This is a genomic window from Shewanella sp. HN-41 (assembly GCF_000217915.1).
Lineage (GTDB): Bacteria > Pseudomonadota > Gammaproteobacteria > Enterobacterales > Shewanellaceae > Shewanella.
On the sequence record NZ_AFOZ01000014.1, the window covers coordinates 230,686 to 288,356 of the forward strand.

General features: G+C 46.2%; 51 protein-coding genes and 1 riboswitch (2 of these 52 only partly in view). Of the genes, 34 read left to right on the top strand and 17 right to left on the bottom strand.

The annotated features are described in order from the left end of the window. On the top strand, nt 1-803 hold the 3' portion of the coding sequence (gene katB, locus SOHN41_RS03655; protein ID WP_007645713.1) for a catalase KatB. It extends 658 nt beyond the left edge of the window; the window shows 803 of its 1,461 coding nt (coding positions 659-1,461); its start codon lies beyond the left edge, outside the window; the stop codon is at nt 801-803. 74 nt (nt 804-877) lie between these two features. On the opposite strand, the gene SOHN41_RS03660 is transcribed toward katB, so the two are convergent. After that, on the bottom strand, nt 878-1,432 hold the full coding sequence (locus SOHN41_RS03660) for a TMEM165/GDT1 family protein (RefSeq protein WP_007645715.1): 555 nt from the start codon (nt 1,430-1,432) through the stop codon (nt 878-880). A 406-nt stretch (nt 1,433-1,838) separates the two neighbouring features. Next, nucleotides 1,839-1,938: riboswitch (cyclic di-GMP riboswitch) on the top strand. A 122-nt stretch (nt 1,939-2,060) separates the two neighbouring features. Here SOHN41_RS03660 and gbpA point away from each other — a divergent pair. The 3 genes from gbpA to SOHN41_RS03675 all read left to right on the top strand — a co-directional run bounded on the left by gbpA (nt 2,061) and on the right by SOHN41_RS03675 (nt 7,668). After that, the gene (gbpA, locus tag SOHN41_RS03665; protein ID WP_037458132.1) at nt 2,061-3,506 is read left to right on the top strand and encodes an N-acetylglucosamine-binding protein GbpA; all 1,446 of its coding nucleotides are present in this window, start codon (nt 2,061-2,063) and stop codon (nt 3,504-3,506) included. A gap of 573 nt (nt 3,507-4,079) precedes the next feature. Next, nucleotides 4,080-5,255: an aromatic amino acid transport family protein gene (locus tag SOHN41_RS03670; protein WP_007645717.1), complete on the top strand. Its 1,176-nt coding sequence runs from the start codon at nt 4,080-4,082 to the stop codon at nt 5,253-5,255. Nucleotides 5,256-5,511: 256 nt separating this feature from the next. After that, entirely contained in the window at nt 5,512-7,668 is a 2,157-nt protein-coding gene (locus SOHN41_RS03675) for a S46 family peptidase (protein WP_007645718.1), read from the top strand. Nucleotides 7,669-8,385: 717 nt separating this feature from the next. Here the strand turns inward: SOHN41_RS03675 and SOHN41_RS03680 are convergent. Next, nucleotides 8,386-9,690, bottom strand: coding sequence for a DUF3644 domain-containing protein (locus tag SOHN41_RS03680; protein WP_007645719.1), 1,305 nt, complete (start codon nt 9,688-9,690; stop codon nt 8,386-8,388). Nucleotides 9,691-9,957: 267 nt separating this feature from the next. Between SOHN41_RS03680 and SOHN41_RS20150 the strand changes: the two genes are divergently transcribed. From SOHN41_RS20150 to SOHN41_RS20280, 7 genes are all read left to right on the top strand, one after another. Beyond that, nucleotides 9,958-10,119: a hypothetical protein gene (locus SOHN41_RS20150; RefSeq protein WP_007645720.1), complete on the top strand. Its 162-nt coding sequence runs from the start codon at nt 9,958-9,960 to the stop codon at nt 10,117-10,119. 191 nt (nt 10,120-10,310) lie between these two features. Continuing rightward, nucleotides 10,311-11,585, top strand: a complete 1,275-nt coding sequence (locus tag SOHN41_RS03685) for a pepsin-like aspartic protease (protein WP_037457996.1) — start codon at nt 10,311-10,313, stop codon at nt 11,583-11,585. A 2-nt stretch (nt 11,586-11,587) separates the two neighbouring features. Then, nucleotides 11,588-12,097, top strand: a complete 510-nt coding sequence (locus tag SOHN41_RS03690) for a GNAT family N-acetyltransferase (RefSeq protein WP_007645724.1) — start codon at nt 11,588-11,590, stop codon at nt 12,095-12,097. A gap of 64 nt (nt 12,098-12,161) precedes the next feature. After that, on the top strand, nt 12,162-13,106 hold the full coding sequence (locus tag SOHN41_RS03695) for an SAM-dependent methyltransferase (RefSeq protein ID WP_083820728.1): 945 nt from the start codon (nt 12,162-12,164) through the stop codon (nt 13,104-13,106). After that, nucleotides 13,106-13,372 carry a hypothetical protein gene (locus SOHN41_RS03700; protein WP_007645727.1) on the top strand — a complete coding sequence of 89 codons (267 nt, stop codon included), beginning with the start codon at nt 13,106-13,108 and terminating at the stop codon, nt 13,370-13,372. Before SOHN41_RS03695 ends, SOHN41_RS03700 begins: the two co-directional genes overlap by 1 nt. Further along, nucleotides 13,365-15,134 (top strand): tetratricopeptide repeat-containing diguanylate cyclase, encoded by a 1,770-nt coding sequence (locus SOHN41_RS03705; protein ID WP_007645729.1) that lies wholly within the window; start codon nt 13,365-13,367, stop codon nt 15,132-15,134. The genes SOHN41_RS03700 and SOHN41_RS03705 overlap by 8 nt, the downstream gene beginning before the upstream one ends. An 83-nt stretch (nt 15,135-15,217) precedes the next feature. After that, entirely contained in the window at nt 15,218-15,403 is a 186-nt protein-coding gene (locus tag SOHN41_RS20280; RefSeq protein ID WP_007645731.1) for a hypothetical protein, read from the top strand. 483 nt (nt 15,404-15,886) lie between these two features. On the opposite strand, the gene SOHN41_RS03715 is transcribed toward SOHN41_RS20280, so the two are convergent. The 4 genes from SOHN41_RS03715 to SOHN41_RS03730 form a co-directional block, all read right to left on the bottom strand. Further along, entirely contained in the window at nt 15,887-16,366 is a 480-nt protein-coding gene (locus SOHN41_RS03715; RefSeq protein WP_007645733.1) for a hypothetical protein, read from the bottom strand. A 14-nt stretch (nt 16,367-16,380) separates the two neighbouring features. Next, the gene (locus SOHN41_RS03720; RefSeq protein ID WP_007645735.1) at nt 16,381-17,262 is read right to left on the bottom strand and encodes an Imm49 family immunity protein; all 882 of its coding nucleotides are present in this window, start codon (nt 17,260-17,262) and stop codon (nt 16,381-16,383) included. Between the two features lie 107 nt (nt 17,263-17,369). After that, a complete protein-coding gene (locus SOHN41_RS03725) occupies nt 17,370-18,098 on the bottom strand; it encodes a 23S rRNA pseudouridine(2604) synthase RluF (protein WP_007645738.1) in 729 nt (242 codons plus the stop codon). Between the two features lie 130 nt (nt 18,099-18,228). Then, nucleotides 18,229-19,566: a Na+/H+ antiporter NhaC family protein gene (locus tag SOHN41_RS03730; RefSeq protein ID WP_007645740.1), complete on the bottom strand. Its 1,338-nt coding sequence runs from the start codon at nt 19,564-19,566 to the stop codon at nt 18,229-18,231. Between the two features lie 595 nt (nt 19,567-20,161). Between SOHN41_RS03730 and SOHN41_RS03735 the strand changes: the two genes are divergently transcribed. Next, nucleotides 20,162-21,001 carry an FAD:protein FMN transferase gene (locus tag SOHN41_RS03735; RefSeq protein ID WP_007645742.1) on the top strand — a complete coding sequence of 280 codons (840 nt, stop codon included), beginning with the start codon at nt 20,162-20,164 and terminating at the stop codon, nt 20,999-21,001. Nucleotides 21,002-21,180: 179 nt separating this feature from the next. On the opposite strand, the gene SOHN41_RS03740 is transcribed toward SOHN41_RS03735, so the two are convergent. Further along, nucleotides 21,181-22,812 (bottom strand): methyl-accepting chemotaxis protein, encoded by a 1,632-nt coding sequence (locus SOHN41_RS03740; RefSeq protein ID WP_007645743.1) that lies wholly within the window; start codon nt 22,810-22,812, stop codon nt 21,181-21,183. Nucleotides 22,813-22,948: 136 nt separating this feature from the next. Beyond that, nucleotides 22,949-23,839, bottom strand: a complete 891-nt coding sequence (locus SOHN41_RS03745; protein ID WP_007645744.1) for a DMT family transporter — start codon at nt 23,837-23,839, stop codon at nt 22,949-22,951. 194 nt (nt 23,840-24,033) lie between these two features. Here SOHN41_RS03745 and SOHN41_RS03750 point away from each other — a divergent pair, with 194 nt between their 5' ends. Beyond that, nucleotides 24,034-24,813, top strand: coding sequence for an AraC family transcriptional regulator (locus SOHN41_RS03750; protein WP_007645746.1), 780 nt, complete (start codon nt 24,034-24,036; stop codon nt 24,811-24,813). A 551-nt stretch (nt 24,814-25,364) separates the two neighbouring features. Here the strand turns inward: SOHN41_RS03750 and SOHN41_RS03755 are convergent. The 4 genes from SOHN41_RS03755 to SOHN41_RS03765 form a co-directional block, all read right to left on the bottom strand. Further along, nucleotides 25,365-25,751, bottom strand: a complete 387-nt coding sequence (locus tag SOHN41_RS03755) for a GreA/GreB family elongation factor (protein WP_007645750.1) — start codon at nt 25,749-25,751, stop codon at nt 25,365-25,367. Between the two features lie 464 nt (nt 25,752-26,215). Beyond that, nucleotides 26,216-26,350 carry a DUF2474 family protein gene (locus SOHN41_RS19740; RefSeq protein ID WP_007645752.1) on the bottom strand — a complete coding sequence of 45 codons (135 nt, stop codon included), beginning with the start codon at nt 26,348-26,350 and terminating at the stop codon, nt 26,216-26,218. A 60-nt stretch (nt 26,351-26,410) separates the two neighbouring features. After that, nucleotides 26,411-27,418: a cytochrome d ubiquinol oxidase subunit II gene (gene cydB, locus SOHN41_RS03760; RefSeq protein ID WP_007645755.1), complete on the bottom strand. Its 1,008-nt coding sequence runs from the start codon at nt 27,416-27,418 to the stop codon at nt 26,411-26,413. A 55-nt stretch (nt 27,419-27,473) separates the two neighbouring features. Beyond that, nucleotides 27,474-28,814 (bottom strand): cytochrome ubiquinol oxidase subunit I, encoded by a 1,341-nt coding sequence (locus SOHN41_RS03765; RefSeq protein ID WP_007645757.1) that lies wholly within the window; start codon nt 28,812-28,814, stop codon nt 27,474-27,476. Between the two features lie 155 nt (nt 28,815-28,969). Between SOHN41_RS03765 and SOHN41_RS03770 the strand changes: the two genes are divergently transcribed. Next, nucleotides 28,970-30,382, top strand: coding sequence for a PLP-dependent aminotransferase family protein (locus tag SOHN41_RS03770; protein ID WP_007645759.1), 1,413 nt, complete (start codon nt 28,970-28,972; stop codon nt 30,380-30,382). Nucleotides 30,383-30,590: 208 nt separating this feature from the next. Further along, nucleotides 30,591-31,889 carry an O-acetylhomoserine aminocarboxypropyltransferase/cysteine synthase family protein gene (locus tag SOHN41_RS03775; protein WP_007645766.1) on the top strand — a complete coding sequence of 433 codons (1,299 nt, stop codon included), beginning with the start codon at nt 30,591-30,593 and terminating at the stop codon, nt 31,887-31,889. A 328-nt stretch (nt 31,890-32,217) separates the two neighbouring features. On the opposite strand, the gene SOHN41_RS03780 is transcribed toward SOHN41_RS03775, so the two are convergent. Beyond that, nucleotides 32,218-33,351: a methyltransferase gene (locus SOHN41_RS03780; protein WP_037458001.1), complete on the bottom strand. Its 1,134-nt coding sequence runs from the start codon at nt 33,349-33,351 to the stop codon at nt 32,218-32,220. An 83-nt stretch (nt 33,352-33,434) separates the two neighbouring features. Between SOHN41_RS03780 and SOHN41_RS03785 the strand changes: the two genes are divergently transcribed. From SOHN41_RS03785 to dinB, 17 genes are all read left to right on the top strand, one after another. After that, nucleotides 33,435-34,136: an alpha-ketoglutarate-dependent dioxygenase AlkB family protein gene (locus SOHN41_RS03785; protein WP_007645769.1), complete on the top strand. Its 702-nt coding sequence runs from the start codon at nt 33,435-33,437 to the stop codon at nt 34,134-34,136. A 148-nt stretch (nt 34,137-34,284) separates the two neighbouring features. Then, nucleotides 34,285-34,605, top strand: a complete 321-nt coding sequence (locus tag SOHN41_RS03790) for a BolA family protein (RefSeq protein ID WP_037458006.1) — start codon at nt 34,285-34,287, stop codon at nt 34,603-34,605. 241 nt (nt 34,606-34,846) lie between these two features. After that, entirely contained in the window at nt 34,847-35,962 is a 1,116-nt protein-coding gene (locus tag SOHN41_RS03795; protein ID WP_007645776.1) for a TRAP transporter substrate-binding protein, read from the top strand. 163 nt (nt 35,963-36,125) lie between these two features. Next, nucleotides 36,126-36,635, top strand: a complete 510-nt coding sequence (gene luxS, locus SOHN41_RS03800; protein ID WP_007645779.1) for an S-ribosylhomocysteine lyase — start codon at nt 36,126-36,128, stop codon at nt 36,633-36,635. A gap of 156 nt (nt 36,636-36,791) precedes the next feature. Next, nucleotides 36,792-38,843, top strand: coding sequence for a TonB-dependent receptor (locus SOHN41_RS03805; protein WP_007645780.1), 2,052 nt, complete (start codon nt 36,792-36,794; stop codon nt 38,841-38,843). Nucleotides 38,844-39,246: 403 nt separating this feature from the next. Continuing rightward, nucleotides 39,247-40,581 carry a Na(+)-translocating NADH-quinone reductase subunit A gene (locus SOHN41_RS03810; RefSeq protein WP_037458147.1) on the top strand — a complete coding sequence of 445 codons (1,335 nt, stop codon included), beginning with the start codon at nt 39,247-39,249 and terminating at the stop codon, nt 40,579-40,581. Then, a complete protein-coding gene (locus SOHN41_RS03815) occupies nt 40,581-41,780 on the top strand; it encodes an NADH:ubiquinone reductase (Na(+)-transporting) subunit B (protein WP_007645787.1) in 1,200 nt (399 codons plus the stop codon). The genes SOHN41_RS03810 and SOHN41_RS03815 overlap by 1 nt, the downstream gene beginning before the upstream one ends. Then, nucleotides 41,773-42,561, top strand: a complete 789-nt coding sequence (locus SOHN41_RS03820; RefSeq protein ID WP_037458009.1) for a Na(+)-translocating NADH-quinone reductase subunit C — start codon at nt 41,773-41,775, stop codon at nt 42,559-42,561. Before SOHN41_RS03815 ends, SOHN41_RS03820 begins: the two co-directional genes overlap by 8 nt. After that, a complete protein-coding gene (locus SOHN41_RS03825; RefSeq protein WP_006080467.1) occupies nt 42,561-43,193 on the top strand; it encodes an NADH:ubiquinone reductase (Na(+)-transporting) subunit D in 633 nt (210 codons plus the stop codon). Before SOHN41_RS03820 ends, SOHN41_RS03825 begins: the two co-directional genes overlap by 1 nt. Before the next feature lie 5 nt (nt 43,194-43,198). Then, nucleotides 43,199-43,807 carry an NADH:ubiquinone reductase (Na(+)-transporting) subunit E gene (gene nqrE, locus SOHN41_RS03830; RefSeq protein ID WP_006080469.1) on the top strand — a complete coding sequence of 203 codons (609 nt, stop codon included), beginning with the start codon at nt 43,199-43,201 and terminating at the stop codon, nt 43,805-43,807. Between the two features lie 46 nt (nt 43,808-43,853). Beyond that, nucleotides 43,854-45,110 (top strand): NADH:ubiquinone reductase (Na(+)-transporting) subunit F, encoded by a 1,257-nt coding sequence (nqrF, locus tag SOHN41_RS03835; protein ID WP_007645819.1) that lies wholly within the window; start codon nt 43,854-43,856, stop codon nt 45,108-45,110. A 98-nt stretch (nt 45,111-45,208) separates the two neighbouring features. After that, complete coding sequence (locus SOHN41_RS03840; RefSeq protein WP_007645822.1) at nt 45,209-46,252, top strand: FAD:protein FMN transferase; 1,044 nt, start codon at nt 45,209-45,211, stop codon at nt 46,250-46,252. Nucleotides 46,253-46,263: 11 nt separating this feature from the next. Further along, entirely contained in the window at nt 46,264-46,488 is a 225-nt protein-coding gene (gene nqrM / locus SOHN41_RS03845) for a (Na+)-NQR maturation NqrM (protein WP_007645837.1), read from the top strand. Nucleotides 46,489-46,729: 241 nt separating this feature from the next. Continuing rightward, nucleotides 46,730-47,203, top strand: coding sequence for a bacterioferritin (bfr, locus tag SOHN41_RS03850; protein WP_007645838.1), 474 nt, complete (start codon nt 46,730-46,732; stop codon nt 47,201-47,203). Nucleotides 47,204-47,212: 9 nt separating this feature from the next. Then, nucleotides 47,213-47,680 carry a bacterioferritin gene (gene bfr, locus SOHN41_RS03855; protein WP_007645840.1) on the top strand — a complete coding sequence of 156 codons (468 nt, stop codon included), beginning with the start codon at nt 47,213-47,215 and terminating at the stop codon, nt 47,678-47,680. 348 nt (nt 47,681-48,028) lie between these two features. Continuing rightward, nucleotides 48,029-50,032: a methyl-accepting chemotaxis protein gene (locus SOHN41_RS03860; protein ID WP_007645842.1), complete on the top strand. Its 2,004-nt coding sequence runs from the start codon at nt 48,029-48,031 to the stop codon at nt 50,030-50,032. Nucleotides 50,033-50,221: 189 nt separating this feature from the next. Continuing rightward, entirely contained in the window at nt 50,222-51,298 is a 1,077-nt protein-coding gene (gene dinB, locus SOHN41_RS03865) for a DNA polymerase IV (RefSeq protein ID WP_007645844.1), read from the top strand. 43 nt (nt 51,299-51,341) lie between these two features. Here the strand turns inward: dinB and SOHN41_RS03870 are convergent, their stop codons facing one another. Further along, nucleotides 51,342-52,241, bottom strand: a complete 900-nt coding sequence (locus SOHN41_RS03870; protein WP_007645846.1) for a LysR family transcriptional regulator — start codon at nt 52,239-52,241, stop codon at nt 51,342-51,344. A gap of 92 nt (nt 52,242-52,333) precedes the next feature. On the opposite strand from SOHN41_RS03870, the gene SOHN41_RS03875 reads away from it, so the two are divergent. Continuing rightward, nucleotides 52,334-53,266, top strand: a complete 933-nt coding sequence (locus tag SOHN41_RS03875; RefSeq protein ID WP_007645848.1) for a DMT family transporter — start codon at nt 52,334-52,336, stop codon at nt 53,264-53,266. A 127-nt stretch (nt 53,267-53,393) separates the two neighbouring features. Here SOHN41_RS03875 and SOHN41_RS03880 read toward each other — a convergent pair whose 3' ends face one another. From SOHN41_RS03880 to SOHN41_RS03890, 3 genes are all read right to left on the bottom strand, one after another. After that, nucleotides 53,394-55,040 (bottom strand): methyl-accepting chemotaxis protein, encoded by a 1,647-nt coding sequence (locus SOHN41_RS03880; RefSeq protein WP_007645850.1) that lies wholly within the window; start codon nt 55,038-55,040, stop codon nt 53,394-53,396. Nucleotides 55,041-55,126: 86 nt separating this feature from the next. Next, nucleotides 55,127-55,681 (bottom strand): cache domain-containing protein, encoded by a 555-nt coding sequence (locus tag SOHN41_RS03885; protein ID WP_007645858.1) that lies wholly within the window; start codon nt 55,679-55,681, stop codon nt 55,127-55,129. A gap of 252 nt (nt 55,682-55,933) precedes the next feature. Next, nucleotides 55,934-57,394, bottom strand: a complete 1,461-nt coding sequence (locus SOHN41_RS03890; protein ID WP_007645860.1) for an aminoacyl-histidine dipeptidase — start codon at nt 57,392-57,394, stop codon at nt 55,934-55,936. 219 nt (nt 57,395-57,613) lie between these two features. Here SOHN41_RS03890 and SOHN41_RS03895 point away from each other — a divergent pair, with 219 nt between their 5' ends. Continuing rightward, on the top strand, nt 57,614-57,671 hold the start of the coding sequence (locus SOHN41_RS03895) for a peptidase M17 (protein WP_007645864.1). 1,481 nt of this gene lie beyond the right edge of the window; the window shows 58 of its 1,539 coding nt (coding positions 1-58); it begins with the start codon at nt 57,614-57,616; its stop codon lies beyond the right edge, outside the window.

The window sequence follows — 57,671 nt, forward strand, 5'->3', positions numbered from 1 at the left end:
GGGTGGTGAACTTAACTAACGAACAGGCTGATAAATTAAAAGGGATCGATCCCGATTCATCGCAGCGCGATATGGTGGTGGCGATCACCGATGGTAACTTCCCGCGTTGGGCTGTTAACGTGCAGATCATGCCTGAGGCCGATGCCAACACTTATCGTATCAACCCATTTGATTTAACGAAGGTTTGGCCGCATAGCGACTATCCGTTAATTGAGATTGGGGTGTTAGAGCTGAACCGTTTACCACAAAACTACTTTGCCGAAGTTGAGCAAGTGGCATTGGCGCCAAGCAATTTGGTTCCTGGGGTTGGGGCTTCACCAGACAAGATGTTGCAGGCACGTTTATTTGCCTATGCCGATGCCCAGCGTTACCGCATCGGGGCGAATTACAACCAGTTACCCGTAAACTGCCCACATGCGGCTAAGGCAAACCATCATCAACGTGCGGGTGCGATGGCGGGCACACAATGCCCTTACCATGGTAGTCAAACGGGTGGTGACGCGTCAGCAAACTATGGCCCGAACAGCACAGCGGATGCCTTGGTGGAACCAGCAAACTTTGCCGAACCACCGCTGCGTTTAGAGGGCGAAGCGGCACGTTACAGCCGTTACAATCAGGATGATTACACCCAAGCGGGTAATCTGTACCGCATCTTCAGCGAAGATGAGAAAGCACGCTTAGTGGCAACCATTTCTGGCTCACTCAGTCAGGTGAGTTTAGATGTACAACAACGCATGTTGGCACATTTCCAAAAGGCCGATACGGATTACGGCCAAAGGATCAAAACCGCACTGGGGTTATAAGTTAATCAGTCAGACGCTATAAAAAAGGCCAGTGTTATCACTGGCCTTTGGTTTATCCAAACTTAATCAACTCGTTAAAACACTAGCGTTGCAACGCCTAAGAATGCGAACAATACAGCGCAGCCACGGTGTATCCATTGCATAGGTAATTTTTCGGCACTGAAATGGCCTGCGATCACTACGGGTACATTGGCAAGCAGCATGCCTAAGGTCGTGCCCGCAACCACCATAGTTAATGAATCGTATTTTGCGGCTAATACGACAGTCGCGATCTGAGTCTTGTCGCCCATTTCGGCGATAAAGAACAGAATAAAGGTCGCGACAAAAGGCCCCATCTTGTAGAAACGGCTCTCTTCGGCATCGACTTTATCGGGGATTAACACCCAAAGGGCAATTGCGAAGAAAGATGCGGCCACCAAATAACGTGCTACATCTGGGCTGACCCAGTTAATTGCCCATTGGCCAATCCAAGCTGCGGCAAAATGGTTGAATAGTGTCGACAGCAAAATACCTAAAATAATGGCAGTTTTATTTTTAAATCTTGCGGCGAGCAATAGTGCAAGTAATTGAGTTTTATCACCAATTTCGGCAATGGCAACCGTAAAGGTTGAGGAGAGTAGAGCTTCCAAGTGTGATCCTTTAGGGGTGGTTAAGACATAAGCACAATAAACCGTCCACCCCTAGGTGCAGTCATTGTGCTCAGGTCTTGCTGGGCAAATCGATGATTTGCTGTGAACACCATGGCGTGTGGCCAAGTATGTTGATGTTCACCCTAGATGACGATGGTTCGACATCCAGTTAGCTACTCCCCCGAAGCGAGGTGGGCATTATACCTAAGTGAAAGTCGGTTTCAAGCACGAGTTTATTACAGTAGGCATGAATGTTTGACGGGTGTCAGAATAATACCGCGCGACATTCTGTAATTATATGAATATAAATGAATTAATTTTTGACAGCGCTGTCTTTTGTTGCTAATTTAGCCAGGTCATTGCTACTCGATTACATACTATTAACTCGTAGTGATTCGATGACACCTACTGTATTTGGCAAACTAATTGAAAAGTTAGGACGCAAAGCTTCCGGTCTAAGGTTGTAAAGGGATTTTTTAGTGAACTAAGATAGCGGAGTTGCCGCAGAATTCGATTTCTGTGAAAGATAAACGACTGCTGTTTAATGCTGTTGTTTGCCCAAATACCACTTTTATACCTAAGCCCAAGCCAATACTGGCGAAGAGGGCTGCAAATGGAGTGCATTAAAGTGGCAAATCCTACTGTTTTTTCCCCTGTTTCTAAATTGAGTTTATTGGCCGCCGCAGTGATGGCAGCCAATGCGTTTGTGAGTCTCTCTGCACAGGCACACGGCTATGTAGTGGCGCCAGAGTCACGCTCCTATGCCTGTAAAACCGGCAACAATGCCAACTGTGGCGCGGTGCAATGGGAACCGCAAAGCGTTGAAGGACCATCGGGTTTTCCTGAATCGGGTCCTGCGGATGGCAAACTGGCGAGTGCGGGTAATGGTGCTTTCTCGCCTTTAGATGAACAGAGTCCCAGCCGTTGGTCAAAGACAGATATTAAAGCGGGCTGGAATAAGTTCAGTTGGCAGTTCACTGCCAATCATGTCACCCGCAATTGGCGTTATTATTTAACCCGCCAAGATTGGGATCAAAACCAAGCTCTGAGCCGTGCGAGCTTTGACTTAGCGCCATTCTGCGTGGTCGATGGTGGCATGGTGCAGCCGCCTAAGTTAGTGACCCATGACTGCTACGTGCCAGAAGGTCGCAGCGGTTATCAAGTCATTTTAGCCGTGTGGGAAGTGGGCGATACCACCAACAGTTTCTACAATGCTATCGATGTGAACTTGGGCTCGGGTCCCGTCGTACCGGGTGAATGGCTCGATGTGGGCGACATTAATCCGTCACTCGATCTCAAGGCCGGTGATAAAGTGATGACCAGAGTGTTTGATGCCAATGGTGAGCAAACGGCTAAGCAAACAGTCATTACCATTAGCGATGCGACTCAAGGTGATAAACAAAATTGGCCTTTCCTATTGGCGAGCGCGATTAATGCCCAGCGGTCTCAGTTAAAAGCGGGACAAAAAAATGCATCTGGTGTGATTGAGCCTGTGTATGGCAAAAACGACATTTTTACCGCGACAACTTCAGGTATTGAGCGTGTCGAAGTGGGATTCGATCTGGCGCCTGCGCCGGGCAACAGCTTAGAAGTCACTTCACTTGCCGACGATTATCACATTATCGACGGCGCGGCGCAGGTCAGCTTCGATGTGACCAGTAACACCGAAATGCTAGTGTCAGCGTATTTATTTAGCCACGATGGCACGGCTGCGGGTTTTGTGAGCCAAACCGTTAACAATACCAGTGCGAGCTTAGTGTTAGACGTGGTTGCGCCTAAAGCTGGGCATTATCACTTGCAGGTTAAAGCTGAGCCTAAACAAGGTGATGTTATTCAGCAGAACTTTGATCTCTTCTTAAAGGATCAAGCACCAACGCCGGAAGCGGATTTTGTCTTCCCTGAAGGCGTCAAAGGTTACGTTGCGGGCACCACAGTGTTACAGCCTAAAAATGGCAAAGTGTATCAATGTAAGCCATTCCCCTATAGCGGCTATTGTATACAGTGGTCGGCTTCTGCTACAGGATTTGAGCCTGGTGTTGGCGCTTCTTGGACTATGGCGTGGACCGAGCTGTAAATTAAGATGCTGAGTTAACATTTTTCTCAATATTATGTGACTGGGCTTAAACACAGCGAATATGTTTAAGCCTATATTCTGCGCGTTTGTGACGGTTAAAATTAAAATACACGTTTTACCTCTATTCACCCCTAATGCGGCATTTCATGCATTTCCAACAAAGGTAGTGACTTTGTCGGCTTGTATGTTTTCGTTTACCACAGTGCTATTCAGTTGTTACCGTACAGCGCGCGACTTATCTTTGTTCATAACTGGCTTGCCCACTGGGTTTGGCTCTGTTAATGTCCCAAGCTATCTATTTTGCCTATGTTGTTATTGGGATTATCACAATTGAAAGTCATGCCACTTTTATGCAACCGATTTAGTTAGCCTCAATGGCTACTGGGTTGCAATATTCAAAAGCTATTGGGGCCAATTGATCTGCTAGATGGAGATCCGATTGGATGCTTTTTGAAGATGTTCTAAGTGATGTGTCACTTATTTCGATTTAAGACGCAAGGCTTTATCGGTTCAAATCTTACTCAAATAAAATAATAATTAATCATTGAACAGGACTATTGTGTGAATTCAAAAATGTTAGGCTCGATCGCCATCGTTGCCGGGACTGCAATTGGCGCAGGTATGTTAGCCTTACCTTTAGCGACCGCCGCTTTGGGGATTATCCCTGCGATTCTACTGTTGGTTGTTATCTGGGGTGTTTCTGCATATACCTCGCTATTAATGCTCGAAATTAATTTACGTTCAGGAGTGGGTGATAATGTGCATGCCATCACAGGCAAGCTCCTAGGTAAAAAGGGGCAAATTATTCAAGGGGCTTCTTTCTTGAGTTTATTGTTTGCCTTGACCGCAGCTTATCTTACTGGCGGTTCTTCATTATTAGTGCTTAAAGCGAAGAACATGTTCGATATCGTGCTGGATAATCAACTCGCGGTCGTGCTATTTACTTTAGTTCTCGGCGGTTTTGCGGCGCTCGGCGTAGCTTGGGTCGATAAAGTGTCCCGCTTCCTGTTTTCGTTAATGATCTTACTGCTGGTGGTTGTGGTGTTATTTCTCCTGCCTGAAGTCAGTATTGCCAGCATGGCAACGGGGGCGATTGCCGAGTCGATGACTAGCAGTTGGATGGCGGCAATCCCCGTTGTGTTTACCTCATTTGGCTTCCATGTCTGCATCGCTACCTTAGTGCGTTACCTCGATGGTGACGCGGTATCCCTACGCAAGGTGTTGTTGATTGGCTCGACAATTCCTTTGGCGTGCTACATTTTTTGGTTATTAGTGACCTTAGGAACTGTTGGTGGGGCTGAGATCAGTGGTTTTAACGGCTCTTTACCATCACTGGTTACCGCATTGCAGGAAATTGCCCATACGCCTTGGATCAGCAAATGCATCTCGTTATTCGCCGACTTAGCGCTAGTGACTTCATTTCTTGGAGTGACCTTAAGCCTATATGATTTTGTTGCTGAACTCACCCGCGCGAAAAATACCCTTATTGGCCGTATTCAGACCTGGGCACTCACCTTTGTGCCGCCCTTGCTATGTGCCTTGTATCTGCCGGAGGGCTTTGTCGCTGTGCTTGGATTCGCAGCGGTGCCTTTGGTGGTGATGATTATCTTTCTGCCGATTGCAATGGCTCTGCGTCAACGTCAACCGCAAGCTGAAGGGTATCAAGTCTCTGGCGGTTCTATTGCCTTACTTGCCGCCGGTGTATTAGGCGTTGTCATTATTGGTGCCCAGCTTGCTGTCGCCTTGTGATGGACATTACATCGCGCTATTTTAGCGAACGAAGCAGGGTAATCTCTGGGGAATGTATTTGCTTTGTAAGCGAATTTTTCTGAACCTGTTATAGAGTGTACCCCATGTGATAGAGTCAGGCCCAGTGCCTGACTTTTTGCTTTTTAGGGTTTAAAGCGAGTGGTACTCGGTTTTAGCACTGTTACTCATAACGATTAAAACAAGAACATAGCCCAGCTTGCGCGTGGCTTTATTCACATCAAACGGACTTAACACAATGAAAAAATGGTTACTCACAGTTGCCGTGGCCGCCAGTTTTGGCGCTCAGGCTGACGAAGGTATGTGGCAGCCCCATCAGCTGCCCGCTATGGCCGATGAGCTTAAAGCAAAAGGTCTAGAAATTGATGCCAAATCGATTTCAAAACTCACCGAATTCCCAATGAACGCCGTGATCAGCCTTGGTGGCTGTACTGCATCATTCGTATCGCCAAAAGGCTTGGTTGTCACTAACCACCACTGTGCCTATGGTGCGATTCAATATAACTCCACCCCAGAAAAAAACCTGCTGCAGGAGGGTTTTTTAGCTAAGACCTTCGCCGATGAATTACCTGCCACACCGGGTTCACGTGTGTATGTGACCGAAGATGTGACCAATGTGACCGAGCGCGTTAAAGGCGGGCTCGAAGGCAAAGTGGGTAGCGACTTCTATCAAGGCGTTGAAAGCCAAGAAAAAGCCTTAGTGGCAGAGTGTGAGAAAGATGAGGGGTACCGTTGCCAAGTGTATAGCTTCCACGGCGGCCTCGAATATTATCTGGTCAAGCAACTGGAAATCCGTGATGTTCGCTTAGTCTATAACCCAGCGGGCAGCGTGGGTAAATACGGTGGCGACGTCGATAACTGGATGTGGCCGCGTCACACCGGTGATTTTTCTTTCTATCGCGCCTATGTTTCTAAAGCGGGCAAACCTGCCGATTTTAGCAGCGACAACGTGCCATACGAGCCAAAGAGCTTCTTAAAAGTATCGGCTAAAGGCGTGAGCGATGGCGATTTTGTGATGGTGGCGGGTTACCCAGGTCGCACCAACCGATATCGTATTGCCAATGAAGTGCAAAATCAGTTCGAGTGGGCTTATCCCGAAGGCAAAATGTTGCGCGAGCGCTTTATTGAGATCATTAAAGAAACTGCGCCCGAGGGTAGCGATGAGCGTATTAAGTACGAGAGCCAAATTGCAGGCCTTGCAAACTACGCGAAAAACTTCACCTCGATGATCGAGTTTTATGGCAAATCCACTATGCTTGCGGACCGTAAAGCCCTCGAAGCTAAGCTTGCTGAGTGGATAGCTAAAGACAGCAGCCGTGAAGCGAAATACGGCAAAACCTTAGCCGAATTAGATGCGTTAATTGCTAAGAGTAAAGTGCATCAAGAACGCGACATGATCTTAAGTTACATTGATAGTACGACTATGTTGCCAACGGCGCGCAGCTTATACCGCCTCGCGAACGAGAAGCAACTGCCGGATATGCAGCGTGAACCGGGCTTCCAAGAACGTGATATGACACGCCTTAAAGCCAGCATGGAGCGTATCGACCGTCGTTATGCGCCAAGCGTCGATAAAGCCGTGTTATTCGATATGCTGAAACGTTACGCCGCACTGCCAGAAGACAAACGTTTACCTGCATTGGATAAAGCCTTTGGGATCGATAAAAAGTTCAGCGAAGCTAAGCTTTCTAAAACCTTAGATAAAATGTACGCCAAAACTGAGTTAGGCAAAAAAGACGTGCGTCTGGCATGGATGGATAAATCCGTTGCCGATTTTAAAGCCTCTAAAGATCCTTTCATTCAATTCGCCGTCGCTATGTATGACACAGATATAGCAGAAGAAAAGAAAGAAAAACAACTGGATGGCGAGCTGATGAAAGTGCGTCCTCAGTATATGGATGCCATCATTGCCTACAACCTAGAGCAAGGTAAGCCTGTTTATGCCGATGCGAACTCCAGCCTACGTGTCACGGTTGGCCATGTGAAAGGCTATTCACCAAAAGACGGCTTAGTGGCTGTGCCATTCACTCGCCTTGAAGGTATAGTGCAAAAGGACACAGGTATTGACCCATTCGATGCGCCGAAAAAACAGTTAGAGCTAATTAAGCAGAAGCAATACGGTGATTTCTATGTGAAAGCCATCGATTCTGTACCGGTTAACTTCCTGTCGACGTTAGACACAACGGGCGGTAACTCAGGTTCACCCACCCTAAACGGCCGCGCCGAACTCGTCGGCCTGCTGTTCGACGGTGTGTATGAAAGCATTATCGGCGGTTGGGCATTTGATAATGAAATTAACCGTTCTATTCATGTTGATAGCCGCTATATGTTGTGGGTGATGAAGTATTTAGATCATGCAGACAATTTATTAGCCGAGATGGAAATCGTTAAATAATCCATAGCCGCACTAGCAATGGTGCGGCCTAGCGTTATTCGGATTACTAGCATTCAAGCGCAATTTAGCGCTCTTTGAATGCAGCCATAACAAGATAATAAAATAGCGATAAACTCACTGGGTTTATCGCTATTTTTGTATTCAAAGGTTGGAAACCGTTTTGCGTAATTTGGTGGTGAGAAAGCCGTTTTATATAAATTTTTAATTGGTTGAGTTTGAGCTAATAGCGGGGATTCATCGTAACTCGATTTGCGGTTGGAACATGTTGGCCAGTGCTGGGGAGTCGTCTAGTTAAACCTGTAACTTCAGTCATTAGGAACTTTGTGTTCGCTGATTTCCACTCATACAGGCTTGCCATGGCATTAGCTCACCGACACGGTGAATAGAAACCTAGGGTTTCTAAGCTTATGAACGAGAGCCATGGATGGCGAACTGGCCGTTAAACAAGGATGTTGTTCAAGTCCATCCATGGATGCCAAAAAGCGGCCATGGGGCGGACGGTCGTCTCGCTAATCACCATGGCGCACCTTTCGAACATTCGCGTAACCTGTAGATTTAAAAGACATACGCAACATACTTTTGGACATCTCCTAGTTAAAGCCTTAATCCTAACTCGTCAGTTTCGGGCTAAAAATTGTATAGATTAACGCCCAACTCAACGTGCAATTAGAGCGCAGCGTAAATTGAGCCGCTGCAGTGGTTTGTTAAGTGACATTCTTATTTGCTAATCTTTTGTGGCTTATAACAACTTTTTGCATTGGCTACGAAATTTTGAACATTACCAATCTTTTCAACCAACAAATCAACAAGATTTTCTGAATAATAATGCAACTCTGGATTATTATGATGATATTCATTGTTTGCATTTTTAACTTTTATCTTATCAAGCATAGCTCTAAAACAGTGTTGATTTAGGGTTGGCTTTCCTGATTTTTTGCAACGAGCAACTAAAAATTTATCTAGTGATTCAGGTGAATATTGCTCCGAAAGCCTTTGATTCACTCTTTTTATAGCAGTCCCCTCTAAGTAGGGATGTGATTTTTCTCTATCTATAGGTTTATGTAATATCAGGGCTTTTCTTAGCCCAGACATACCATCTTCCGCTTTGGCTAGAGTAATTACTTGACCGTCTTCACCATCTTTTGCAAACACTAACTTTACATTTAAGGGAATCGCAAATTCTATATCATCTATGTCTTGCACTTCTTCCGTCAGACTTTCAGCCAAATTTAATATTTCATTTGCCACATCACCATAGTTTGTTTGTAAAACTGACACAGGTGGATATTTAAAATCTCCAACTAAAGAAATCATTCCTGTGTGTGACGTACTTAAGAATGGCTGTTCAGAAAAATCTTCAAATTTTGATGAGTAATTAAGTACGCCAGATTGAAACAAGCGAGAAGCAATTCCCTGGATCTCAGGCATTAATAAATGTACAGCTTGATCTCTAAAAAAAACTATTTTTTCTAGGTTAGATCTTACCTTATTACCCGTCTGGAAAATTATGTTTATGGAATCACGAAGTGAAATCGTCTCTTTCAAGCCATTTTTCTTTTCCTTTCTGAATATTGCTTGTTCACCATTCAGTTCAATAATCATAGCTTTTAGCAGTTGCTCCCAAGCTGTACAGAAACACATCACAAAACCATCCATTCTGTTTTCAAGTGACGGCCTGTTGTATAACTCTAAAGCAAGTAGCATATTATCACGCGACTTTCTCAACAAAGCTTTTGCCAGCTTCGATTTACAATTATGCCCTAGTCCACGTCTGTGTTTGCTTTGAGATAATTTTTTGGAAAATTCGATTAAAGATAGGCTTAATGAATTTGATGCGTCGTATACTCCAGAAGAAATTTCGCTCAGAAAATCCGACAATTGGCCTTTATTTAAGTAAGTTTTGAAAGTCGATTCTTTCCAACCAGTAGCATCAATAAGCTCGGCTTTTGTGAAAGTTTTTGAAGTCCTTTCTTTTTCTTGAAGGAACGTCAGAAAACGCTCATGGCTTTTGTTTATTTTCACTATGTTTCACTCCTGAATCAACTAAAAATAGGCCATCCTTTTTTAATCACCAACATAATGCACTTCCGCTTTGTCGACAACATTCTCTGGCTAAAATGACTTGAATATCAGGCATCAAAAGTAGGAGGACTACATCTGAGGCAAAAATGGTAATAGGGACTGATTTTAAAGAGGTAGTTCAAGGCTTATCTAAGTTCTACTAGGACGCGGCATATAAACCTCCTTGTTCAACGCTTACACAAATCATAGCCGAAGGTGCTATTAACTATGGGAGTCTCCATTCTCCCTTGGCCCCATCAGACGGCCTTTAAACGGACTCAATTTGCCAAGCGAAAGCTCTTGTTTATCGACAATCAGCTATTACCCAAAAGCAGTGATACCGAGGCGATTCGGCGGATGCAAAACGAAGTTATCAATGAATTCAGTTAAGGTAAGAATTAGATTAAAAGCTCAACTATTCAGCTTGTTAGCAAGTAGTGAGTCGCTGATCAGTTTAATAAAACAGCAGTTAAAATCACTTTGGGTAATAATCTTTCTTTGCTGGCAAGCCACGCTTGACACCACAGCGCGAGTCTGTGATAACAAGTTCCTAACCTTTACCCTTCTTAATGTTTATTTTTATGTCTAGCCATTTACATCAAAGTCGACTGGCGTTAACCAACGTCTTAGCAGAAGGGGGCTACACTGCCAGTGTTAAATTGGGCAGTCAGGCCACGAAAGTTAATCTCATCATAGATACAGGTAGTTCCACCTTAGTGGTGCACCATAATCGCTATCAACCCCAGCACGATGAATATCTGCGGCCAACGACCTTAGCTCAAGAAGTCTGTTACGGTTTAGGCGGTTGGCTTGGCGCTGTGATTTATACCAAAGTGACGACGCCGTATCTGCATTTAGATAATACCCCTGTGGCCTTAGTACACCGTGAGGCTGAGCATACTTTTTTGAACGCCGATGGCATTTGGGGCTTGGCTTATCATAGGCTTAACCCAAGTTATGATATGGGCCGTTATTTGACAGCCCACAGTGTCGAGCCACCAGTGACCTATCCTTGGCCCTTTCCTGATCCTCATCATCCGCTTTGCCATCAGGACTTAACCGATTTTAAGGCCTTGCTCTATACCGCTATCGAGCACGATGTGCCGACCTACTTTAGCTTAATGGAAGAGACGGGCCGCTGCGCCAATCGGTTTGCGTTCATCTCACGCCGCTCTAGCATTCATTACGCCAGCGAGCATATCGACCAACATGCTTTACATGCAGATCCGCTCAATCAAGGCTGGCTGATATTAGGCGGTGGCGAAGAACACACTCAGTGTTATCAGGGAGAGTTTATCGATGTCAAAGTGGTGCATGACCGCTATTACAACGTGAATTTACTCAGCATCAATATAGTGGGCGCTGACCGCATTCATTTGCCCACTGTAGAAGAGGCGCACTTAAATCGTGGTTCCAGCAATGCCATTATCGATACTGGCGCATCTATGGTGTCACTGCCGCAAACGGCATTTAGCGCATTGATGAGTCAGCTAAAAGCGCAGGCGCCAAACGCTGCAGAACTGCTGGCGCCGTTCGAGCAAGGATTTAAGGCGCAGCAAACAGGCATTGACGCCAGCGCATTATGTTTAAGCGATTGGCCGGATATTGAGTTTCATTTTGAAGCTGAAAATGGTCACAGCGTCACTCTTAGCTGTCCGCCTACCAGCTATTGGCAAGTCAACACTCCAGCTTACGGTAAAGCGTGTTTTAAATTTATGGGGCAGTTACCGCAATGGCCTGCCCAAAGCATTTTAGGCTTGCCACTACTTAACCCCTATTTCGTGGTGTTTCGTCGCGATGAAGGCGAAGCCGGCATAGTGCGCTTTGCTGCCGTAGCCGATGAGGTGTCAGTGTAAATATGATTTCGCTTCAAACCAGTAAAGTCTGGCTCACGCCTCTGTCAGATGCCGATGAAGACCTATTTGTTGAGCTGTATACCTCGGCGCGTTTGATGAGCAAGATTGCCGAGCCATTAACGGTTGAACGCGCCCAAAATGCGTTTCAAAAAACACTGGCTGCGACTTTGAATACCCCTCCTAAAATAATGAGTTGGGTCATTAGAGATAAGCTTGCTAATACTGCAATGGGCATAGTTGGCTTTTCGGCAATCACTTATCCTGAGCAAGCAGAGTTAGGTATTATTTTACGTCGAGAGGCTCACGGTAAAGGTGTAGTCGTTGAAGTTGGGGATGTGTTGTGTGATTACGCGCTAAAACAAGTGGGACTGCACCGCATTCGCGCTGAACATCACATCGAGAACCGGATCACCCAACGTATATTACGGCAAATGGGTTTTAACCCACCGCAGCCACATAAATGTAAGGCTGACACTTTAGAATGCTTTTTAACAGCGTCTAAATTCGCTTGAACTGTTTCAAAACGAGATAAAAAATGTTAATTTCGGCAAATAATAAAACTAACAAATATTTTACATGTCGGGTCGTTTAACTTGCGTTGGTGTCGGCATGACACTCGGCGCCCACCTTTGTCCTATCAGTCGCAGCCATATTGAGAACGCCGACGTGGTGTTTTCTGCCATGTCCGATGGCTTTGTCGAGCTGTGGTTAAACGAACTGCATCACGATGTTCGTAGTCTGCAAGACTATTACGCCGCCGATAAATCCCGCCATATTACTTACCAAGAAATGGTCGATGTAATGCTGGCGCAAGTGCGTTTAGGTAAAAAAGTGGTCGGGGCTTTTTACGGTCATCCCGGAGTATTTGCTAAGTCGCCCCACGAGGCGATAGCACAGGCAAAACGCGAAGGTTTTACCGCACAGATGATCCCCGGTATTTCGGCTGAAGACTGTTTGTACGCCGACTTAGGAATCGATCCCGGCAAGTTTGGCTGCCAACATTTTGAAACCACCCAGTTTATGTTGTACCAACGTCGCGTCGATGCCAGTGCCTATTTAGTGCTATGGCAAATTGGCTTGGCGGGCGATCTCATTATGGGCATTGTGGTGACGGGCCGCGAAGAGCGGCAATTATTGCTTGAGCTACTGGCAAAAGAGTATCCGTTAACCCATGAGTGCTATTTATACGAAGCGCCAACTATGCCGCTGCAAACGCCGCGAATCGACAAACTGGAATTACAGGCCTTACTGGATGCGCCAATCCATTTACATACTACCTTAGTGATACCGCCAGCGTTGGCACTGCAAGATAACCATGATATGCGCAGACGTCTTAAGCAATTGGCTGCAAATAAAGCCAGTACATTAGGTAAGCCTAATGGTGAGCAGACATTTTATGCTAAACCTTACGCCGCAGTGAGCGCTGATGCGAACAATATTGGCGCGAATGCAATAGACTTACCCCCTCAGCGCAATACGGACAATGTATTGCCATTTATCAAAACGAAAAGGAAGCTTTAATGAACTCAGCAATTCAATTTCTAGCCCGCTTAGGCAGTGATGCCGCTCTACAAGACACCACAACGTTAGCAACGGCATTAGCCGAAGCCAATTTATCGCCAGAGGCAATGACACTTATTCAAGCTAGTGACGTTGAAGGCCTGAAATGCCTGATGCCAGTACGCCATGACATCGTTTGTCTTATGGTGCCTGCTGAAGATGAGCAAGAAAGCCAAGAATCGGAAGAAAACGATACCGATGTTACCCAACAGGTCGTAAATGGCTAAATTTATAGCCGTTATCATAGCCAGCATTATGCTGGCTATGCCGTTTGGGGTATTTGCTAGCACTTCAACAGAATCAGCCGTCGATGCTGAGCAAAGCTATTATCAGATCCTTAGCGAAGCGGATGGTCTACGCTCGAGCGATCCCCAAAGATTTAGCCAGTTATTAACTGAGGTCCGTGAACAGCAAGCCAAGCTGAATCAGCAAGAGCTTGATTACTTAGCTTATTTAAGTGCATATGAGTTGTCTTTTTCGGGAAAATTCACCGAGGCAGTAGCTGCGTACCAAGCACTCATTAACTCACATGCCGATCCCGAGCTAACCTTGAGGGCTCGGCTGTCTGTGGTCAATATTTATGCCTTTAGCCAAAACTGGAATGGTGGGCTCACGCAATTAGCGCAGATCCTACCTGAGCTGCCAAGGGTGAGTGACCCACAGCTTAAAACCAATGGCTGGGCAATTGCGGCTGTTTTTTATAACGGCCTAGGTCAATATCCCTTAGGGCTGGAATACAGCCAGCAATTAAAAAATACCGCTACCGATCCCCGTAGCCAATGTATGGCGGTTCAACTCGAAGTCGAATCTAAATTTAGGTTACATAGCATAGCTGCAAGCAGCCCCGATTTTGACGAAGCAATTGCCGTGTGTGAGGGGAATAATGAACTGGTGATGGCCAGCATCATCAGGAGTAATCGCGCCGAGCAGTATTTAAGCGAGGGGAATAGTGAGAAAGCGCTATCGGTACTCGAGTCCAATTTAGCGGCTGTCGAAAGCTCTGGTTATGCACCTATTAAAGCGTCTTATTATTCATTATTGGCCGATGCGTATTTGAATCAAGGACAACTAGATGCAGCTAAATCCTATGCCGAAATTGTCAGCTCAAATAAAGTCATTTCAACAAATAATATAACGAATGCCAGAGCTAATAGGGTTTTATACGAAATCTATCGTCAGCAAGGCGATACCGCCGCCGCACTCGAAGCCTATATTCGTTTTGCTGAAGCCGATAAAGCCTATTTAGATGAAGTGAAAACCAAAAACTTGGCGTTCCAATTGGCCGAGCATCAAAGTATTGAGCAGCAAAATCGTATCAGCTTGCTGGATGAGCAGAATAAATTGCTCACAGTGCAGCAACAGCTAGATCAGGCCGAAACCTTTAATAATCGACTGCTGATCGCGGTATTGTTCAGCGTCATTTTAGGCTTAGTGACTTGGGGTTATCATTCGTTTAAAAACCAAAAACGGCTTAAGCAATTGGCCGAATATGACAGTTTGACTGGGCTATTTAGTCGCGGCCATTTTACCCAAGTGTCACGTAGCGCGATGAAACATACCGAAACCTTAGGGGCGCCTGTCAGTTGTATCTTGTTCGACTTAGATCGCTTTAAACGAATCAATGACATTATGGGGCATAAAACCGGCGATTGGGCGTTAAAACTTGCCGCAACCGTTTGCCAAGAGCAAGTGCGAGATTATGACATTGTTGGCCGTATCGGTGGTGAAGAATTTTGCGTGTTATTGCCTGAGTGCGTAGCGCAAGATGCTGAGCTGGTGGCGCAAAGTGTGCGCGAAGCGTTGGCAAACAGGGATACCTCTGAAAGCGGCCACAGCTTTAAGCTCACCGCCAGCTTTGGTGTCAGCGATACTTTAAGCTCAGGCTACTGTTTAGAGCAATTGGCCGCCAATGCTGACAAAGCCATGTATCGCGCCAAAAACACGGGCCGCAATCAGGTTTGCGTGTTTGATAGCGAGCTTGATAAGTAATCCCTGCTCGCGCGCATCAGGTGTAATGTTTATTATTTGTTACAAGTATTTGATAAAAACAATAAACATTGAAAAGAGCGCTTATGGCGCTCTTTTTTATCGCCATTTTTTACGAAGGTTACATACCAGACGTTTCGCTAACAGCGGTTAAAGAGTCAATCATGAGCTTACTTGCGACAACCTCAACACCACCTTATTACGCGGTGATTTTCACCTTGATTCGCACAAAGCAGACCGAGGGTTATATGGAGATAGCGCAAAAATGTTAGCGCTGGCAGTGGAGCTAAACGGCTTTTTAGGCGTCGAGTCGGCGCGGGGATAAGTGGGGATCACAGTATCTTATTGGTAAAGTCTTGAAACGATAGCGGTATGGAAAGCCAATAGCGAGCATCTTATCGTCCTGCACATGGAACGTGAGAGTGGTATCGCCAGTTTAACACCCGTATTGCTAGAGTGAGCGTGATTATTCGTTTTAACAGGCTTAGATTAATGACATCAAGAGGAGATAAAAATGCCGCCCTATCATCTTAAGGAGTTATGAATGAACTTTGGTGTCGATTCATCAGCGATATGGGGCGGCGTATCGGTACATGCTAAACCAAAGCATTGCCGGAGGTTAATTACTGCGCTATTAACGATGGGTGTCTTCGTTTTCCCCGTTTTCCAATTGTTAGCTTAAAGGATGAGAACTGAGATTTAACTATGGCAGGTTCTCCAACCTTTCTTTAAGAGATCAATTTATATCTATATCATTATTCTTGAATAGCTAACGGAATAATATTGAGCTTCTTTGTTTCCATATCGATAAATGCAACCGCTAGTGAAATAGAACCATCTTTTACGTGGCTTTCAATTTTATCCGCAATAGCTAATTGCGTACCAGATAAGCGCAGTGAGTACACGACCATATTTAACCAAGGCTTAGAGAATTGCAGAAAACAACCCATTGACAGCTTATCAAGCTGAATGCCACCGTCAGAGCCCGTGATTTTCATACCTAACATTAACAAAAATTGTCCGTTTTTTTCACCCGCTGCAAGCATGTCATTGTTATATTCACCTCCAAATCGCCCTGCTAATATCTCAAGACCTTGCTGTTTTGCAACTGTGACAAATATATCACTACGACGACGAGCATCGGCAGAATATTCATTCATCTGATAACTGATATCAGGCATATCTCCATCGGCATTTACTGGTGAATTATTTTTAAAAATATCAAATATGCTCATATAAACTCTCAATATTAGGCAAAGGGTGATGAACCTACAGTAACATCGACTCGTTTATCCACTTCACTCACTGGCGAAAAAGGCTCCATTTCATTCGTAAAAGGCTGAAATAGATCAAAATCAGCTAAAAAATCATATTCATCACGATATGTGGTAAGGGGGGATATTGGCAGCCATTCCATAGGCAAATAAGGACTATCAACTTGTACCTGATATCCAGCACGCCAAGCCATTTTGGCGTAAATAAAGCCAAACAACGACATTAAATGCTCGGTTAATCCCAGTGCGCCATCAAAATTGCGCACTTTAGCTTTCGGGCCCGTAAGACTATTTAATACCTGTTCCATGGCAGGTACATCTCCTTTTGCCAACGCTAGATAGAACTCATGGTCAATTTGGTACTTTGCCATCTTTTTCCCCGGTGGGTTGGCTAAAATATATTCTGCACGTTCCCCCAACAAATCCCATTTACCTTGAAGCGCTAAAATCGCTTGGAACGCATGATATTCAGGGCACCCCACACGGTTGCGCACTGCTTTCCCACCTGTTACACGGTAAAGAGGAGAGATAAACTGGCTATGCCAGCTTATCAAAGGCTCATGATCACTTATCAGTGCCATAAAGTGGCAAAATGTACCTTGCCACTCGCTGCTGGCCCTCTGAGTATAGAGTCTATCTAACTTAGCCGAGGTATAGGCATGTTGGCGAAGTTGCTCTAAATCCCCATCCTTAAACCATGACAACAAGGATTTAGCATAATAGTGAGACTTTAATGCTAATAAGCAACCTTGCCGTGATCCAGTATTCGTCAGAATAAATTCTAGTGCATCGTCAATACGCGTATCGACAGTCCAATTAAGTCTATCTATTCCCGTTTCAAAGCATATTTTTGCCATCGTGCTCTGTCTCTTAATAACTATTGTCTCGTTCTCGCGTTATCCTAACAAGAAAAAGGGTTAAACGATTGTCAGTTATTGGCTCAATTTAGAATTCCAATAGTCTTTTATACTATCGCCAATGCCGTTTTAAGTGCGGTGATTTCCTGTGGTGTTAATGGCCGCATTTGACCTTCTTGTAACTCACCCAATGCTAATTCACGTAAATTCAGTGTCATTATGGCGATGCGCTCAAGATCGATAACGCGATACCCGAGTGCCTTGGACATACGCCGAATTTGTCGATTGAGTCCTTGGGTCAGCACGATTTCAAAGCTGTCCGAACTGAGACGGCGGGCTTGGCAGGGCAGGGTTTTTAGGTCTTTATAGCTCACTCCACTTGCCATTTGCTCAACAAAATCATCAGCGAACGGCCTATCGAGGCGCACATGGTAGGTTTTGCTGTGGGCAAAACTGGGGTGCATCAGTTTATGGGTTAATTCGCCATCGTTAGTTAACAGCAGCAGGCCGCGGGAATCCTTATCGAGCCTGCCGATGGGATAGAGTCTTGGTGCTTTGGGGAGTAGGTGTATAAGGCTCGTTTTATCCTGCTCCTGCAGACGGCAATCCGTGCCCACGGCTTTGTTGAATATCCAATAGGCGAGTGTTTCGGCTTTAGTGATAGGTGTGCCATCAAGCTCAATGCCGTCGAGGCAGTTTAATGATCCATCCAAACGGATAGGATCCGTGTGGTGGGCGATACGGCCATTGAGTGTGATGCGCCCGCCCTCAATTAAACGGCAGGCTTCACGGCGTGAACCAATGCCACATTGGGCGAGGTATTTTGCGAGGCGCATATCAATCCAAGGCTGGTGAATTTAAAAATAGAAAAGGAGCCAAATTCGGCTCCTTTAATTGTACTTATCGGCATCTTAATTAGCTATTTCAACCTGCTACTTAACACGAGATAAGTGCAGGTGTCATCTATCAATGACGTTTGCGGAAAATCACAATCGCAATCGCCACGGCAGCAAGGATCATGCAGTACCAAGCATAGGACACAGCGGCTAGCGGTGTGATACTAAAGGTCGATGCGATCAGCAAGGCCTGTGCGCCATAGGGAATTAAGCCTTGGACAATACAGGCGAAAATATCGAGTACGCTGGCGGCACGTTTTGGGCTTACGCCGTGTTTTTCGGCTAAATCCTTAGCAATATCACCAGTCACCACGATGGAAACCGTGTTATTTGCCACACAAGCATTAGTCACTGCGACTATGCCAGCCATGCCAAGCTCGGCTGCGCGGCATGAGGCTTCACCTCGGGCCTTTGAGAAGCGAGCGATCAGTTTTTCAATCTGTTTGCTAACAAAGGCCAAGCCTCCTTGTTGCTGCATCAGTGCGGCTAAACCACCAACCAACATAGACAGGATAAAAATCTCCTGCATATTGCTAAAACCTGCGTAGATATCCTTACCAAACTGGATCACACCGTAATCCATAGTAAACAGGCCCGTAGCGCCCGCTAATAAGATGCCTAAGGTCAGGACCACAAATACGTTCAGACCCGCCACGGCTAAGATCAAAATGGTCAGATAAGGAATGACCTTAATCAGATCGATATTCTGTGGCGCTAGCTCCGCTTGTCCTTGGCCTGCAATGACAAAGGCGATAAAAGTGAGCACAGATGCGGGAATCGCAAATATTAAGTTTTCACGGAATTTATCTTTCATATCACAGCCTTGGGTGCGAGTGGCTGCAATGGTGGTATCGGAAATAATCGACAAGTTGTCACCAAAAAGCGCACCTGACATCACTGCACCCGCCATCAGGGCGTAATCGATTTGGGCTTGGTCGGCAACGCCTAGGGCAATTGGTGCAACGGCGGCTATGGTGCCCATAGACGTACCCATGGCCGTGGCGATAAAGGCCGCAATCACAAAGAAGCCGGGTAACAGCAGGTTCGATGGGATCAAGGATAAGCCTAAAGCGACGGTGGCATCGACGCCACCTGTGGCTTTAGCGACCGCTGCGAAGGCGCCTGCTAATAAATAAATCAAACACATAGCAATAATATTGCTGTGGCCGATGCCCGCTATAAAAGTATCAATCGATTGATTTAATTTTTGTTTTGATAACACCAACGCCAGAATAATTGCAGGTAAAATGGCGATAACACTGGGTAATTGATAGAAGGCAAAGTCGACGCCCTGGCTTTGGAAATACACGCCTGCGCCAATAAATAGACCTAGGAAAACCAATAATGGCAACAGGGCAATAAAGGATGCCGGACTGCTCTGTGAAGATGTTTGTGCTGAATGACTCAATGTTGTCTCTCTTTTACTTAGAGTTTTATCCGCGGGGTCCTTGGCAGTCAAACTCACTTAAATTTCATGCCGCTTTGGCATCATATCCTAGCAACTTGTGGCAAAGCATATTGGATTGCCAATTTACTGTCAATCTAGACGTCTGGATGTTTTTACTTCCGCTGTGATCTGCTCGTTAAAAAGAAGTTTAAATCGTGATTTATTAATTTTTTTGTATTTTAAAAACATGATATTACGTATTACTTGATTCATTGTTAGGTTATCGTGGCTAGTAAATACCTCGCCATAGTTCTGACTAGAAATATAGGCCTATTTCGCTATTTGTTCTTTGGACTGCCGACTTATTATAGAAATTCGATGATTTAGGGGACCCCACACACCGCTCGTCGCAATTCATCTAGGCATAGGACTTACTCTTTTTTGACGGCTAAGCTGTGGTGCAAAATGCTGGTGAGTGAGTATTTGCCAGTTCTGCAAAGATTCGATCTTTGGGGGCACGCTTGCCTGACAATGCTGAGGCGACTATTGCTGTTAGCCGTGAGATGGAGTAAAACAGTGATCCTGCATCCACATCCATTTCGTAGCCAGCAATATAGTGATACGTAGAGCTAAGCCATTACTGGGCACTTTAGTTGAAATTGCCGTCGAATCCATTGTTGAAGATCCTTCTCGGCCAACACTCGATGGGCAAGCCATTCAAGCGGCGATTACTGCCGCTTTTTCCCGTATTGCACAAATTGGGCGTTTGTTAAGTTTTCACCAACAGGACAGTGAGTTAAATCTATTAAACCGCCAACCAGGACACTGGATCCCCCTAAGCCAAGATAGCCTGAGGGTATTCAAGTTAGCTAAATGGTTCGGTAGAGCCAGTGACAACTTGTTTAATTGCACTATCGGCGGTGAAATGATGTCCCGTGGAGCCCTACCTTGTTACCTAGGCATGCCACTGCTTTTACAGGGTGACTGGCGAGATATTGAGATTAGAGGTAACCAAGTACGCTTAGCTAGGCCATTAATTGTCACCTTGGACGGCATTGCTAAGGGATACGCGGTTGATATGGCGGTCAGTGAGTTACGCCGTGCTGGCGTATCCGGTGGTTGGGTCAATGCGGGAGGGGACTTGAAGGTGTTTGGTTCAGCCTCCTTAGATGCGCTGTGTCGAGGCTCGAATGGGCTAAGCCAAAAGGTGACTATACGCAATATGGCTCTTGCTAGCTCGCGAGTCTCGCAGCAATTGAGCTTGGGTTGTCCTGCGCTGCTATTACCCACTGGCAATGTCGATATGATGAGCTTCGATGCTTCTAATGAGCGAATTGTCAGCGTCCAAGCCAACTTTGCATGGAGAGCCGATGCGCTAACAAAGGTGGCTGGTTACCTCTCTGCCGAAGTGGCAAAGGATAAAGTCCGTCTGCTCGGTGGGCAGCTAGTCAACTAACAGTCATCTTGTGAAGATTTGAGTCTATCCGCAGTGGGACTCCAAGTTACAGGGCAAGGTGTCTTGTGGACTGGAACCCGTTATTGTGACTATTGAGTCGTTCGTACTCGCTTTGCTTGAAGTCAGAATAAAAAGGCCAAACCTTTTCGGCTTGGCCAGTTAACTTAATCCCTTCCCCGTTAAGCGACTTTAAATCGCGCCACTTCTTTTTGTAGGTTGCTGCAAATCGCTTTAGTGTTGACGACGATTTGCTGGGTCTCTTGGATAACCATATTACAATATCTCGTTTTATCAGAGAGTTCAGTCAAGTTACGATTGATTTCTTCGGTTACATGGGTTTGCTCTTCGGTTGCCGTTGCCGTTTGTGTGGACATCTCGCTCACCTTAGAGGTGGAGTTGAGGATTTCATCTAATGCCTCTTGGGTCTGGCTAGCGAGGGTGACTGTTGATGTGGTTAGGCTAGCACCGGATTCAATACTCTTAACCGCATCATTTACGCCTCGTTGCAACTCTTCAATCATGCGCTGAATATCTTGGGTAGAGGTTTCGGTGCGACTCGCCAGAGTACGCACTTCATCGGCGACCACGGCAAAACCGCGGCCCTGTTCGCCGGCCCGGGCCGCTTCAATGGCAGCATTAAGGGCGAGCAGGTTAGTTTGCTCCGCGATGGAGCGGATCACATCGAGCACTGAGGCAATATTGGCCGAGTTGACTGAGAGTTTTTCAATGACAGAGACGGCATTTTTAACCGATTCAGAGAGTTGCTGAATATGATTTACGGACTGGGTGAGAATTTTTTTTCCTTCTACAGTTTGATCATTCACCTTAGTAATTTCGCTCGCCGTGTGCTGGGCGTTGCTAGCCACTTCCCTGACGGCCGCGCTCATCTCATTGACTGCGGTGACAATGGTGTTGACGAATTGCTCCTGCTCGTGGCTGATATTGATTGTGGTGGCAGATTTAGTCGCAAGGCTTTCAACGGTTTGGTTCACATCCTTGGTTTGGCTAATAATCGCGATAATCATCTGTTGTAGCTGTGCCACAAATAAGTTGAAGGCATTAGCGAGTTCGCCAATTTCATCCTGACGAGTGATGGGGATCCTCTGGGTTAAGTTGCCATCGCCATCGACAATATCATTGATCCTATTGGTTATATCTCGAATGGCGTTGACTATGATTTTGGGACCAAAATAGGCGATCAAAAGGGCGATAATTGCGACTAAGCTGGCTATGCTGACCGATATTTGGGTTTGCGTGGTGGCCTGCTCCGACGCCTGTAAATCCAGCTCTTTGACGCGGTTATCGGCGGCTTCCCCTGCGGCGTTGTAGATATTTCTTAGGGCTTTAAACTCTTTTTTAGATTTACTTTCATGCAGTTGTCTCGCTCGTTCAAAATCATTATTTTTAACTGTGTTAATCACCTCGGATGAGGCTTGATACCAGAGGGAGAATTGGGCTTCAAAGCCGCTGGTTGATTGCAGCACTTGTAGGTGATCCTTGAGGATTTTTTTAAATTCCTCCATACGATCACGGGCTTGGTCGACGTTTTCCTGCCAGTTGTCTATCTCGCTTTTGCGCTCATCGGTGTTCAAACCTTCTCGGAGTAACACTTCTTCACTAAGCTGCGCTTGGTAAAGATCGCGGTCAGCATTGAGTATCGCCGAAATTGCCGGGTTAAAGAGTTGACTAAACTCCTGCATTTGCTTAAGAGTCGCGCGGCTCTGCATGGCATCGGTTATTGCCATCACAATAAGGGCTGTTGCCATAACGATAAACATCAGCGAAAACTTAACGCGGATACTGTTAAACATAGGGGCATCTCCATTAGTAACTTATTAAATAGCTTAGTAGTTATTTAGGAGTTTGCGTTGAACTTGCGAGGTTGCGTGTGTACATAAAGGATGTGACTCGCCTCTATGGTTATCCAGAGACGAGTCTATTTGCAGTTTATTCGGGGCAAGCTAAGGTTGAGATGGCTTTAGGCTTAGGTTTTATCTGCACTAACATTACACCCATAATGACCATAGAGCCTCCAACGTAATGATAAATGGCTAAGGTTTCATTCAAGATAATCGCCGCTAAGATGGCTGCGAGGATCGGCATCAAATTGAAGAAAATGCTAGTACGCTCGGCCCCTAACTTGCTGATGCCATTAATCCAGGCCCAAGGTGCGATGAGTGAGGCGCCAAGGGCGGCGTAGAGGATTAACGGCGCGGCTTGGCTGCTAATGGCGACACTGGGCGCGCTAAACAGCAGCGGAGTTAACATCAACACGGCAATAATGCCTTGAATATACACCGACTGCCAAGTGGATATCGGCAGCTGCCAGCGTTTGAGCAACACACCATAAAGTGCGTACACAAAGGCACTGATAAGTAACAGTAAATCTCCTTGGGTCACGCCGATGGCAAGCTTGGTCATATCCCCGTGGCTTAGCATAAACACTAAACCTAATAATGAAATCAAAGTGCCACCAAAGACTAAGGGTGTCAGTTTTTGTTTGAGTAAAGGTACGGCCAAGAACAGGCTCACCATAGGTACTAGCGAGTTGATTAAGGCCATATTCGTCGCTGTGGTGGTTGCCGCTGCAAAGTAGGCAAGGCTTTGATTTAACACCATACCTAAGGCGGCTAAGGTTGCTAATTTGGGGAGTAGTGGTGCTATGGCTCTACGATTTTTCCAGACGGGTCTTAACATAAATGGCGTTAGCACTAGCATGGCAAAAAACCAGCGATAAAAGGCAATGGCTTCAGGGGCGATAATCCCAAAGGAGAGTTTGTTAACAATGGCGTTGCCCGCCCAAATAACTACGGCGAGTAGGGGAAATAAATACAACATGAGTCAGTCTTAATTGGCGTGAGGACGGGTTAATGCTGAGTGGCATAAACCTGATGTCATAGGTTGGCTGCTATTATCCTCGATCTTTTATGATATAAATATCGTTTATAAGACAATGTCAGTTCGTCGGCGGACAATCATTTATAGGTCTTTGTCTGCGTTTCGAATCGAGTCAGCCCATTTTCGGAGTAGCGATGCGTCCCGTTTATCATCCGCTCAAGGTGGAACAAGCGCCTGTTGCAGATATTTTCTTTAACTATGAAGCCTTTCTGCCCAATACCATCACCCCGAAGCATAGCCACACCTGGGGACAATTGCAGTTGATCAGCGGTGGAATTATGGAGCTACATGCCGCAGGGCAGCGGTTTTTATCGCCATCCCAATATGCGATTTGGGTGCCAGCAAGGATTGAGCATGAGAGCTACACTCGCCGCAGTATCCATTATTGCTCGATGAATATAGTGGCCAGTCGAGCGGCTGTTTTCCCAGATAAGACCTGCCTGCTGGCCGTCACGCCCATAGCGCAGGCGATTGTCAACGACCTAAGGGAGCGGCAAATCCGGGTGGCAGAGAGCGACGCGGATAAACGTCTGGTTGAGGTGTTAATCGATCAGTTGATTTTAGGGCAGGCGCAGCCGCAATTTTTACCTTCGAGTACGGATAAACTGTTGCAACCTATTCTGCAGCAACTCGAACTCGACCCCGCCAGCCAAAAGAGCCTTAAAACCTGGGCCAGTGAACTGCATACCACAGAGCGCACCCTTGCTCGGCGTTGCCAAGACTGTCTTGGGATGAGTTTTACCGAGCTGCGACAGCGACATAAGTTTATTTACTCGTTACAACTCTTGCGTGAGGGATTGGCAATCAAAGAGGTTGCTCTGACTTTAGGCTACAACCAAACATCGCCATACATAGTGATGTTTAAAAAATATGCCCAATACTCACCCGAGCAATATCGCCGTCAACTGGCATAAAAATAGGGCACGGTGGTACCGTGCCCTATAGCTAATAAAGAGAGGAGTTAAGGGATTTTTACACAGGCATTAATCGGCGTTTTTTTGTCGATTCCGTTTATCCTGACGTTTCTCTTTTAAGGTTTTCATCGGCGGTTTTTTCGATTTTTCTTTACTCATGGGAAATACTCCTAGCTGAAATTGAATTCAGCAAAGTTAAACTCAGTAAAGTAATACTATCGAGTGTAGTGCCGCGTTCTTACCGATAGTTGATTTAATTTTGCCCGTCGGAAAATTAAAATGATGAAAAAGCCGTATGAACCAGATAAATAAACTTATACTTCTTGATGGTTTTTACATAAGCGCTGCCATACTCGGTAAATATGCAAGAGGTTTAAGCCTTGGCTCATCGGCTTTAATTAATTTCGCGGCCTATTAATGACTTCAAAATAGTATTCTCCCTCTTTTACTTATGCCTATGCTAGATGCCGCCGCAAATAGCGACCTAAAAGCATGTCGCCACTGAAATTTGAACATGCTTTATTCTGATAATACTGTGCTTACCATTAATTTTATTTCTTGCTTAGGGCGATATCCTTCACCATAAATAGCACTGGTTTGCCTAAAATATTTACCTCGGCATATTCTCCCTTAGTGCGTCCGAGTAGACTCACGCCGAGATCGGAAATCACAGAGTAGCGACCCGCTCTGGGTTTGTGCCTAGGTGGGTATACCAGTTCGATACGGTATTCCTGTTGGTCTTGTTGATTAATCAGTAAAATTTCTCGCCCAACCGTCACTTTATCTAAGGTTTCTTCATTTTTAAGTTGATCCAGTTTCGCTATCACCGCCGCCAGTGAGATCGGGCGCAATGAGGCATTAAAACTGTTTTGCAGGTAATAGGTTTCCGTTTTCAACATAAAAGATTGAAATAGGTTGCTAAAAAAAGAATAAAACATAACTACCCCAAATATGAGCTAGATAACAGCAATGCTCCAAAATAAAAAATGAAGCAATAAATTAAAATATGAGAGATGGGCTGCCGAGTGCGAGTCGCACTCGGCTTAAACTGGAAATTTTAGTGAAAGGCGCACGAAGCTGGCTAAATAATGAAGCTTATTCAGCGTAAAAGAGGAACGCTTAAGAGTGATGGATGAAAATGCATTTTTAAACATAGTGCTACATCTCCATATCAAATTAAGACTAAATTAATCATCCAGTGTGTCGATGATTAATGGTTAATAAACTGTCGATACCATAGGCCAACTGAAAAAATAAATCAACTCATGTTTTTATTTAGGTCAGTAGTATTACTGAGTTGGCGTAAATCTCCCTGTTAAATAAAAGTTATCGCTTCAAAATACCGCCAATTTTAAACATATGTTAGCGCATAAATTTATTGAATGGGTTGAATATGACTCGGTTAGGTCGTTAGCCCTGTGCCTTGCAATAATATTTTAAGGCAAAGGGAAACCAGCAGTAAGCAACTGACGCTGGTGCACCAAATCAACAGTAACCAGCCGAGCCGTTTGGGCAGAGATGAAGTTTGAGTCGTCATATCGATCTCCTTAGATTGTTTTGCTGGCAGCCGAGTCGATATCGGCTGCATAAGATCGTTTTAGTGATAGCCCGCATCCTTGGTGACTTTGCCGCGAAATACGTAATAGCTCCAAAAGGTGTAGGCCAAGATCAGTGGGATAATCATCAGTGCGCCGATGAGCATAAAGCCTAAGCTGCTCTCGGGCGCAGCCGCCTGCCAGAGACTAATCGTTGGCGGGATAATATGTGGCCAGATACTGATACCTAAGCCACTAAAGCCTAAGAATATTAACGCGAGCGTCAGCAAGAAGGGGCGATAGTCGTCTTCGGTACTTAATGAGCTGATAAGTGCCTTAGTGCAGAGCAATACCAAAACAGGAACCGGCGCAAAATAGAATAGGTTCGGCAGACTAAACCAGCGTAGGGCGATATTGGGTTGCACAAAGGGCGTCCATAAACTGACGATAGCTATGACCATCAGCAGGCATATGGTCAGTCCTTTGCCGAGCTGCTGCATGGACGTTTTGAGATTACCTGTGCATTTCTTCGCTAACCAAGTCGCGCCTAGCAGTGCATAGGCCAGCATCAGCCCAAAGCCGCAGAAGAGTGAGAAGGGCGATAACCAATCGAAGCTACTACCGCTAAACCTTTGTCCATCTACAGAAATACCTGAGATAAATGCCCCAAGCACTACGCCTTGGGCAAAGGTGGCAAGGATAGAGCCGTACATAAAGGCTTTGTCCCAAAAGGGTTTAGTCTCGGCGCTGGATTTAAACCTAAATTCGAAGGCGACGCCGCGAAAAATCAGGGCGAGCAGCATAATCAGCAAGGGAATGGTCAGTGCTTCGAGCACTATGGCGTAGGCGAGGGGAAAGGCGCCGAGCAGGCTAGCACCACCCAACACTAGCCAAGTCTCGTTACCATCCCAAACCGGCGCGACAGTGTTGACCATTACATCTCTATCGTCTTCATTGTGGATGAAGGGAAATAAGATGCCGATGCCAAGATCGAAACCATCCATCACTATGTACATGAGAGTGGAAAAGATGATGATCCCAAACCAAATCAGGGGTAAGTCGAATTCCATGTTGTGCCTTTAAATGGGTTGATTAATCAATTGATATGCTAAAAAACTGGATTTGTTATCCATGGTGCTCAATCCCTTGTGATACAGGCCCTTTACTGATGAGCCGCATCATGTAGCGATATCCCACACCAAAAATGCCGAAGTAACAGATAACAAACATCATCAGGCTGAGGCTTAAATGGGTCACACTATGGGACGAAACCGCATCTTGAGTGCGCATTAACCCTTGGATAACCCAAGGTTGGCGGCCGAGTTCAGTGGTAAACCAGCCCGCGAGGGTCGCGATTAATCCCGCGGGACCTAAGAGCATCACAAAGCGTAAAAAGAGTGGATTGCTGTATAGTTTTTGGTTGCGTCTTAGGTAGAGGCTCCACACACCCGCCAAAATCATCAGTACACCTAAGCCCACCATGACTCTAAAACTCCAAAAGACTAAGGGCACATTGGGCCAATCCTCGGCGGGAAACTCAGCTAGAGCGGGCACTTGCTGGGTTAAATCATGCTTTAAAATCAGGCTGGCTAATCCCGGAATTTCCAAACTGAATTGATTGCTTTGGCTATCCATATCGGGCAAGGCGAATAAGATGAGCGGCGTGGGCTCATCCCCTTCATTACGCCAATGTCCTTCCATTGCTGCGATTTTTACAGGTTGATATTCAAGGGTATTTAAACCATGAAAGTCACCAATCACCGCTTGCAGTGGTGCAACAATCAATGCCATCCACATGGCCATGGAGAGCATTTTGCGAATCGCAGGCGTATCGTTTCCTTTGAGTAAATGCCATGCGGCGGAGGCGCCAACAAAGAAGGCCGAGGAGAGAAAGGCGGCAACCGTCATATGGGTTAAACGGTAGGGGAATGAAGGATTAAACACTATTTGCCACCAGTCGATGGGGACGACTCGGTTATCAATGATTTCAAACCCTTGAGGTGTGTGCATCCAGCTATTGGAGGCGAGGATCCAAAAGGTTGAAATCACAGTGCCCGTGGCCACCATACAAGTGGCAAAAAAGTGTAGTTTTTTGCCGACTTTATTTTGCCCAAACAGCATCACTCCGAGAAAACCCGCCTCGAGGAAAAATGCCGTCAGCACTTCATAGGTGAGCAGAGGGCCGGTCACGCTCCCCGCAAAGGCCGAAAAACCACTCCAGTGGGTGCCAAATTGGTAGGCCATCACTATGCCTGAGACCACTCCCATGCCGAAGTTGATGGCAAATATCTTCAGCCAGAACTGATACAGCTGCTGATATACCTGATTGTTTGTTTTCAACCAGAGTCCTTCTAACACGGCTAAATAGGTGGCCAACCCAATAGTGATAGCGGGGAAGATAATGTGGAAAGAAACGGTAAAAGCGAATTGGATCCTCGCGAGTACGGTGGCATCAAAATCAAACATAGTGTCCTCAGGAGATTGCGGTCTCGTTGCAAAGGTATGTGTTAATGCAAGCCGTTCGGTGCCTCGGTTCGGCGCCGCTGATGGCTTGTGCATTATTAGACCATGGGGTAATCTGGCTATAACAGATACAAAATTAATTAAATTAACTATAACAAATGTCAAAGTACCAACAGCTAGCGCAGGATCTAAAAAACCGAATAACCCAGGGCGTCTGGCAGGCGGGGGATAAGCTGCCCTCATTACGGCAAACCGTGGCGGATTCTGGTCTCAGTTTAATGACAGTGTTGAACGCCTATCAGTTGCTCGAAAGCCAAGGCGTGATATTAGCGCAGGCAAAATCGGGTTATTTAGTGGCGCCTCAGCCAGAAGCTTTTCGTTATCCTGAGGCTCAGCGACAGATCTATTTATCCGATAAAGTCGATATCAATGAGTTTGTTTTTAATGTGTTACAGGCATCGAAACAGGCCGGGATAGTGCCGTTTGGATCGGCGTTTCCCGATCCCAGTTTATTTCCACAGCAAGCCTTGGCGCGCTCGCTCGTTAACGTGACTCGGCATATGTCGCCTTCGTTCGCGGCCGATAATCTTCCCCCCGGCAATGCGGGGTTACGCAAGGCTATTTCCCAACGTTATGCCAAGCTAGGCATGAGCGTCTCGCCCGATGAAATCTTGATTACCTCGGGGGCAATGGAGGCGCTGAATTTGAGTTTAACGGCACTGACTCAGGCAGGAGATTGGGTTGTGATTGAATCGCCAGCTTTTTATGGCGCGATGCAAGCCATTGAACGCCTTAAGCTGAGGGCGATTGCGGTCGCGACGGATCCCCGTGAGGGGATCGATCTTAAGGCGCTGGCCGAAGTGCTTAAGACCTATCCTGTCAAAGCCTGTTGGTTGATGAGCCTGCATCAAAACCCCTTAGGTTGCAGCTTATCGGAACAGAAAAAACTGGCGCTTTATCAATTGCTTTGTGAGCATAATGTTAGCCTGATTGAAGATGATGTGTATCAGGAGCTTTATGTTGGTTCGAGTGCGCCTAGGCCGATAAAAGCCTTAGATACCCAAGGCAATGTGTTGCATTGTGGCTCTTTTTCTAAATCCTTGATTGCAGGGTATAGAGTCGGTTGGGTCGCTGCGGGGCGCTATGCACCTCAATTACAACGGCTGCAACTAATGTCGACCCTCTCGACCAGTGCGCCTATGCAACTGGCGATCGCCGACTTTATTCAGTCGGCACAATATGATCGCCATTTAAAGCGCTTACGCCATACCTTAGCGGATCGTAAATTTGCCATGTATCAGTTGCTGCGCACTCACTTGCCTGAGTCTGTGAGCGTTAACTTTGAGCAAGGCGGTTATTTCCTCTGGCTGGCGTTGCCTGCCCATATGGATGCGACCCAGATCTACTATCGGGCGCTTGAGCGAGGGATCAGCATCGCGCCGGGTAATCTCTTTAGTAATCAAGCCGAGTTTCGCCATTTTATGCGTATTAATGCCTCCTACGACTGTTCACCCGAACGAGTGCGAGCGGTAAAAGATCTAGCAGCACTCATCTATGACTATCCGAATTGATATGCCGAATTGATGTGCCAAAGTGTGAGCCGTTGTAGCCATTTCGCTTGCGCACTAAAAATATTTAGACTTCTAGATGGCCATCTGTTAGCTTGAGGTCGGTGCACAAATCTTGTGCTGTCTTAGTGTCATTTTGCGCAGTGCTCACCTTAGGGTTGTCTTAGGTTAGTGGCAAAGGTTGGGGAATTTATTGGGGAAGGAATCAAAGATGAAACTTGAATCACTGGCGTTACACCACGGATATGAATCAGAGGCGACCACGAAGGCCGCCGCGGTACCTATTTATCAAACCACCTCCTACACCTTCGATGACACCCAACATGGTGCTGATTTATTTGACTTAAAAGTCGCTGGCAACATCTATACGCGGATCATGAATCCCACGACCAGCGTACTCGAGCAGCGACTCGCTGCCATTGAAGGTGGCATAGGTGCGCTCGCAGTCGCCTCGGGAATGGCGGCCATTACCTATGCGATTCAAGCCCTGACTCAAGTTGGCGATAATATTGTCAGCACCAGTCAGCTCTATGGTGGCACTTATAATCTGTTTGCCCATACGCTGCCGCGCCAAGGAGTTGAAGTGCGGATGGCTGCCTTCGATGACTTTGAAGAGCTCGATGCCTTAATCGATGCCAAAACCAAGGCGTTATTTTGTGAGTCTATCGGTAACCCGGCTGGTAATATTGTCGATTTACAACGTTTAGCCGAAATCGCCCATAAACACGGCGTGCCTTTAATCGTCGATAACACGGTTGCCACGCCTGTCTTATGTCGCCCGTTTGAACATGGCGCCGATATCGTGATCCACTCCTTAACCAAATACATTGGCGGTCATGGCACTACGATTGGCGGCGTGATTATCGACTCGGGTAAATTCGATTGGGTGGCGAATAAAGAACGTTTTGCCCTGCTCAATCAAGCCGATCCTTCCTACCATGGGGTGGTCTATACCGAAGCCTTTGGTGCCGCAGCCTTTATTGGACGTTGCCGCGTGGTGCCGCTGCGTAATACCGGTGCGGCCCTTTCCCCCCACAGCGCATTCTTGTTGTTGCAAGGGCTTGAAACCTTAAGCCTTAGAATGGAGCGCCATTGTTCGAATGCCTTGGCATTGGCCGAATATTTGATACTGCATCCTTCGGTGAGTTGGGTGAATTACGGTGCCTTGCCGAGCAGCCCCTACCGTGAAAATTGCCAAAAGATCACCGGTGGTAAAGCCTCAGGGATCATCAGCTTCGGGATTAAGGCGGCCACACCTGAGGAAGGCAAAATCGCCGGTGGTAAGTTTATCGACGCGCTGCAAATGATTTTGCGCTTAGTGAACATTGGTGATGCGAAATCGCTTGCCTGCCATCCTGCCAGCACCACCCACAGACAGCTGGATTCGAATGAACTTGCTAGAGCCGGTGTGTCTGAAGATCTTATTCGTATCTCCGTCGGCATAGAGCATATCGACGATATCATTGCCGATGTATCCCAGGCGCTGGATAAGGCTCTGGTGAGCAAATAGGCCATATCGAATAGCTGATATTAAGTCGTGAATAGTAAAAGCCGCCATCGATTCAATTCACTGGCGGCTTTTTTAGTACTTTAAAAACGATGTTAATCAAGCAGCAGTCGATTCCTCGCCTTCTGGCCGCGGTAAGACTAAGTCGAGACAATCATGTCTGAGGACTTTTGTTGTAGATTGTACTGGCGAGAAGGCATTTCGGCGAGTCGAGCCATTCGTTGAGAAGGGTTCTTAGAGGGATGACCGCTGACTCAAAGTGTTCAAGGAGCATACTCGCATAAAATAGGGCCGCAATATTCAGGGGCTATTTTATGCGAATGCTGAAGGATTACTTCTTGGCCTGCAGGATCACAAATTTACCGTTGGAGGCGACTGTGGTGCAGTTCTTAAATAAACGCTGCAATTTCACATGGTAAGCCAGATGGCGGTTGCCGACGATATGCAAGATCCCACCGTCTTTTAAGCGACGGCGAGAGTCTAAAAACATCTGCCAGGCGATGTGATCGGTAATGGCCTCACCTTGATGAAACGGCGGGTTACACAATACCAGATCTGGCTGTACATCATCTGGCAGATGCGTCATGCAATCGTCCCAATAGAAGTGGCCTTTGTCTGCGGGCAATTGATTGCGTACCCAGTTTGCCTTGGCAGATGCGACCGCCATTTCAGAATCATCAATAAAGTGGATATTGGCCTCTGGGAATAACTGGGCGGTACGTAACCCAAGTACACCATTGCCACAGCCGAGATCGACAATCGTTTGAAAATCTCCCTTGGGCAGATTTTCAAGCATGATGCGAGCGCCAATATCGAGTTTGTTGGCGGCAAACACATTACTTAAGTTGCTGATCTCAAGTTGATATTCAGGTATCACCCAAGTCACTTCTTTCGGCAATACTCTTGGCTTGCCATCGCTCACACAGGTAATTACTCGCGTGTTTTTCCAGGCTAAACTGGCGCTCGCTGGGCCTAAATGCTTAGCAAAGATATCGAGTAGGGCGCTATTGATCGATTTGGCTTTGGCTGCCACTAATATACGAGTGCCAGCGGGTAACGCTTGGGATAAGCGCGTTAGCTGGTGGGCAAAGTAGCTTAAATTTTTAGGTAACTTCATCAATACTAAGGCTAAGTTTTCTGGCAAAGTATCGCGGCTGGTAAACCATTCTAGGTTATCCATCGACAGCTGATTGCGGCCATGGTTTTGTTCTGTGCCTAAAAAGCTGGTTCTGGCATCGGTTTCAATGCACAGGGGCCAACTCGGATTGAGTTTCGATAGGGCACAGCTCAAGGCACCAAAACTGTCGTTGATAATGGCGGTTGGCACGGCGATTTGCTCTGACTCAACGAGGCTTTTGAGTAAGTGTTCATCGGCGGCATCCCAAGCTTGAAGATTAGATTCCTGCTGGGCCGGATACCGTAAAAGTTCGAGTTCAACACCCGCTACTGAAAATTGTGTCGTCATGTGCCACACTGAGCCAATAAATTTAAGGCGCCGATTATCGCAGATTTCACGATTGAGTGCGACGACTCGCGAGGAGGAGGCCCATGCTGCAGGGAACATTTGAATTCGATAGTGAGGATGATTGCTCAGTCTCATTCGAACACTCTGATGATCAAGTGGCTATCCTGTCGAATATTCCAGTGGTTTTGTCTAACATCGAGCCCCATGTGGCTCAAGCAAAACCGCCCATCACCTTAGTGCGTGGTTATCTTAATGCCGAGCAGCAAGCGGCTTTACTTCAAGAAGCGCAATTCTATCCCTTGAGCCGTCCTGAAATCCAAGTATTCGGTCAGTTTCACCCTATCCCCCGTCAGCAAGTGTGGTTCGGTGATTTGGGCTGTGACTATTTATATTCTGGCCTTTTTATTCGCGCCTTACCTTGGCCTAAGTATGCCCATAAACTGAGGGAAAAACTCGCACGGGATTTTGGCTTGGCCTGCAATGGTGTCTTAGTGAATCGTTACGCAGATGGTAAAGATTGTATGGGGGCCCATAGTGATGATGAGCCCGAAATTGTCCACGGGAGTCATATTGCCTCTATCAACCTTGGTGCTACTCGGGATTTTGTGATTAAACATAAACATAGTCAGGTGAAGTACAACATCAGTTTGCATGGTGGTGATTTGCTGATCATGCATTGGCCTATGCAGCGCGATTGGCTGCACAGTGTGCCTAAGCGATTAAAGGTTAAGGACCCCCGTTGGAACTATACTTTTAGGCAACTGGTAGTGAATTATCACGGTTAATATTTACCCATAAGATATGGCGTTGATCTTGTCGTTAATGTTGCAATTGAGTGAGTCATCACCGACAAAATTGGCTGCGTGAATTTGATCTTTTTAAATTGAAGCAGTACTCTGCGCCCACTGGATTTTCCCATTCTGAGATTCGAATATGTCCAACATGCATACGCAGGTTATAGTGGCCGAGATCATCACACAGAAGTTAACTGATAGTTTCTCGCCAATTCACTTAGAGGTTATTAACGAAAGCCACCGTCACCATGTTCCACCTAATTCAGAGACTCATTTTAAAGTCGTATTAGTGAGTGAAGAGTTCGATGGGCTGCGTTTATTGGCACGTCATCGCTTAGTCAATAACTGTTTAGCCCATGAATTAGCCACAGGAGTGCATGCGCTTTCTATTCATACTTTTACCCCAAGTGAGTGGAATGCGAATGTGGAGGTCCCTAAAACACCTAATTGCCGCGGTTAAAGGTTAAAGGTTAAAGGTTAAAGGTTAAAGGTTAACGTATTTGCTACTAAGCCACTCTTCGGGAGTGGCTTTTTTAGGTCACATGGAAGGCATTCTTTAGTTTCCCTGCTGAATTTTCTGTGTTAACAATATGTTCTATTTTGTGGGGTGTTCAACGCACATCAATGCGTTTAACACGCCTCGTAAAGAACGCTGACTCAGATTTGATAAAGAGGGCGATTAAAACTCGGGAGTGTATTAGATGCGTAGGTTTGGGTTCCTGCTTTTAACTCTGTTGCTTGTGGTGCTTAGTGGTTGCAAACCACCAGCCAGCAATGCGGAAAATGCATCAGGGGAACTTGGCAGCCCGCTATCATCTCACCCTCAAGTTATCGAATGGCGTCTTGCAACCTCTTGGCCTAAAAACTTCCCCGGTTTAGGTATGGCCCCCGAGCGCTTTGCCCGTCTTGTCGATGAGATGTCCAGTGGCCGCTTAAAGATCCAGGTATATGGCGCGGGTGAATTAATGCCCGCCTTTGCGGTGTTCGACGGCGTCAGCCAAGGCAAAATCCAAATGGCCCATGCAGCCTCCTATTATTGGAAGGGAAAAGCGCCCGCCTCACAGTTTTTTTCTTCGATCCCCTTTGGAATGACGGCCCAAGAAATGAATGGTTGGTTGCACTATGGTGGTGGCATGGCGCTGTGGGAGGAGGTGTATCGCCCCTTTGGCATCATCCCAGTAGCGGGCGGTAATACGGGCATGCAAATGGGTGGCTGGTTTAATAAACCCATCAATACGATCGCCGATTTTAAAGGTTTGAAGATCCGTATGCCGGGCTTAGGCGGTGAAGTGTTAAAACGAGCCGGTGCCGTCCCTGTTAATATGGCAGGGCGTGAACTCTATGGTGCGTTACAAACGGGGTCGATCGATGCGGCCGAGTGGGTCGGACCATTGAACGACCTTGCCTTTGGTCTGCATAAAGTGGCTAAGTACTACTATTATCCCGGTTGGCATGAGCCAGGTTCTAATATGGAGTTTTTAATTAACAAAGCCGCCTTCGAGGCGCTTCCCAAGGATTTGCAGTCCATTGTGAAGGCCGCGGCTAGGGCCATAAACCAAGATATGCTCGATGAATATACGACCCGTAATGTGACCGCCCTTGAGATCTTAGTCAAAGATGAGGGGGTTGAGTTAAGGGAATTTCCCGTCGAAGTGCTGACAGAGCTTGAGCAGATTTTCTTGAAAGTGATTGAAGATCAAGCTAATCAAGATCCCTTAATGCGTAAAGTTTACGATGCTTACCATGTCTACGAACAAGGTGTACGTCAGTATCATAAAATATCTGAGGATGCCTACAGCCAACAAAGGCAACAATAACCACCAGTGTTGATATTAAATAGCCATATTAGCAGTGAATTTATATGAGATGATTTCATCTTACCTTATCTTGTTATCGACCTAATTCATTTGGTGTTATGCTTGCAACCTATATAGACAATGACAGTGGCGTTGATGTCGCCCTGAGAATTTGGAGATCCCTATGCCATTACTTGATAGCTTTACCGTTGACCATACTCGAATGAATGCACCTGCGGTCCGAGTCGCTAAGCATATGAGCACGCCAAAGGGCGATGCGATTACTGTATTTGATCTGCGTTTTTGTGCGCCGAATAAAGAGATCCTCAGCGAGCGTGGTATTCACACTCTGGAGCATTTATTCGCAGGCTTTATGCGTGATCACTTAAATGGCAATGACGTTGAAATTATTGATATTTCACCCATGGGTTGTCGCACTGGTTTTTATATGAGTTTGATTGGTGAGCCGACAGAACACCAAGTAGCCGATGCGTGGTTAGCTGCGATGGAAGACGTACTGAAAGTGGTTGAGCAGTCTGAAATCCCTGAGCTGAACGAATACCAGTGTGGCACCTATGAAATGCATTCATTAGAGCAGGCACAAGATATCGCCCGTAATATTATTGCGGCTGGCGTGAGTGTGAACCGTAATGATGATCTGAAACTAAGCGATGAGATCCTCGGTAAACTCTAAGTTTTAGCAATCCTGAATATTGAAAGTTGCAACTGAGAGTTTTAGCCAAAGATAGAAGAAAGCGACAATGTCGCTTTTTTTTTAGAATAAATTCAGTTATTTTACAACTTAATAACAAAAACACCGTACGCTAACAAACACTTTTGGGAGCTTGGTATGTCTAGCCACTATTTTGCAGTATCGCTTACCGCTGCTGCGGTTTCTCTTGTTTGTTCAAATGCTCTCTCTGCCAACCCTCTTTATTATCAGACCCTAGAACTCAGCGAACTCAATGATGGCTATCACAGCAGTGATGATGTGATGACGCTCAGCCACTTGAATTCATTAACCCTACTGCCCGCCGATCACAGTGGTAATACGGCCAATGTTGATATGCGCTCGGCCAGTCAAGGTGTGGCTGTGATACAGGATAGGGTTTATTTCTCTCCGGCTCCCTATAGCGCACCACAGTTGCAGTTACTGCCACATGTTCTGCAGCAACAAAGTGTTACCGTCACACCCCTCGCGGATATGGCTGTTGGAGGACAAGGTGCGTTTGGGGTGATTAATTACCAGAGTCTAGCCATTGCAGATCATGTTCAGAATGCCAGTCTAATGATTGAGGGAACGACTGACTCGGATATTAATGCGGGCATGAACTGGAGTATTAAGCAAAAAGAATATGGCATGCTTTTGGCGGCAAATTACAGCCAAAATCAAGGCGATGGATACTTTCTTAATGATAGTGATGCTGACAGGCGAACCACAGATATTCTCTTTAAAATGAATGCCTCTAGCCTGCTAGGCGCTCGAAACCCACAGGTGACAGAATTTACGTATCAATTTATCGATGATGATAGTTACCGCTCACAATTGGGATTGACCGAAGCCGACTGGCTTCATGATCCTCTTATGCTTTATTCTGCGAGCGCTGAGGATGAGCACCAGGGACGGCACCATAAATACCAACTTTCACATCAAGTGACCCTAGGTAGTAGTAAAGTGGTTACTGACTTTTACTACCAATCCTATTCACAGCAATTAAATCAATTAAGCCAATTCAACGGTCAGGACATTGATATTCAGAACCTTGCAGCTATTGCCGCATTCGATCGACAGCCCACAGTCGATGGCGCAGAGCTCACAGCCCTAATGCAGGACAATGATTACAGCTCTTTTGGCATTCAAACCCAATCGATCACTCAGTACGGTGAGCATCAAGTGATCTATAGTGCTCGCTATCATACCGATAAAGCCGAAATGCGTTTTGGTGAGCAACAGGAACAGTGGCTGGCAGATAGAAGCATTGCTGGCGGCATCTCTACGGATATCTTGGCTTACACCGATAATGCGACAGCCCTTACCTCTGCAATTGATTCATTGTTCAACTGGCAAGGATTGCAAATCAAGTTAGCACTCACTTATGAGCATGTGGATGTGAGCCGTGAAGTTAATTTAGATTATGCAGGGCTCGAGGTGGTGGACTTTTCCGATAGTGATTGGATGCCACAGTTAGGGGTTTTATACGATGCAGGAAATTGGCGCTTTAGCACCGATATACGTAGGGCCTGGAGTGCGGCAAGTGCGGGCAATAGTGAACAGGAGGCGCAGGTTTCGCTCCATTATCAAGTGAGTGCCCAATACGCCAGTGACGGTTTGAGCGCCGATATTAAAGCCTATGTTCAAGAGTTTGATAATCTGCATGTGGACTGTGATGCTTATTCAATGTGCTCAGATACGCGCTTGTTAACTCAAGAAAATGTTCCAGATGTGCTCACTTATGGTGTTGAATTCAGCCTAGGCTATCGCTGGGATCTCGGCCAAGTACAGTTACCCTTGGGGCTGAATTATCAATTTTTGAGTTCTGAATATCAAACCAACACTTGTACAGCAATTCAAGGGTGTGTCTCTGCGGGTGATAAATTGGCTTGGTTACCCGAGCAGCAACTGCAATTCAGCGCTGGGGTTAAATATGCCGAATATGGTCTTAATTTGAATGCCTTCTATCAATCTGAACGAGAGTTAACTCAGTTTGGTTCTGAACTGCAAACGGTTTCGAGTCAATGGCGGGTCGATTTAGCGGCCAATTATCGTTTTGACCGTCATCATGAACTTTATTTTCGCATCGAAAACCTCTTAGATGAATCACTGGTCACAACAGCATCAAATAGTGGAATTCGATCTGAAAATGGACGGATCAGCTATTTAGGTTACCAATGGCGCTTCTAAGCTTAGATGAAATCTTGTTTGAATTTTATTCGGTGGAAGGTAAGAACAATACCATCGGGGAGTTTTATGGTCACCCTCTACTTTTTGCTAAATTAAATCTTTAGAAATTAATGTTATAGTATTTGCTGACCGTAATATTTTCTCTTTCTGATCCGTCACTAGGTCGGAAGGTGGACGCCGTAGCGCATGATTCTTTTAAATCCGTATTTTAGGTTTGAAAACACCTATAATTTTCGTGGCGATGCCAAGTCAATTGGGGTAAAATGCGCGCGACCAGCGTGATTGCGATCGCATTTCTGTGATAAATCTGCGCTAGCTCAATGCAGTAGGTTTTGTTTAAAACCTCAGTATTTAGCAGGAACGCGGCGCATTGTCTTTCCTTCAAAACGTAGTGCTTGTGGATATGATTACAATTAAGAAAGGATTGGAACTGCCTATAGCAGGCGGACCAGAGCAAGTTATCCATAATGGCCCAGCCATTAAACATGTAGCTACTTTGGGTGAAGAGTATATTGGCTTACGTCCTACGATGAAGATCAAAGTGGGCGATAAAGTACAAAAAGGTCAGGTTCTTTTTGAAGATAAGAAGAATTTAGGCGTTAAATATACGGCTTTAGCCAGTGGTACTATATTAGACATTAACCGGGGCGCCCAGCGTGTGCTGCAGTCTGTCGTTATTCAAGTGGAAGGCAACGAAAGCGTTGCCTTTGCTAAGTATGACGCCACTGCACTCGATACGCTCGACTCGCAACTGGTCCGTGACAATCTGATCGAATCAGGTTTATGGACTGCATTGCGTACTCGTCCTTTCAGCAAAGTTCCTGCTGTAGACTCTTCTGCCGCTGGTATTTTTGTAACCGCGATTGATACTCAACCCCATGCTGCCGATCCCGTCGTTGTGATCCGTGAGCATAAAGAAGATTTTGCTAATGGTCTTAAAGTCTTAGCAAGACTCACTGAAGGTAAAGTTTACCTTTGTAAAGCGCCTGGCGCCGATATCCCTGCCGCAAACGCCCAAGTTGAAGAATTTGCTGGTGTTCACCCTGCGGGTCTTGTTGGTACTCATATTCATTTCCTACTTCCTGCTTCTGCAAAACGCACTGTTTGGCATATCGGTTACCAAGATGTAATAGCCATTGGTCAGCTATTTACGACGGGTGAACTGAATTCTGAACGTGTGATTGCGATTGCGGGTCCTAAAGCGGCTAAACCAAGACTGGTTCGTACAGTGTTGGGTGCAAGCATGGCAGAATTGACTGCTGGCGAAGCCTTAGATGGTAATGTTCGTTTGATTTCAGGTTCTGTTCTGAACGGTCGTACCGCTATTGGCCCACAAGGGTATTTAGGTCGTTACCATGTTCAAGTGAGTTTGTTAGAAGAAGGTACTGAGAAAGAATTTTTAGGCTGGGTATTACCAGGCTCAAATAAATATTCAATTACTCGTGCATTCTTAGGACATCTTGCTCCTTCTCGTCTGTTCAGTATGACGACCAGTACAGGTGGTTCAGACCGCGCTATGGTGCCAATTGGTAACTATGAGCGTGTTATGCCCCTGGACATTCTTCCTACTATGTTGTTGCGTGACCTGATTTCAGGTGACTTTGATGGTGCTGCTACCTTGGGCGCATTAGAGTTAGATGAAGAAGATCTCGCACTGTGTACGTTCGTATGCCCAGGCAAGTATGACTACGGTTCATATCTGCGTGACTGTTTAGATACGATCGAGAGGGAAGGCTAATGAGCTTGAAAGATTTTTTCGAACGTATTGAACCCGACTTTGAAAAAGGCGGAAAATACGAAAAGTTTTATGCCCTATTTGAAGCGGCATACACGATTTTTTATACCCCAGGTAAAGTGAACAAGGGTAAAACCCACGTTCGCGATAACCTCGACCTAAAACGTATGATGATTACGGTTTGGGCCTGTGCTTTCCCAGCGATGTTCGTGGGTATGTACAACGTAGGTTTACAAGCTCAATTAGCGCTCGTGGCTGGTTTTGCTACCCCTGACGTATGGCAAGTAAGCTTGTTTAGCATGTTCGGTACTGAACTGACTGCTAATTCTGGCTGGCCTGCGCTGATGTGGTATGGCGCCTGTTTCTTCCTACCTATCTACGCGGTGACTTTTGCCATTGGTGGTATTTGGGAAGTGCTGTTTGCCTCTGTTCGCGGTCATGAAGTCAACGAAGGTTTCTTCGTTACCTCAATCCTCTTTGCCTTAACACTCCCTGCAACGATTCCATTATGGATGGTTGCCTTAGGTATCACCTTCGGTGTGGTTGTGGCAAAAGAAGTGTTTGGTGGTACTGGGCGTAACTTCTTAAACCCAGCGCTAGCGGGTCGTGCCTTCCTGTTCTTCGCTTATCCGCTGAACATGTCGGGTGATACCTCATGGGTTGTCGCTGACGGCTACTCAGGTGCAACTGCACTGAGTCAAGCAGCGTCTGGCACCCTAGATTACGCCATTAACCAAAACTGGTGGGATGCGTTCTTCGGTTTCATTCCTGGTTCTGTCGGTGAAGTGTCTACATTAGCGATTCTGTTAGGTGGTTTGGTCATCATCTATACCCGTATTGCTTCATGGCGCATCGTTGGCGGCGTGATGGTGGGTATGATTGCGATCTCGACACTGCTTAATGTTATAGGTAGTGACACTAACCCAATGTTTGCAATGCCTTGGTACTGGCACTTAGTGTTAGGTGGTTTTGCGTTTGGCATGATGTTTATGGCGACAGACCCTGTGTCGGCGTCATTCACTAACCAAGCTAAATGGGCATACGGTATCTTGATCGGTGCAATGGCTGTGTTTATCCGCGTGATTAACCCTGCATTCCCAGAAGGCATGATGTTAGCAATTCTGTTTGCTAACCTGTTCGCGCCATTGTTCGACCACTTTGTGGTTCAGGCAAATATCAAGCGGAGGATTGCCCGTGGCTAGTAATAAAGATTCGTTCGGCAGAACGTTATTTATCGTCGTTGGCTTATGTCTAATTTGTGCGATATTTGTGTCTACTGCAGCAGTGTTACTGCGCCCAACTCAAGCGGAAAATAAACTGCTTGATAAGCAAAAGTACATTCTGGAGGCCGCAGGTCTTATCGATACTAAAGCGGGCAAAGTGACCAAAGCGCAAATTTTGGAAACTTACGGCAAACACATCGAAGCTAAACTGGTTAACTTGAAAACCGGTGATTGGGTTGATGGTGTGAATGCTGACACATTCGATCAACGCAAAGCGTCCCGTGATGTGAAGACTTCATTTGTGCCAGAAAACGACATCGCTTCGGTGAAGCGTGTTGCAGAGGATGCTGTGGTTTATTTGGTTCGTGATGAGCAAGGTAAATTGACCAGCGTGATCCTGCCCGTTCACGGTTATGGCCTGTGGTCGACTATGTATGCCTTCCTCGCTTTGGATGCCGACTTAAACACAGTGCAAAGCTTAGTTTACTACGAGCAAGGTGAAACCCCTGGCTTAGGTGGCGAAGTTCAAAATGCCCAGTGGAAAGCAAAGTGGCATGGCAAAAAGTTATTTGATGAGCAAGGTAACATTGCCATCAGCGTAACTAAAAACCCTGCAGTGGCCAGCTCTGAGTACGGTGTAGACGCATTATCTGGCGCGACACTGACCAGTAATGGTGTGCAACATTCACTGACATTCTGGTTAGGTAAAGAAGGTTTTGCGAGTTTCATTGAAAAAGCACGCAATGGAGGTCTCAGCTAATGTCTGACGCTAAAGAACTGAAACAGGTTCTGACAGGACCTATAGTCAACAACAACCCGATTGCATTACAAGTTCTTGGTGTATGTAGTGCGTTAGCGGTAACGAGTAAGCTCGAAACTGCCTTGGTAATGGCGTTGGCATTAACTGCGGTAACTGCGTTTTCGAACCTGTTTATCTCAATGATCCGTAATCATATTCCTAGCAGTGTGCGTATTATCGTACAGATGACCATTATCGCCTCTTTGGTAATCGTGGTTGACCAATTGCTGCAGGCTTATGCTTATCAGATTTCTAAGCAATTGTCGGTATTCGTCGGCCTGATTATTACGAACTGTATCGTAATGGGACGCGCCGAAGCCTACGCGATGAAAACACCGCCTATGATGAGCTTTATGGATGGTATCGGTAACGGTTTAGGTTACGGTGCAATTCTGTTAGCCGTTGGCTTCGTACGTGAACTGTTTGGTAACGGTTCTCTGTTCGGTGTTGAAATCCTGCACAAGATCTCTGATGGTGGCTGGTATCAACCAAACGGTCTGCTACTACTGCCTCCAAGTGCGTTCTTCCTGATCGGTGTGCTGATTTGGATTATTCGTACCTATAAGCCAGAGCAAGTTGAAGCAAAAGGGTAAGTGCGATGGAACATTATATTAGCCTGTTAATTCGCTCTGTTTTCATTGAAAACATGGCACTGGCCTTCTTCCTTGGTATGTGTACTTTCTTGGCTGTGTCTAAGAAAGTGACCACCGCCATGGGCCTAGGGATTGCGGTAGTTGTAGTGTTGACTATCTCTGTTCCTGCTAACCAAGTTATCTATCAAGGGCTGCTCGCCCCTGGTGCTCTCGCTTGGGCTGGCGCACCTGAAGCCGATTTAAGCTTCTTGAAATTCATTACCTTTATCGGTGTGATTGCAGCTTTAGTTCAAATTCTGGAAATGGCTCTGGACAAGTACTTTCCACCTTTGTACAACGCCTTAGGTATCTTCTTACCTTTGATCACTGTGAACTGCGCTATTTTCGGTGCGGTATCATTCATGGTTGAGCGTGACTACAAGCTAGGTGAGAGTGTGGTGTTTGGTTTCGGCTCTGGAGTAGGTTGGGCATTAGCTATCGTATTGATGGCCGGTATCCGTGAGAAGCTGAAGTATGCCGACGTGCCTAACGGCCTGCGTGGTTTAGGTATTACCTTTATTACCGCTGGTTTAATGGCCTTAGGTTTCATGTCGTTTTCTGGTGTGTCTCTATAAGCGACACCAAACGGCTTCTTGAATTGGACCTTCTAAGGATAAGTTAATGGATATTCTTGGTATTTTTAAATCTACTCCGCTCGAGGTTTACCTCGGTGTGAGTATGTTTACTGCTATCGTCCTCATCTTAGTATTAGTGATTTTATTCGCTAAATCTAAACTTGTGGCGAGTGGTGACATCACGATCGGCATCAATGACGATCCTGAAAAAGCGATTAAAACCGGTGCGGGTGGTAAGTTGTTAGGCGTTTTGGCTAACAGCGGTATCTTCGTATCGAGTGCGTGTGGTGGTGGTGGCTCATGTGGCCAATGCCGTGTGGTTGTGAAGTCGGGTGGTGGTGATATTCTGCCAACTGAACTTGACCACATTAGTAAAGGTGATGCCCGTAAAGGTTGTCGTCTATCTTGTCAGGTTAACGTTAAGAACGATATGGAAATCGAGCTTGACGAAGAAATCTTCGGTATCAAAAAATGGGAATGTACTGTTATCTCTAACGATAACAAGGCGACCTTTATTAAAGAACTGAAGCTACAAATTCCTGATGGCGAATCAGTTCCATTCCGTGCTGGTGGTTATATCCAAATTGAAGCACCCGCTCACCATGTTAAATATGCAGATTTCGATGTACCTGCAAAATACCGTGGCGACTGGGAACACTTTGGTTTCTTTAATCTTGAATCTAAGGTTGATGAAGAAACGATTCGTGCATATTCAATGGCTAACTACCCCGAAGAGTTTGGCATCATTATGCTGAACGTGCGTATCGCTACGCCTCCACCACGTAACCTGACACTGCCTTGCGGTAAGATGTCATCTTACATTTGGAGCTTAAAAGCGGGTGATAAAGTGACGATTTCTGGTCCATTCGGGGAGTTCTTCGCGAAGGATACCGATGCAGAAATGGTCTTTATCGGCGGTGGTGCGGGTATGGCGCCAATGCGTTCGCACATTTTCGACCAACTCAAGCGTCTTAAGTCTAAGCGTAAGATGAGTTTCTGGTACGGTGCGCGTTCTAAGCGTGAAATGTTCTACGTGGAAGACTTTGACGGCCTAGCGGCTGAGAATGAAAACTTCGTATGGCATGTGGCGCTGTCAGATCCTCAACCAGAGGATAACTGGGATGGTTACACAGGTTTCATCCATAACGTATTGTATGAAAACTATTTGAAGGACCACGAAGCCCCAGAAGATTGTGAGTTCTACATGTGTGGACCTCCAATGATGAACGCTGCCGTAATTGGTATGTTGAAAAATCTTGGTGTCGAAGACGAAAATATCCTGTTGGATGACTTCGGCGGCTAATGTTCATTAGCCTGAGATGAAAAAAGTTGCAGATGTTAGGGAAACCTTTTATCTGCAACTTTTGCATTTAAGGGCCCAAATAAGAGTAGTAGGTCACTATGTTTCAGACCTTAAAGATCAATACCTCAGTATTAAAGCATTCAGTGAACTGGCTAGTCCTCGTAGGGCTGGCCTTTTTTGTTTCAGCCTGCTCAAAACCGGACGAAGTGATTTCGTTAGCGGGTAGCACTATGGGCACGACTTACCATATTAAAGTCGTTTCTAATGAGCAGATTCCGACGGCGCAGTTACTACAGGCTGAAATTGATCTGGCGCTTGAGTTAGTCAATGATCAAATGTCTACCTATCGCCCTAATTCAGAACTTTCCCGCTTTAACCAACTCCCATTAGAGCAGAGTGTTGAAGTCTCAGCCGATACCATTAAAGTGGTGCAGGAGGGGATACGTTTATATCAAGTGACGGATAAGGCTCTTGATATTACTTTAGGGCCATTAGTGAATCTGTGGGGATTTGGTCCAGATAAACGTCCCACTAAAGTCCCGACTCAGGCCGATATCGATGCGGCTAAAGCAAAGACGGGCATCAGCGAACTTTCTATCGAAGGCAACCGCTTACGTAAACATAATGCTCACTTGTATGTGGATTTATCGTCAATTGCCAAGGGCTTTGGTGTCGATAAGGTGGCCTCTATTTTAGATAAGTACCATGCAACCGGTTACTTAGTGGAAATTGGCGGCGAGCTAAGCATAAAAGGCACTAAGGGCGATGGTAGTTCTTGGCGTGTGGCGATAGAAAAACCGACCGACGATGGTATGGCGGTGCAACAGGTGATTGAACCTGGCACTATGGCCATGGCGACTTCGGGGGATTACCGCAATTATTATGAGGAAGATGGCCAACGTTTTACCCATATAATAGATCCTCGTACTGGTTTGCCAGTGGATCATAAGCTAGCCTCTGTGACCGTGCTGCATAAAGAGTGTATGACGGCCGACGGTTTTGCGACGGCGATGATGGTTTTGGGTACAGAAGCATCATTGGAGCTTGCCAAGAAGGAACACTTGGCGATAATGCTAATAGAAAAGCAAGGTGAAGGATTTAAAGTCTATTACAGTGACGCCTTCAAGCCTTTCCTTAAGTAGTTGGAGTAAACATGAGCACTTTTATCGCGGCATTTGTGATTTTGTTATTGTTCTTTTTGCTGATGTCGATAGGTTATCTCATTAAGCGCAAAGCCGTTGAAGGAAGCTGTGGCGGTTTGGGTGTTCTAGGGATTGAAAAAGCCTGCGATTGTGATGATCCCTGTGACAAGCGTAAGCGTCGTATGGCGGCGGAAGAAGCTCGCCGTGAGAAGTTAACCAAAGACCGAATTATTTAAAGGGTCTTTATTAGCTAATAGCCTCCTATCTAGGAGGCTATTTTTTTTGTCTCATATTTTTGAGCATAGAAAATAATCTTTGATTAATGAGGAGGATAGCAAGCCAATCTAAGTGCAAATGAGAATGCTTTTTATATTTAAGTGAGTGAAAAATAAAGAAAATTTGAGTTAGCAGTTAAACTGTACTAGGCTAGAACTTGATTTAGATCAATCTTTTTACCTTTAACAAGGATCGTAACTTATGAAAGGTCATCCAAAAGTGGTGGGGCAACTGAATCGGGTGCTTACCTGTGAGTTGACGGCCATCAATCAATATTTTCTCCATGCTCGGATGTTTAAGCACTGGGGCCTAGAAAAGCTCAACCACGTCGAATACAAGAAATCCATCCAAGATATGAAACACGCCGATAAGCTTATCGAGCGCGTGCTGTTTTTGGAAGGACTGCCGAATCTGCAACAACTCGAAAAGTTACGTATTGGTGAACATAGCCAAGAAATGCTCGACTGCGATCTGGCCATGGTGCTAGAGCAGCTATCATTGCTGCGTGATGGGATTAGTTTGTGTGAAGCCGAACAAGACTATGTGAGCCGCGATCTGCTGGAAGACATTCTCGAAGACGAGGAAGAGCATTTAGATTGGCTCGAGTCGCAGCAAGAGCTGATTAGTTTAACTGGCATTCAAAACTATCTGCAGTCACAAATGAGTGAGTCATAGGAGCTGAATATGAAAGGTGATAAAGACGTCATCGACGCGTTAAATCGACTCCTAACCGGAGAACTCTCGGCGATGGATCAATATTTTGTGCATGCGCATATGTACGAAGACTGGGGGCTTAAGGAGCTCTATGAGCGTATTGCCCATGAGTCGGATGATGAAAAAGGTCATGCGGCAAAACTGGTGCAGCGTATTTTATTCCTCGAAGGTGTGCCTAATGTGGCGGCCCGTGAGGCATTAAATATCGGTTCAAACGTTGAAGAGATGCTACGTAACGATCTCGCCTATGAATACAAAGTGGCAGATGCACTTCGTAAGGTAATCGCCTTGTGTGAGCAGAAGCAAGATTATCAGACCCGCGAAATTCTCGAAGTGTTACTCGACGATACTGAATCGGACCATATGTATTGGCTCGAAAAACAACTAGGATTGATTAACCGCATTGGTTTGCAAAATTATCTGCAAACTAAGATGTAGTTTAAAAAGTACCTCAAAATAAGGTCAGTGAAGTGATCTAACTGGCCTTTTTTTATTTAAGCTCCGATAGGCGGAGCTTGTCCTGCGTGTTCTTAGACAGATAGCGACTCCCTTTAAATTGAGTATATAGTCTAACTGACTGCAAAATCGCTATTTCACCAATTCATATTCTGTGAACTATATCAAATTTAGCAAATGGTGTTAAATAACCATTCTTCTTTCTTTACAAATACTTGTTTACGTATTTTCTGGTTATTTCATCTGTTGTTAGTCGGTAAAAATTGTTACCGTGTGAAACTGTTTTTGTACACATTTTGTCAGTTATAGCTCAGCCAGACGGGAAGATTAATGGAATATATAAAACGCTCTCTCAGTTTACAGTTGGTGGTGACTATCGTTGGTGCACTTGCTGTACTCCTCACTTTAGTTGCTGCTTTGCTGGTTAATAAAGAAAGTAACAATACCCGTAAGCAAGTGGATGCGGATATTTCGGCGCTGGTGGCGTTAAAAGCCAATGAGATCAGTGGTTACTTTATTGCCAAGGGGCAAGTGATCCATTCAGTGTTTGCCGAGCCAGGGTTAACAAATTGGTTTAGCCAGTATCACGCCCGCGGCAGTAACCTCACCGCTGATGTGCAGTACCAAGATATTATTCGTTACTTTAAGTCATTCTCTGAGCGTGATACCGATGTGAAATCGGTGTTTTTTGGTTCGGCCAATACCTTTGAGTATTTTGATTTAAATGGCCGTTTCGATGGTGATCCCAACTACTACACCAATAAACGCCCTTGGTGGCAGGAAGCGATTGACCAGCGTGGCCTATTTGTGGGCGATCCTGCGGTCGATGCCAACGATGGCTCTATTTCTGCTACGGTTAAAACTCCTGTCTATGGGGCCAATGGCGAGCTTATTGGTATTGGTGGTATGGATATTTTGATCGACACCATAGGCAAAAACCTGTTGGCACCGATCAAATACCGTAATTTCGGTCAAGCTTTCTTGATGACGAATGAAGGTAAGTTGGTGTATTTCCCTGGCTTCTCCGAGCGCTTTCCACCGGGATCCTTAGCCAATCAAATTGATAGCCAATTTAAGGACACAACCGGTTTTACCGCGTTAAGACAGCAGATGCAAGGTGAGCCTGAGGGGTTTGCCGAAGTTACCTTTAATGGTGTACCGCAGCGCGTGGTATTTGTGTCCGTCGGCGGTGATTATCCAAAACAAAAATGGCACTTAGCCTTTATGTTGCCCCACGAAGTGATTGAGGCGCCCGTTAAGACGGCATTTTGGAATGCCTGTTTTGTCGCCATCGGCATTATGATCTTAGTGGGGATGACGGTTTGGTTGATGCTGCTGCCCTTTAGGCGCCAGCTGTCTAAGCTGCTCGATGCGATGGAAGACATTGCCGAGGGCGATAGTGATTTATCCCAACGTATTCTCATGCAACGGGAAGACGAGTTAGGTAAGCTGGGTGATGCTTTTAACCGCTTCGCCGAGAAAGTCCAACAAATGTTGTTGGATACCCGTAGTTTAACCCAAGAGGTGGGCACGGGGGTTATCGATGCGCGGCAGATCTGTGACTTAGCCGTATCGTCAGTATCCTCACAAAAACAACAGATAGATTCGGTTGCCACCGCCGCAACTCAAATGGCGCAAACCAGCCAAGAAATGGCGGTGAGTGCCCAGAGAGCCAATGATTTTGCCGAGAAGGCGCAAACTCAGGCCTGTGATGGTTCGCAAATTGTTTCCCGCGCGACCGAAGGCATGAAGGCGCTATCGCAGCAAGTGATTGAAGCGGCGAAAGTGATTAAACACTTACGCAGCAGCTCAGAGCAAATCGGTGAAGTCCTGAGTGTGATCCGTAATATTGCCGAGCAAACCAATCTATTAGCATTAAATGCGGCGATCGAAGCGGCGCGGGCGGGGGAGCAGGGTCGTGGCTTTGCCGTGGTGGCCGATGAAGTTCGCACACTGGCATCCCGTACCCAAGATTCTACCACTAACATTCAAGGCATTATCCAAACCTTGCAACAGAGCGCCCTGCAAGCAGAGCAAGTGATGGAGTCGGGCGTCGAGCAGGCGAAAGCGGGTCAAGCGTTAACGACTCAGGTTGAAGCCGCGTTGAATGATATTGCCACGGCGATAATGTCAATCCAGCAGCAGACGGTAGATATTACCGTTGCGATCGGTCAGCAAGCCGTGGTGGCCGAGGAAGTGGCACAAAATGTCGAGAATGTACGTGGGCTGTCGGATCAGTCTCTGCTATCGAGTCAGGACCTGTCCCAAAGCCTGAAGGGGTTTGAGCATATGACCCGCGAACTCAGCCGTAATATTGGTCAGTTTAAGATCTAAGACTGAGCAGGTCAGTAAGTTATTCGCTTACTGACCATCGGCTCAATCGTGGTATGGCTTACCGTGTACCCATAAAAGGAGCTTAGGCTCCTTTTATGTTGAGGTTTCCCGCCTGATCCCCGTTAAATTGATGATGAATACTTGATTACTGTTTTTATATACAGTATTTTGGCGTTGGAGGAATTCAATGTGCGAAAAATTATTCACATCGATATGGACTGCTATTTTGCCGCAGTGGAAATGCGCGATTTTCCCGAATATCGTGGCAAACCGTTAGCCGTGGGCGGCAGCAGCGATCGCCGTGGGGTGATCAGCACTTGCAGTTACGAGGCGCGTAAATTCGGTGTACGCTCGGCGATGGCGACCGCCTATGCCTTTAAGTTGTGTCCCGATCTCATTCTGGTTCCTGGAAGGATGCAGGTTTATAAAGACGTGTCGCTGCAAATTCGAGAAATCTTCTCCCGCTATACCCAATTGATTGAGCCGTTGTCCTTAGATGAAGCCTATTTAGACGTGAGTGAGTGCCAACAATATAAGGGCTCTGCGACCTTGATTGCGCAGGCCATTCGCCGCGATATCTTAGCCGAAACTGGGTTAACCGCTTCGGCAGGCATAGCCCCAGTGAAGTTTTTGGCTAAGGTTGCCTCGGATCTGAATAAGCCAAATGGCCAATATGTGATTACGCCAGAGACGCTTCCCGAGTTTGTTAAAACCTTATCGCTGCGTAACATTCCCGGTGTCGGTAAAGTCACCGCTGAAAAGCTTTCTGCACTCGGGCTTAATACCTGTGGCGATGTGCAGCACTATTCAAAACAAGAGCTACTTTCCCGATTCGGCAAATTTGGCGGCGTATTGATTGAACGTGTCCATGGTATTGATGAACGTGGTATTTCCATCGGTCAAGAGCGCAAATCCGTCGGTGTTGAAACTACGTTAGCAAAGGACATTTATAACCTAGAGCAATGCCAACAGGTGATGCCGGGATTGATCCAAGAATTAGCCCTACGTTTGAGCCGTAGCGCTAAGGATCGCAAAATTCACAAGCAAGTGGTTAAACTCAAGTTTAACGATTTCAAGCAGACCACCATCGAGCACCGCAGCGATGAAGTCTCTATTGTGATGTTTTATGAGTTACTCGCGCAGGCGATGGCAAGACAAGAGGGCCGTGGCATTCGCCTATTGGGTATTTCGGTCGGGCTCGCCGATTCTATCCACACAATTCCCGAAAGTTTAAATGCACAGACTCAACTTAATTTAGCGCTCTAGCCACTGATTGAGTCGATATGCCGCAGACTATGCCTGAGTTGGCTCAATATGCCTCGGGTGGGTTTGCCATTATAAAATCAATTAACAATCTGACCCGCAAGGGGAGGTTGTCCCGATCGCGATACATCAAGTAGGCGGTGCGAGGAATACCTTGCCACTCGGGCAGTATTTGTATGAGCTTGCCGTTTTGTATCTGCTCACTCGCCATGCTGATGGGTAATAGTCCAATCCCGAGTCCCGCGACCACTGCCTGACAGGCGATAGCCATATCGTCGACGGCTAGTTTGATATTTCCCCTCGGTTCAAATTCGATATTTTGCCCAGTGATATTGTGTTGTAAGCGCCATGTTTTTACGGGTTTTGCGATGATAACCGGATGCTGTTCGAGTTCTTCTATGGACTGCAGATCATGGGATTGGGTTGCCGATGTGCTGGCGCAAAGTACAAAGCTAATCGTGGTGAGCGGCCTTGTAATCCAATCGGGAACTTTAGGTTCGCCCACTCGAAAGGCGATATCGATGGCGTTTTCACTGACATCGATATTCATATTCGACAGACTTAAGTCGATGTCGATATTGGGATAATGCAGTTGGAAGGCGTTGAGTGATTCACCCAACCAGCGGTAGGTAGTGTTAATGGGCGCCGAGATCCGCAGTTTGCCGACTGCTTGGTGTTTATCCGCATGTAACTCACCGGACACTTGGTTTAACTCAATAAACAGCGGGCCGCAGCGTTCGAGATAACGCTGACCTGTGGCGGTAAGGTTGACTCTATGGGCGTCTCTGTGCAGTAAACGCAAGCCTAATGATTGTTCTAACAGACTGATTCGACGGCTTAAGGTCGAAGGTGGAATGCCTAAGTGCTCCGCCGCGAGCTTAAAACTCCCTTGTTGTGCCACCACCCAAAATAAGCGCATATCGTCCAAGGAATAATTAAGTTTCATATTTGGAATTTAAGCTCTCAATCTTGTGGGTTTTAATAATATATGAAACTTATAAACTAAGCTCAATCCAAATTACCTCCCTAGAGGTCGATATGAAATCCCGTACACCTTACATGACGTTTGTTTGTCTACTGATTTGTGTTTTTAGCTGGGGCAGTGTGTTTCCCATAGCTAAACGAGTGCTGGAGGAGATGTCAGGGGAATCCCTCGTATTCTGGCGTTTTACCATTGCGGCGGTAACTCTGGCGTTATATATCGTTTTTACTCGTCAGGCTTGGCCCAAATTGAGTTTGGCGCAATACGCTGTCATAGCGCTAGTAGGCGTGATTGGTGTTGGTGGCTTAAATCTGGCGTTATTCAATGGCCTGCAGCATACCTCTGCCGCCAATGGCGCCTTGATCATGGCGCTCAGCCCGCTGGTGACTTCAATCGTCAATGCGCTATTACAACGTGAATGGCTCAGCAGACAACAAGTGTTCAGCTTAGTGGGCGGTTTGGCGGGCGTGCTGTTGGTGATCACTAACGGCAGTGTGCAGCAGTTGCTCAATTTTAGTTTTAACCAAGGTGATGTGATGATTGTCGCCGGCATGTTGGCGTGGAGTGGATATACCATTTGTTCACAACGGATAGGCCATTGGTTGCCAGTGTTGCCATTTACCTTGCTGAGTATGATAGCAGCCAGCGTGTCTATGTCCGTGGTTGGGCTTGGCCGTGATGAATTTCACCCTTGGCAGGAGCTGATGGGGCTGTCGACTACTGCTTTTTCCAGCGTACTCTACATAGGTTTATTCGCCACTGTGCTCGGTTATCTGTTTTGGATTAACGGGGTTAAGGTGCTTGGCCCCGCTAAGGCATCGGTCTTTTTCAATCTCGTGCCAGTTTTTGCGGCATTAACGGCCTTAGCCATGGGGCAGGCGGTGACGGAAATTCAATTGCTGGGTATGCTCATAGTGATCCTCGCGCTGATGTTACCTATGCTGGTTAATCTACGCGCGGCAAGAGGCTTAGTGGTTAAGCGCTGCTAATCGATGCTAGCTTTGCCGTTAAGGCTCAAAGATCAGGGGCATAAGCTGCGATAGGTTTATGCTCCCTTATTCGTTGGAGGGGACTTCTCAAAACATCATTTATTAATAATCTTTAATTTTCAAATTTTTATAGTTTAAAACGACTGACCAGAGACGTGAGGTTACCCGCCATTGATGAGAGTTGTACGCTTGCGGCGTAGATTTCATCCGTGGTGCGCAAACTGTCCTCCGACTGTTCGGCAATGTGTTGAATATTTTGATGACTCTCATTGGCCATAGTGGTTTGCGCTTTGGCCGCGAGGGCTATTTGGTTATTCATCTCGCTGATCTGACTGACCATATCAGCAATATGCGCTAGGGCTTCACCGGCATTGCTGGCGGCTTCGACGCTTGAAATCGCCTTTTCATTACCGATATTAATCGCCGCCACAGCGCTTTGGGTGCCATTTTGCACATTGGCGATCATCAACTTAATTTCTTCGGTGGATTGGTGGGTCTTAGAGGCGAGGGAGCGCACTTCATCGGCAACCACAGCAAAGCCACGTCCTTGCTCGCCCGCTCGCGCCGCTTCAATTGCTGCGTTAAGGGCTAATAGATTCGTCTGTTCGGCAATAGATTGGATCACCTCAAGCACGCGGCCGATATGTTGGCCTTCCTGTTCGAGTTTATTGATTTGCATTTCTGCCGTACCAACATCCCCCGCGAGCTCTCGAATCACATTGATGGTTTTTTTCACTCTTTCTTGGCCATCGGCGGTAAAGACATCGGCTTGTTTGGCGGCATCGGCGGCACGACTGGCACTGACAGATACTTCGTGCACTGAGGCGGCAATGTGATCACTGGCATCGGCGATTCTGTGGGTGGCCGCCTGTTGATCCATCAAGGTATGTTTTGCCGTGGCGCTGGTGTTGGCTAGCCCTTCGGCGGCGATATTGAGCTCCGATGTAGACTGTTTAAATTGCGAGATAATGCCATGTAAGTTATCGAGAAAATGATTGAATGCATTGGCAAGATCGCCCAGTTCATCCTTAGAGGTTAACTGGACCCGCTCGGTCAAATCACCATCGCCATCGGTAATGTCGTGGATTTTCGCGAGCAAAACAGCGAGTGGCTTACTGATGAGCTTAGGTAGCGCAACGATAAACAGAATGCAGATCAGGATACTAATTGTTAAGGCAATTAACTGCATCTGCTGCCCATGATAGGCATCATCATCCACTTGGGTGATCGCGGCGGCCGTGTTGCTGTTTAAGTCATCGATCAGCTGATTAATATTTTGATGCAGCTGTTCGAATTGTGTGGCAGCTTGGCCAAAACTCAGATCAATTGCGGTCGTTCGACCGTTACGGCCATTTTGGGTGCGCTGATTGCTGATTTCAGTGGTGGTGGTTTGCCACACCTCGAAACTGCGATTTAATTCATTCAGCTTCTCTTTTGCGAGGGGACTCGTGGTCACATCGGCAAACTGATTGAGATGTTCTTTGACCAGCGAAATGCTATTAGTATGCTGTTTTAGAAGACTATTATAGGAATCGGTACCCACGTTAACGAACATCAGGCTACGTTCGGCAACTTGAGCTTGGTAAAGCTCTTTATCGGCCTGTAGCAGTTCAGATTGGCTCGGTAAGTATTCGAGTGCGAGCATGTTTGCGCTGTTATTTAATGCTTTAAGCCCTAAGATGCCAGTTGAAGAGGCGAAGATGACTACGCCAGCGAGTAACAGACTCGGGTAAGTCAGTTTCTGATTAACGGAAAGATCTTTATGCCATTCCATAATCACGCCCTCCTTGATTGATGCACTGAAAGGTGAGGGCCGTGATAACCACGTGGATGCGGCCCATCACTGGCGTTCTCTGGCCATTAGAGTCCGAACTGATCTAGGTTGATCCCGATAGTGATGGCACCAATTGCAGCATCACCATCCATCACTGGGATAGAGATTTGTACTAGATAAGCTTGGGAACTCTCGTCAAATTTGACCGGACCTATGTGTTTATCGCCCTTGCCATTGGCGAAGGATTTTTGCCATTTATCCTCATCTCCTTGCCAGTAATCCGATGTTTTAGCTGTCATTGCGACGTTGGCACCTTGATTATCCATCAGGAAAATTTCTTGATAGTAAGGTTTGCTCGCCTCGAAGGTGGTGAGAAACTTGGCCGCTTCGTTGTTCATCAAGGTCGACATAAAGTCATCAATCCCCGCGGTGGCGATCCATTTTTCATCTAATGTTTTGATTGAATCTAAACTTTTGCCTTGAGTATTTTGCGTTTTAACGGCATTCACCAGCACCACTTCTCTGCCTAATGGCATCAGTGAATCGGCTAGATCGATAACGGCTTGGGGGACTTCTTCGGCGAAACTGAGGTTGCTACTGAGCAGTAGTGCGGCTGCTGACAAGATGTTACCAAATTTCATGATCTCTATTCCTTAAGGCCACAGTATTGAAGGGAAAAGCGGTTATTTCTCAAAGCGCGAGAAGCATAAATACGTTAGAGTCAGACAGAACAACTATAGTAGAAAATTCAAGTTATTCAGTTCTGTCTTAAATTTTTATCGAGGATATTTTACGTAGATTGAGTGGCGATAAAAAATAAGGCCACATCTGACTTGAGCAGATATGGCCTTGAATTGAGTGCCAATTGAGTTAGCTAGGCTAACATTCGGGCGTTACGCCTTAACTGGAATACGCTCGAGTACAGCTAGCAATAATGTCCAATATTGGCCGACTGTGGTGATGTTCACCATCTCGTCTGGTCCGTGGGGATAGCGAATGGTTGGGCCAATTGAGACCATATCCATTTCTGGATAAGGTTTCTTGAATAGACCACACTCGAGACCCGCATGGATCACCATGATCACTGGCTCTTTGTGGTAAATATCTTGATAGGTTTCACGCACTATCGCCATCACAGGCGAGCTGTTATCGGGTTTCCAACCTGGGTAAGCGCCGCTTAAATCAATTTCGGCTCCGGCTAAGTTAGTCAACGCCGTTAACATGCCTTCGACTTGAGTACGGCCAGAATCAATTAGTGAGCGTATAAGGCACAGGATAGTGACTTGTTCATCGTCTGTGTTGATAACACCTACGTTGAGTGAGGTTTCAGTCACACCTTCGACTTCATCGCTCATGCGGATCACGCCGTTCGGGCACACATGCAGCAAATCGATCAAGGTATTTTGGCTGTTTTCGCTCATCACCCTTTTGGGTGTTGGGATGCTGTTTAACACTAAACGCATATCTGGATCGGCAATAGCAAGTTCTGTGCGTATTAGGGCTTCGAAGGCTTTGACTTTTTCATTAAGCGCATCGACATTTTCGGCGGGTAACATAAAGCTGATGTTGGCTTCACGTGGGATCGCATTACGCAATGAACCGCCGCTAAATTGTGTCAGCTCTAACGCTAAATCATCTGCATTTTCAAATAGGAAACGCGCCAATAACTTGTTGGCGTTGCCGCGACCTAAGTGAATGTTCACCCCAGAGTGACCCCCTTTTAAGCCAGATAAATGCAGGCTAAAGGCCGAGTAACTTTGTTCAGACGCTTGCCATACCATAGGCAGGGTGATTTGGGCATCGACACCACCGGCGCAGCCCATGTAGATTTCGCCTTCCTGCTCTGAATCGGTATTGATCAGAATCTCTGCCTCTAACATGCCCGCCTGTAAACCGAAGGCGCCCGTCATACCCGCTTCTTCATCTATGGTCAGCAGCACTTCTAATGGACCGTGTTTGATGTCATCTGAGCCTAAAATAGCCAGCGCCGATGCCATGCCGATACCGTTATCTGAACCTAAGGTCGTGCCTTTGGCTTTTACCCAATCGCCATCCACATAGGCCTCGATAGGATCTTGGGTGAAATCGTGGACTTTGTCGGCATTCTTCTGCGGCACCATATCGATATGGGCTTGAATGACCACGATTTTACGATCTTCCATTCCGGGCGTAGCAGGTTTGCGGATGATCAAGTTGCCAACGGCATCTTCAACGACGGCAAGTTGCTTGCTTTTCGCCCACGCTTGGATGTGCTGGCTTAAGGCTTGCTCGTGTTTGGAAGGGTGGGGAATAGCACAAATTTGTTCGAACCATTGCCATAATGGTTGTGGATATAACTGACTTAACGCTGTCACTGATGTGTCCCTCATAAGGTCTTGTGGGTATAGGGCAAATTTGCGGCCATTCTACCACATTCTGCGCAGCCAATTAATCTTGGTATCACAAGCTGTTGTTGCACTGGCAGCCAAAGTTTCCAGTTCGGTTTTTTTCGATAGGGGTAATGCCGATTTTAGATTGGTAATTAAGTGATAGAGCGGGAATAATGCAGGCACAATAATGAAAAAGGATGGGTCATGTTTCAAGTTAACTTCGTTGATGTAAAAGCAGAAAATGCCATTTTTGATGGTGAAG

Coding starts and splice junctions, on each gene's coding strand:
- SOHN41_RS03755 (WP_007645750.1), bottom strand. CDS start 25,751: ATGTTTTATTCTTTTTTTAGCAACCTATTTCAATCTTTTATGTTGAAA.
- nqrF (WP_007645819.1), top strand. CDS start 43,854: ATGGATATTCTTGGTATTTTTAAATCTACTCCGCTCGAGGTTTACCTC.
- SOHN41_RS03770 (WP_007645759.1), top strand. CDS start 28,970: ATGTCAAAGTACCAACAGCTAGCGCAGGATCTAAAAAACCGAATAACC.
- SOHN41_RS03725 (WP_007645738.1), bottom strand. CDS start 18,098: ATGCGCCTCGCAAAATACCTCGCCCAATGTGGCATTGGTTCACGCCGT.
- SOHN41_RS03690 (WP_007645724.1), top strand. CDS start 11,588: ATGATTTCGCTTCAAACCAGTAAAGTCTGGCTCACGCCTCTGTCAGAT.
- SOHN41_RS03790 (WP_037458006.1), top strand. CDS start 34,285: ATGTCCAACATGCATACGCAGGTTATAGTGGCCGAGATCATCACACAG.
- SOHN41_RS03860 (WP_007645842.1), top strand. CDS start 48,029: ATGGAATATATAAAACGCTCTCTCAGTTTACAGTTGGTGGTGACTATC.
- SOHN41_RS03885 (WP_007645858.1), bottom strand. CDS start 55,681: ATGAAATTTGGTAACATCTTGTCAGCAGCCGCACTACTGCTCAGTAGC.
- SOHN41_RS03880 (WP_007645850.1), bottom strand. CDS start 55,040: ATGGAATGGCATAAAGATCTTTCCGTTAATCAGAAACTGACTTACCCG.
- SOHN41_RS03775 (WP_007645766.1), top strand. CDS start 30,591: ATGAAACTTGAATCACTGGCGTTACACCACGGATATGAATCAGAGGCG.
- SOHN41_RS19740 (WP_007645752.1), bottom strand. CDS start 26,350: ATGACGACTCAAACTTCATCTCTGCCCAAACGGCTCGGCTGGTTACTG.
- SOHN41_RS03740 (WP_007645743.1), bottom strand. CDS start 22,812: ATGTTTAACAGTATCCGCGTTAAGTTTTCGCTGATGTTTATCGTTATG.
- SOHN41_RS03705 (WP_007645729.1), top strand. CDS start 13,365: ATGGCTAAATTTATAGCCGTTATCATAGCCAGCATTATGCTGGCTATG.
- luxS (WP_007645779.1), top strand. CDS start 36,126: ATGCCATTACTTGATAGCTTTACCGTTGACCATACTCGAATGAATGCA.
- SOHN41_RS03745 (WP_007645744.1), bottom strand. CDS start 23,839: ATGTTGTATTTATTTCCCCTACTCGCCGTAGTTATTTGGGCGGGCAAC.
- SOHN41_RS03795 (WP_007645776.1), top strand. CDS start 34,847: ATGCGTAGGTTTGGGTTCCTGCTTTTAACTCTGTTGCTTGTGGTGCTT.
- SOHN41_RS03870 (WP_007645846.1), bottom strand. CDS start 52,241: ATGAAACTTAATTATTCCTTGGACGATATGCGCTTATTTTGGGTGGTG.
- nqrE (WP_006080469.1), top strand. CDS start 43,199: ATGGAACATTATATTAGCCTGTTAATTCGCTCTGTTTTCATTGAAAAC.
- SOHN41_RS03780 (WP_037458001.1), bottom strand. CDS start 33,351: ATGACGACACAATTTTCAGTAGCGGGTGTTGAACTCGAACTTTTACGG.
- SOHN41_RS03675 (WP_007645718.1), top strand. CDS start 5,512: ATGAAAAAATGGTTACTCACAGTTGCCGTGGCCGCCAGTTTTGGCGCT.
- SOHN41_RS03815 (WP_007645787.1), top strand. CDS start 40,581: ATGAGCTTGAAAGATTTTTTCGAACGTATTGAACCCGACTTTGAAAAA.
- SOHN41_RS03670 (WP_007645717.1), top strand. CDS start 4,080: ATGTTAGGCTCGATCGCCATCGTTGCCGGGACTGCAATTGGCGCAGGT.
- bfr (WP_007645840.1), top strand. CDS start 47,213: ATGAAAGGTGATAAAGACGTCATCGACGCGTTAAATCGACTCCTAACC.
- bfr (WP_007645838.1), top strand. CDS start 46,730: ATGAAAGGTCATCCAAAAGTGGTGGGGCAACTGAATCGGGTGCTTACC.
- SOHN41_RS03750 (WP_007645746.1), top strand. CDS start 24,034: ATGCGTCCCGTTTATCATCCGCTCAAGGTGGAACAAGCGCCTGTTGCA.
- SOHN41_RS03685 (WP_037457996.1), top strand. CDS start 10,311: ATGTCTAGCCATTTACATCAAAGTCGACTGGCGTTAACCAACGTCTTA.
- cydB (WP_007645755.1), bottom strand. CDS start 27,418: ATGGAATTCGACTTACCCCTGATTTGGTTTGGGATCATCATCTTTTCC.
- SOHN41_RS20280 (WP_007645731.1), top strand. CDS start 15,218: ATGGCGCTCTTTTTTATCGCCATTTTTTACGAAGGTTACATACCAGAC.
- SOHN41_RS03700 (WP_007645727.1), top strand. CDS start 13,106: ATGAACTCAGCAATTCAATTTCTAGCCCGCTTAGGCAGTGATGCCGCT.
- SOHN41_RS03875 (WP_007645848.1), top strand. CDS start 52,334: ATGAAATCCCGTACACCTTACATGACGTTTGTTTGTCTACTGATTTGT.
- SOHN41_RS03825 (WP_006080467.1), top strand. CDS start 42,561: ATGTCTGACGCTAAAGAACTGAAACAGGTTCTGACAGGACCTATAGTC.
- SOHN41_RS03785 (WP_007645769.1), top strand. CDS start 33,435: ATGCTGCAGGGAACATTTGAATTCGATAGTGAGGATGATTGCTCAGTC.
- SOHN41_RS03840 (WP_007645822.1), top strand. CDS start 45,209: ATGTTTCAGACCTTAAAGATCAATACCTCAGTATTAAAGCATTCAGTG.
- nqrM (WP_007645837.1), top strand. CDS start 46,264: ATGAGCACTTTTATCGCGGCATTTGTGATTTTGTTATTGTTCTTTTTG.
- SOHN41_RS03810 (WP_037458147.1), top strand. CDS start 39,247: ATGATTACAATTAAGAAAGGATTGGAACTGCCTATAGCAGGCGGACCA.
- SOHN41_RS03720 (WP_007645735.1), bottom strand. CDS start 17,262: ATGGCAAAAATATGCTTTGAAACGGGAATAGATAGACTTAATTGGACT.
- SOHN41_RS03695 (WP_083820728.1), top strand. CDS start 12,162: ATGTCGGGTCGTTTAACTTGCGTTGGTGTCGGCATGACACTCGGCGCC.
- SOHN41_RS20150 (WP_007645720.1), top strand. CDS start 9,958: ATGGGAGTCTCCATTCTCCCTTGGCCCCATCAGACGGCCTTTAAACGG.
- SOHN41_RS03765 (WP_007645757.1), bottom strand. CDS start 28,814: ATGTTTGATTTTGATGCCACCGTACTCGCGAGGATCCAATTCGCTTTT.
- SOHN41_RS03805 (WP_007645780.1), top strand. CDS start 36,792: ATGTCTAGCCACTATTTTGCAGTATCGCTTACCGCTGCTGCGGTTTCT.
- SOHN41_RS03715 (WP_007645733.1), bottom strand. CDS start 16,366: ATGAGCATATTTGATATTTTTAAAAATAATTCACCAGTAAATGCCGAT.